This is a genomic window from Leeuwenhoekiella sp. CH_XMU1409-2, from assembly GCF_037029365.1.
Taxonomy (GTDB): domain Bacteria; phylum Bacteroidota; class Bacteroidia; order Flavobacteriales; family Flavobacteriaceae; genus Leeuwenhoekiella; species Leeuwenhoekiella blandensis.
The window spans coordinates 115,343-173,013 of record NZ_JAYMEI010000005.1 but is presented as its reverse complement, the minus strand read 5'-3'; the positions used below and the strand labels follow the sequence as shown (position 1 = coordinate 173,013).

Genomic DNA, 57,671 nt, shown 5'->3' with positions numbered 1-57,671 from the left:
TGCTAAAGCGATGTCTGCCTACGACAAAGATTTTAGTGACGCAGTTTATGGCGTAGAACACGACCATCGCTATGTTACTGAAGCTAGGCTAAAAAAAATGCTGGCTCACGAAACCAACCTGTTAGAAAACAGAATTTCTCGTGAGAAGCATCCTAACAAGATCTATTTTACCTATGCCAATACTGTGGCGACCATTGACTTTGCAAAAAAGTATAAAGGTCACGGTTGGGTAGGAATTAAATATCAAGTAGAGCCACAGGCAGAATTTAATGAGATAATCCTTCACGTACGCTTTCACGAGACTGATGCACGCTTGCAACAGCTCACTTTGGGTACCTTAGGAGTAAACCTCATTTATGGCGCATATTATAAATATGATTCGCCTAAAAAATTGCTGCGCTACCTTTATGACCATATCGATAAAGATCAAATCGAGATCGATATGATCAACTTCTCGGGACCGGTTTTCTCTAAAGTAGACAACCGCTTGATGAGTTTACAGCTCGTGAAAAACGGATTTACCGATGCGGTAATGTTTGGCCCTGATGGAAACAACATCCTTTCGGCTAAAATACTTTACAAGAAAAATATTCTTGCGCTGCGCGGAAGTTTTAGACCGGTGACCAAGGTCAACACCGATATGTACCGAAAATCGCTGGAAATCTTTTTAAGCGAAAACCGAGTAAAAGAAGAGAATACCGAAGTTATTTTTGAGATCACGCTTTCTAACCTTCGTGCTGAAGGTGAGATCGATGAAGAAGATTTTATGGCAAGAGCCCGATTATTATGTAATCTGGGACATACGGTTATGATCTCTAACTTTCAGGAATATTATAGACTTGTTGAATATTTCTCTCGCTATACCAAAGAGCGTATGGGACTCGCAATGGGTGTTAACAACCTGATCGATATTTTTGACGAGTCGTATTATCGTCACTTGAGTGGTGGTATTCTTGAAGCTTTTGGTAAATTATTCTTTAAAGATCTACGCGTGTATCTCTATCCAATGCGTGATCCTGAAACCGGAGAATTCTTCACCAGTGAAAACTTAAAAGTACATCCACGTATGAAAGAATTGTATAAGTTCTTTAAATACAACGGTCGCGTAGTAGATATTGAAGATTATAATCCAGATATTCTTAATGTATTCTCGCGTCAGGTGCTTAAAATGATCGCTAATAACGAAGAAGGTTGGGAACAAATGCTTCCTAAGGGAATTGCTCAACAAATAAAAGAACAAGGATTGTTTGATTACAAAACAAAAACTATCGAACAGGAATAGATCCTTAGATGATACCAATAAAAAATCCCGAACATTAATTAATGTTCGGGATTTTTTTATTGGAAACAATTTTAGTTTTTAAGCTAGGGCTGCTTTCAAACCTTCAAGATCAACACGCGTTTGATCTCCTGTTTTCATATTTTTTAAGGTGTAAACCCCTTCTTCCATTTCTTGTGTTCCTGCTAAAACCACAAATTGAATATTGCGTTTATCTGCGTGTGACATTTGCTTTTTCATCTTAGCAGCATCGGGATACAATTCTGAAGTAATTCCTGCTTCGCGCAGTGCCTTCACCGCTTTCAAACAATACAGCGATTCTGCTTCGCCAAAATTGATGAACAGTAACTTAGTTCCTTTAATCGCTTGCTCAGGAAAAAGACCAAGTTCTTCAAGCACCAAATAAATACGGTCGAGACCAAAAGAAATACCAACACCACTCATATTTTTCAATCCAAAAATCCCGGTAAGATCATCATAGCGGCCACCGCCTCCTATGCTTCCCATCTTCACACCTTCGGGAGCCGCAACTTCAAAAATCGCCCCGGTATAATAATTCAATCCACGAGCTAAAGTCACATCAAGATCAAGAGTGACTGTTGCAAGTCCGAGCGCTTCAATTTTCTCATTGATATACGCCAATTCTTCAATTCCTTGTTTTCCGACTTCTGAATCAGCAAGCAGCTGATTCAACAGAGCAAGTTTATCAGCAAAACTTCCACTTACAGTGAAGATGGGTTTTACCCGTGCGATAGCTTCTTCAGAAATACCCTTGGCAAGCATTTCTTTGATCACACCTTCTTCTCCTATCTTATCGAGTTTATCTAAAGCGACTGTAAAATCGATGAGCTTATCTGCTGCACCAATGGCTTCAGCAAGACCTGAAAGTATTTTTCGATTATTCATTTTAACCGTGGTTCCCTTCAGTCCTAAATCGGTAAAAACCGCATCATACAACTGCACAAAGGCTACTTCTTGCAATAAAGAATCTGAACCGACAGCATCTGCATCGCATTGAAAAAACTCTCTAAAACGTCCCTTCTGAGGACGATCTGCACGCCAAACCGGCTGAATCTGATAGCGCTTAAAAGGAAATTCTATCTCGTTTTGATGCTGTACCACGTAACGCGCAAAAGGCACGGTAAGATCGTAGCGTAAGGCTTTTTCTGAAATTTCAGAAGTCAGTTTATTACTGTCACGCTCTTGATACACCGAATCCTTTACTTTACTCAAATAATCACCGCTATTCAAAATCTTAAAAATAAGACGATCACCTTCATCGCCATATTTTCCCATCAAGGTGCTGCTATTTTCAAAAGATGGCGTCTCTATAGGCTGAAAACCAAAAAGCTCAAAATTTGAACGCAACGTATTGATGATATAATTACGTCTTAATACTTCTTCAGGTGAAAAATCGCGAGTACCTTTGGGTATGCTGGGTTTTTGAGCCATTTCTTTTGTAGTGTTGCGGTATATTTAATAATAAAAGCCAATGCCCGTTGCATTGGGCCTGCAAATATCTTAAAAATTGAGGGTTTGTCCTGCTTAATTTTATAAAACGGTAACATTTTTAGACTTTAGTAGACCTATTGGTTCAAACCGGTAAATCTATGTTCTCCTTATTTAGAGAAAATATTCGCATCGCCTACGATTCTATACGCAGTCAATTGCTTAGAACGATTCTCACAGTAGTTATCATCGCAATCGGTATAACTGCACTCGTAGCTATTTTAAGTCTTGTAAAAGCTCTTGAAAACACCATTAGTAGTGATTTTTCCTCTATGGGAGCCAACACCTTCAATATTCAGCGTTATGAGTTTACCACGCGCCGACGCGGAAGTGGGGAAAAACAAAAGATCAATCCTGTAATTCGTTATACCGAAGTTAAAGACTTTGAAGAGCGTTACACTTACCCATTTACACAAGTTTCGGTTTCTTTTACAGGAACCTCTTCGGCTGAAGTTAAATATGAAAATCTAGATACCGATCCTGAAGTTACTGTTGTAGGCGCTAATGAAAACTTTCTTGACAATGCGGGACTCGATCTTGATGTAGGTCGAAACTTCACGATGTTTGATGTTCAAAACAATAATAACGTGTGTATTCTGGGAAGCGATTTTAAAAACGGACTTCTAAAAAATGTAAACCCTATTGGGCAAACCATCAGTATACGCGGAGCAAAGTTTAAGGTTGTTGGGGTTCTAGAAGAAAAGGGTTCAACTTTTGGGAATAATCAGGATTTGCGTGTAATTATACCTATCCAACTCGCACGTTCTATTTTTACTCAAGCCAATATCAACTATGCGTTGAGCGTAAAAGTTGACGATAAAGAAATGTTTGACGGTGCTCTTGACGAAGCCATTATAACCTTTAGAAACATCAGAAAACTTGCTCCAGTTGAAGAAAACAACTTTGGTATTGGCCGAAGTGATGATCTCATAAATCAAATCTCACAAATAAGTGGATATCTTTCTCTTGCAGCCTGGATTATTAGTTTAATCACCATTTTAGGATCATCGATCGCACTGATGAATATCATGCTTGTTTCGGTTACCGAACGTACGCGGGAGATTGGTTTACGCAAAGCTTTAGGTGCAAAAAAATCGATTATTGCCGGTCAATTCCTGATGGAAACGATTATGATAGGTCAATTTGGAGGTTTGTTAGGTATTATATTAGGAATAGGTATTGGTATATTGATATCGACTGTAGCTAATTTCAATTTTACCACACCGTGGATGGCGATGCTCGCAGCTACTGCTGTTACTTTAATCGTTGCAATTATCGCAGGATTATTCCCAGCCTTAAAAGCTGCCAAATTAGATCCTGTAGAATCTTTAAGATATGAGTAATTTGTAAGCTACTTAATAAATAGCTTTTTGTAGCGTGTGACCGTACCGTCTTTAATGCGAAGAATGTAAACACCAGTGGTTAAATCCTGATTCCAATATAGTTTTAATTTACCTGCTATTCGTTCTGGATTTTTATCCTCAACAACTTTTTTACCGTTAAGTGTAAATAAGGCTAATTCTGGTTTTTCAAGATATACGTCTGCCTCCATATTTATCGTAGTGAAATTTGTTGCGGGATTAGGAAAAAGGCTGACTCTTTTAGCTCTTACCTTATGATCCTCTACACTTAAGACCGACTCAAATTCTCCTTCAAAACTTATATAGTCGTACATATGATGATTAACACCACTCGAAGTGCAAGGCATCACAAACTTTATCGTATTCATTCCTTCGCGTAATTTGCTATAGGGAATTTCTACCGTTTGAACGGCATATTTTGCGTGATCACTTTGCCTTAGGAAAGCATTACCTCCTCCGTTGGGGGGATAAAAAGTTATGGAAGGAGCACTTTCACCGTTGATGTACAACCACTGTTGCGCGTGATCTGTACTGGCATAGGCAATGGTGAGTGTTGCGTTACCTGAATTAGGAATTTCCCCTTGTATCTCAAAGTTAATATTCCAATCCCAACGGGAGCGATTGTCATTTGCGTCAAAATAAGAAGAATGTACATAAGGCAACACCTCGTCCCAATTATTATCTGCAACATTATATTCTATGGTTTCTGAGAATAACTCATGAAAATTCTCTTGGATAAATCCTTCTGAGTAACGTAAATGCCCCAAAACAAATTCTTCAGCAGTTCTATTAGGCACTCCTATTTCCCATATCAAATTACCATTATTTCGTGGTATCTCAAGCTCTAAATTACCAAGCTGAGTCACGTTTGAAGCTTCGACCCTGATGTTTTCCTTTTTAAATTCCTGAATGGCTCCATCATTAAAAGCAAAAAGCGTATAATCTCCAGGCCGAATGTCTTCGATTAAGAAGTTCCCATCATCATCAGCACGTGTCCAATACTGATAATTTTCTTCTTCAAACTGCCAATCGCCATCACTTCTCGAGCTAAGTTGTGTTACTCCCACCCAAGCATTTGCGCCATTCACATTATCTTTCTCCACATCTATTATATTGAAGTTACCAGCAACAGCACCACGAGCATCTTGCAATGGATATTCTGGGGTATTGGTCAACCACGAGTATGGCCAAGCAGCTTTTTCTTGAGCAGCTCTGGCTTTTGCATCTTGCCAATTGGCTTCTGCCGTTTCTCCTGAGCTCATATAAATCAAGTAGGGCCCATAAACCTTATTCCAATCGCGCCCTTCTGGAATTACCATGCCTCTAGAGTTATAATGGAGTCCGTTTAATAACACATGAATTATACCTGCTGCGGAATTTAAATCGTGATGCGTAGGACCGCTATTATAAAACTCATGACTTCCCATCACAGCCCATAAACCCATTTTATTCTTATCGCTCGTAAACCCCCAGGCCGGCAGCTCCATCAATTCTTCGGTATATTGATATTTTCCATCATACATACCGGCGCGTACACCGGTTACTAGTTTTATGATTTCGGGAATAGTGGTAGGTTCAGCATTCTCATTATCGGCATATGAAGCCATTTGCCAATTTTTAATTGAATCTACATAAATATTCTCAAATTGAAATATTCCATCTTCATGAGCCGTCCACAATACCTGCCTCCAGGAGCCTAAGTCAAAACTAGGATACTCTGCTTTATGATGAATTACAGAATATGTGTACAATCCCGTATCTCCCTTTTTTAGGACATAATGAATGTCTGCATCGGCAGGAGTGTTTCTAACTCCGGGTTCGTATGTTCTTAAAAAGGAAATATCAACATAATCCTCGGTCTCTTCTTTTATAGAAAAGCTGGTACCCGTTACACGTTCAAAACCATAGGAAGTCTGAAAATCATAATAACCACCGATGCGTCTACCACTTTGAGAAAGGGTTTCTGTGCCGTTTATAACTAGAGAAAGTAAGTCTGAAGAACTTTTATCAATCTTTGCTTCAACAAATTCGTTTTTTAATAAGATATAAGTTGCGTACTCTTGAACCATTCTATTCTCATCCCTCGGAATAGCAACAATGGTCTGACTCCCATCAAAATTGACTTCTAGAGCCGTATCCTCATCGGTAACTATTTTTCCTGTATCAACAAGGTTTTGAAGTGCTGTTTGATTATCGCCATTTACCACTAAAGCGCCAATTCCGTTAATTGTTATTTTTCCATTATCCCCGATACGCACATCTGAAGCTACCTCCAGCCTCCCGCCATCAATAAGAACAGTTCCCACAGTAGTGGTTTCATCTGAACCTACTTCAAGGGTAGCTCCTACATAACAAATGCCTCCAAGAATAGAAACACTACCATTGCCCGAAGCTCCTCTTCCCACAAAAAGAGCATTCTTGCTTTCAAATCTGCCTCCATTGACTTCTAAACTTCCGTTAGAATTATTTCCTATAAAAACAAAGCTTCGTATGTTGAGATATCCAGGCTCATTTATAATCAGTTGTCCGTTAATGTAATTACTACTCCACGGTAAAAGCGCTCCTTGCACTGTAAATTTACCACCATTGGCAATATCCAGAGTTCCGGGCCTTCTGTTTATATCTCCTGCACTTCCACCATTTTGTATCGGGTCATAAGGATTACCCGCATTAATAATTAGAGTAGTAGCCTGCAGGTTTAAGAAATCTACACTTGAATCATCCCAATTGTCAACATTATAAAAATCTTGATCAACGTTACCTACCCAGCCTACCTGCGCAATCGATTTCGTAATAAAACCAAATAAAAGACAAACCAGTACTATTTTATATTCTATAAACCTCTGAAATGACATATTATTAAAATTAGTGCTTCAAGATACTTAAGCTTAAAAAATACTCTAACCTGTACTTTCCTGCCTTAGAGACACTTTCAAACTTAACACTAAAAAAACCGCTCAGTTTCCATTTCCAAGCGGCTTTCTTTAAAACATTTCAGTGCTAGTCTATCTGTTTACTCTACCTCTACAAATTTTTCAAACCATTGGTATAAGTCTCCTTGAGTAATATTGGCTCCTTGCCTGATAAGTACAAAAATATCGTTGTTACGATCTTCAGAAAGCAATTTACTTGAGCTGTAGAGATTTACTTCATCCTTCATAAAATTATCCTGAAGCCACTTATATCCTTGTGGAGTTGTAATATCTACACCCTTATTTTCAACCTCGATAGAGATCATACTGATTTTGAGCTCACCTACTTTGAATAAGAACATATGTTGTGGAGAAAAATGCTCAAGATATTTCACCTTAGCAAGAACGCCTTCCCAAATCAGATCGCTAAAAACGTCAAGCTCTTGTTCTGCAGTTTCCGGCTGATTTTTTTTGATATCTTCCCACTCATCTGCTGTGATCGATTGTGCTGCCAAAAAGTTAATAAACTCTTGGTGCATTTCATCTAATTGCTCTTTTGAAAGTCTAATGTATTTCATATGCTGAGTTTTTAGAAGTATACTACCTCAAGGCAAACCCGAGAGGCATTTGTTGGAAATAAATTTTCGATTTACTGGCAGGCCTAAGTGTATTAAACTCCTTCGGAAATGCCAATAAAAAAAGCTTCCGCGTAAACGGAAGCTTTTTATTGTATTGTGCAAGGCTTAAGCCTCTGCTACAACGTCAAATGTGAAATTTTTCACTACATCACGGTGAAAACGAAGGCTTGCTTCGTACTGTCCTAAACGCTTGATGTTACCACCAGCGATAGTGATGTATTTTTTGTCGATCTCTACACCTTCTTTTGCTAATGCATCAGAAAGATCTGCGTCTGTGATAGAACCAAATAGTTTATCAGCTTCTCCAGCTTTTGCAGTAAGTTTAATTTCTAAACCTTCTAACTTAGCAGCTTGAGCGTTTGCAGCATCAACAACTTTCTTCTCTTTATATGCACGTTGCTTTAAGTTCTCTGCCAATACTTTTTTAGCAGAAGGAGTTGCAAGCACTGCATATCCTTGAGGAATCAAGTAATTTCTTCCGTAACCATTCTTAACAGTTACTAAATCGTCAACAAATCCTAGATTATCGACGTCTTTTTTAAGTATAACTTCCATCTCTTATCTAGTTTTTATTTATATAAATCTGTTACGTATGGCATAAGTGCTAAGTGACGTGCACGTTTTACTGCCACACTTACCTTACGCTGGTATTTTAAAGAAGTACCGGTAAGACGACGTGGTAACAATTTACCTTGCTCGTTTACAAAAGACGCTAACCAATCTGCATCTTTATAATCTACATACTTAATACCAGAACGCTTAAAACGGCAGTATTTTTTTGTCTTAGAGGTCTCAATATTTAACGGAGTTAAATATCTGATTTCCCCATCTTTTTTTGCTTTTGCTTGTTGCTCTATAGATGATGCCATAATTACGCTTTTTCTTTATTTCGTTTTCTACGTTTTTCAGCCCACTCGATCGCATATTTGTCAAGCTTAACCGTTAAGAAACGCATAACGCGCTCGTCACGTCTAAACTCAAGTTCAAAGTTTGCGATAACCTCTCCTGGTACCGTAAATTCAAATAAGTGATAAAAACCACTCTTTTTGTTCTGGATTGCGTAAGCTAATTTTTTAAGCCCCCAATCTTCTTTAGAAATCATCTTGGCACCGTTTGAAACAAGAAAATCTTCAAATTTCTTTACTGTTTCCTTTACCTGGTCATCAGATAAAACGGGATTCAAGATGAAAACAGTTTCGTAATGATTCATAAAAATAGTTTATTAAAAAAATGAGTGCAAAAGTAACTTTAATTTTTCATACAACAAAACAGATCTCCTTTAAATCGACCATTTACTCGGTATTTTTTAATACAAGTGAAAATTCAGGAAAAAATATCGACGAACTACACAAAAAAGTTGGTTAATACATATATTGTAAGTAGTTTTGGTAAACTAACGCTATCTCAAAACTTAACCTTTGGAAGAATTAATTTTAGATTGTGCCGTTGTCGATGATTCTAGTTTACAACGTCTCGCTATCGTAAAGATGATTAAAGATCATCCTAATTTACGATTAGCCGCACAATACAACAACGCAATCGAAACTAAAAACGGTCTATTAGAAACCAAGGTTGATCTTATCTTCCTTGATATTGAAATGCCTATTCTAACCGGTTTTGATTTGCTTGATGATCTGGTACATAAACCACAAATCATCTTTGTTACCGGTAAAACAAAATATGCTTACAAAGCCTTCAACTATAACGCTATAGACTATTTAAGAAAGCCTCTTACCAAAGATCGCTTCCTAAATGCCGTTCATAAAGCTATCAATCTACATCGTCTTAAAACTGAAGGTAATGTGGAGGATGATGATTATATCTTCGTAAAAAGTAATCTTAAGAAGAAAAAGGTTTTTCTTAATGATCTCAAGTTTATTGAAGCTCTCGGTGACTATGTAAAATTAGTCACGTATAATGAGCCTATCATTGTATTATCAACGATGAAAGCCTTTGAGGCGCAATTACCTGCAGAGCGTTTTATGCGAATCCATAAATCCTATATTATCAATCTGGATAAGGTTGAAAAATATAACAGTAGAAATATTGAGATCGAGGGAGATAAAATTCCATTGAGTAGACATAAGAAAACAAAATTGATGGAAGCTTTATCTAGCTAATCTCCATTGATTTGCGAATCAAAAAAAATCCTGCAATTTGCAGGATTTTTTTTGATCAATAGTTATCTACATTCAGTACGATCTTCACACTTCTAAATTGAGAAATACTTGAAAATGTAGTACGCACTTTAAGTATCGCTTTCTTTGTTTTCTCCAGACTTTGTTTCCGTGGAATTTTGATGAGAATATTGCGGTAATATTCATTACGAATTCGGGAAACCGGCGGAGGCTCTGGGCCTAAAACCTGATCTCTAAATACATTCTTAAGCGCTTGTCCCATCCATACCGAAGCCTCTTCAATCTTCTGAAAATCACGATGCTTCATCGTGATTTTAATCAATCTACAAAATGGCGGGTATTTATAAATATGCCGTTCTTCGAGTTGCTCGTGATACATCGCTTCATAAGCATTCATAGACACTTGCTGCAAAATCTGATGATGCGGATTAAAGCTTTGAATCAACACTCTACCACGTTTCTCTGTACGTCCTGCCCTACCCGACACCTGCTGAATCAGTTGAAAGCTTCTTTCGTGTGCTCTAAAATCCGGAATGTTAAGCATACTATCTGCGTTGAGAATTCCTACAAGGGTCACATTTCTAAAATCAAGTCCTTTTGTAAGCATTTGAGTTCCTACAAGAATGTCAATCTCGCCCTGCTCAAAAGCTGTTATAATCTTCTCAAAGCCGTGTTTACCCCGCGTCGTATCAGAATCCATTCGGCCTATATTATGCTCAGGGTATAACGTTTTAAGCTCTGTTTCTACTTGTTCTGTTCCAAAACCTTTAGTATCCAGCTCTTCGCCACCACAAGCCATACATTTTTGAAGCATCGCGATATGATAACCACAATAATGACAACGCAACTGCCCACGATGTCTGTGATACGTAAGACTTACATCGCAATTAGGACACTGCGGTGCGTGACCACAAGTGTTACACTCCACAATAGGTGAATAGCCTCTTCTGTTTTGAAACAAGATCACCTGCTCACCAAGTTCTAAGGTGTCGGTAATTGCCCGAAGCAAATCATCGCTAAAATGACCGGTCATCCGTTTTTTGCGATGTTTTTCTTGAATATCGATTATGCTGTTTTCGGGCATTAAAACATTTCCAAAACGCTTGTTCATAGTTACAAGTCCGTATTTACCGATACTCGCATTGTAAAATGTTTCTAAGGCCGGGGTCGCAGAACCCAACAAAACTTTTGCATTTTGCTGATGTGCCAATACAATGGCCGCATCTCTGGCTTGATAACGCGGTGCTGGATCGTATTGCTTGTAGCTGCTTTCATGCTCCTCGTCAACAACAACAAGTCCGAGATTTTCAAACGGAAGAAAAAGCGCACTACGCGCTCCTAAAACCAATTGCGCTTTAGATTCGTGATGTAAGACATTATTCCATACTTCAACACGTTCGTGAACTGAATATTTAGAATGATAAACAGATAATTGATTTCCAAAATACTCTTGCAAGCGCGCTACGAGTTGTGTGGTAAGAGCAATTTCAGGTAATAAATAAAGTACTTGTTTTCCTTCAGCCAGATATTCTTTAATAAGATTAACGTATACTTCCGTTTTTCCAGAAGCCGTTACCCCGTGCAATAAACAGACATCGTGATTTTGACAGGAGGTTTTTATTTCGCCTAAAGCTTGCTCTTGATTCTCGTTAAGTGTCTTAATCGGGCTATCTTCTTTACCACTGTAATTGATGCGATCTTTCTGAATTTTATAAATCTCAAAAATTCCCTTTTCGACCAAAGCCTTAAGCTGTGCTGATGATGCTTCACTTTGCTCTTGTAGTTCCTTTGCTTTTATCGGTTTTGGGGAACGCGCAGTTTGCGTAAAATAGTTGAGTAAAAGTTCCCGTTGTTTCGGGGCTCTACTTAATTCGTCAAGCGCTTCGTGCATTTTTTCTTCTTCATTATACGCTGGGGCAAGCCGAACATACTTAACCAGTTTAGGTTTATAGGCCTCATAAATCTCTTGATCAAGAGCAACCAGATCAAGATCTATCAATTTATTGATGCTAGGAAGCACTTTCTTTTTATTGAGCACCTGCATCACCTCACTGATTCTTAAAATTGAATTTCCTTCAAAAGCGTTGAGTATAGCAAGACCATCCTCATCAATAGCATCTAGATGGGGTTCAATAGGCGTCTTTGAAATACGCTTGATTATACTTTCACTTTCTAATAAAAACGCTCCTGGAAGGGCTGCACGCATTACATCACCTAATGTACACATGTAATACTGCGCCATCCATTTCCAGAAATTCAATTGGGCTAGGTTTACGACCGGTGTCTCATCTAAAATCTGCTCGATCTCTTTGGCTTCATAAATGCGCGGTTCGATCTGATGAACGCTAATAGCAAGGGCTGTATAAATTTTACTTTTTCCAAAAGGCACAGCAAGCCGCATCCCCGGTTTGATAAAAGCATATTCGGTCTCACTAATGCGATACGTAAACGCATTTTCGACAGGAATGGGTAAGATTACATCAACAAAATACACGAGGGTAAAGATAAAAAAAAGGCTGTCTCAAGAATTAGAAACAGCCTGTGTTTTGAAGTATATCTCTTTTATTTTACACGGTGCCAGTATTGCGTTCTTCCTATTAAAGAGAAACCAATATAACCACGAACTTTCAGCTTGTCTGCATTTTCAAGTTCGATAAGACACTTGTATAATTTTCCGCTTTGCGGATCTAAGATTTTCCCATCATTATACTCATCGCCATCCTTCTCAAGACCTTTAATGATCACAAGACCATTGATAGGCTTGCCTTTATCTGCTCCCGGGCAATCTACACATTTTGCATCTTGACGGTCTTTATTTAAAATTTCAACAATTTTACCATAAACCTTACCGTCTTGCTTGTAGATCTCAACAATAGATTTTGCATCACCTGTTTCATCATCAATAGTCTTCCATTTTCCCGTCACATCCTGAGCAAATAGCCCAGCTGTACAAACAAGCATCACAACTAAAAAAGCACTTAATTTTTTCATATTCGTTATTTGAGGGGTTATTAAATTTTTATTTATCAAATTAAACTTATCAATAATAAGATATTTTCAACTATCCTAAAATTATTTTGAAGATAATTGAGATTTTTTATAATCCCTTCTGCGCTTTAATCGATACAAACTCGCGTTGAGTTCGAAGCCTAAAAGCAACAAATTTGCATTGAGCCAGATATATACCATCATAATCAACAACGCTCCAATAGAACCATATAATTGATTATACGTGGCGAAATTATTGATGTACACGCCAAACAAATACGTGGTCACAATAAACAGAAATGTAGTTAATGTCGCTCCTATTGATAAAAAACGAGTGTCTTTCCCTTCTTTTGTTCCGAAGTAATACAAGGTTGCCACCACAGTATAAATCAATACGATCAAAGCGATATAACTTCCCAATTGTGATATCCACAAATTATCTTCATTAACGATGCCGCGTCGTTTCAACTCACTTATAGTAATCTGAAGATACAGCACCGCTATTACCACAAGTAACAACAACAGTGCCAACATTATAGAAACTCCAAGCGCCACAGCATATTGCTTAACAATGCTTCGGTTTGTGATGGAGTGAAAACTATATTCAAACCCAGTGAATATGGCATTGACGCCATTAGCCATTAAAAAAATAGCAAAGATTAAAGTGAAAGATAATAGTCCGCCACGTTGGTTCGCTGCAATATCCAAAAGGATCGGATCAAAAAACTCCTGAGTTTGTGGTGGTAATAAATTATTTATAAAGGATAAAAAGTCACTTTGAAATCCGTTGATAGGAACGTACGGAATAAGGTTGAGCACAAATAAAAAGAATGGAAAAAGCGCCATAAAAAAGCTGAAGGCAATCGCGCTGGCTCTCGTTGCAAATGTACCTTTTAGGATACCTATGGCATACATTTCCCAAAAATCATATAGAGACAACCCTTCAAAACCGGGAAGCGTTACCTCCTTAGCCCATTTGACCACAGGAAGCAAAAATGGAATCGTTTTTAATTTATCGTCCCACTCTTCAGCCATTAAACTGCTTTTAAGCTTAAATCCATATTATAAACCGAATGCGTTAACGCGCCGCTAGAAATATAATCTACACCGCATTTAGCGTACTCCGCTAGCGTATCTTCATTTATATTTCCAGAAGATTCTGTTAAGCATTGATCACCTATCATTTTTACTGCTGTGCGCGTATCTTCATAGTTGAAGTTGTCTAATAAAATGCGAAAAACACCGCCTGCTTCTAAAATAGCTTCCACTTCGGCCAAATCTCTAGCTTCAACAATTATTTTTAAATCAAGATCATTTTCGGCTAAATAGGTTTTTGTTTTTGCGATCGCCTCTGGAATTCCACCAGCAAAATCAATATGATTATCTTTAAGCATCACCATATCGTAAAGGGCAAAACGGTGATTTTCTCCTCCACCAATTTTCACTGCCATTTTTTCTAATGCACGAAAACCCGGCGTGGTTTTTCTAGTATCTAAAATTTTTGCTTTGGTTCCTTGAAGCAGTTGCGTATAGGCATTTGTTTTAGTTGCTATTGCACTCATACGCTGCATTCCGTTTAAAACGAGACGTTCGGCTTTTAAAATGCTTTGAGAACTACCAGAAACATAAAGTACAATATCTCCTACTTTAACTTCTGCCCCATCTTGTATCAAAACCTCGACTTCTAAAGCTTCATCTACGTAAGCAAAAACTTTTTGAGCAAAGGCAACGCCTGCTATGATTCCCTTTTCTTTAACCAAAAGCTTGGCTTTTCCCTGGGCTGTGTCAGGAATACAGGCCAATGAACTGTAATCTCCGGGACCAACATCTTCTCGAATGGCGTTAGCGATGATACCTTCTACTTCTTCATTCAGCTTTGCTTCAGAAATCATAAAGTTGTGTAGTTTTTACTAAGTTAGATTTTCAGCTGGTTAATTTACAACACAGCCTTGCAAATATCGTGAAGATATACGCTTTTCTAAAGCACTCAAAATTGAAATAATGTAATTTTGAACTATGAATATAAAACTGCTTTGTATAGGAAAGACCGATGATCGTAATCTTGAGGCGCTTATTTCGGTTTACACCAAACGTTTAAAACATTATGTAAACTTTGAGCTGGAGATCATCCCAGATCTAAAAAAGACCAAAAACCTTTCTGAAGAACAACAAAAGGAAAAAGAAGGCGAACTCATACTGAACAAGATCACAGTGCAAGACCAATTAATTCTCCTTGACGAAAATGGTAAAGAATTGAACAGCGTAAAATTTGCCGACTATCTTCAAAAAAAAATGAATAGTGGTATTAAGACTTTGGTCTTTGTTATTGGTGGTCCTTATGGTTTTTCTGAAGCGGTATATGCCAAAGCTCAAGGCAAAGTTTCTTTATCAAAAATGACATTTTCACATCAAATGATTCGGCTTTTTATTACAGAACAAATCTATCGTGGCTTTACGATTTTACGCAACGAACCGTATCACCACCGCTAGTTTAAGCTTATTTCAGCTGAATAGGTAACCATATTTCTTCTTCAGATTCCGGGTGCTCTGGGCCGTAGTATTTTTCTCCCAAGCGTTCAAAGTGTGCCCGCTTATCCAGCTTGTAACCCGATTGGGGAAGCCAAGTACCGTAAATATAATTTGAAGTTTCTACAAATTCTTTTACGGGCCCCACGTGCGTAAAAACCGCATACAAACCACCGGCAATGGTTTTGGTTTGCATTCCTTCGGGTACTGTATCAAAATCTGTAACCTCAACAGCAGCCCAACGCTCAAATTCGGTTTCTCGCGTGAATTCCTCCACCTTAAAACCAGAAGGATATACCTGCATTGAGTAAAAACCAGAATCTACACAATTTTTTATTTCTTTATGTCTACTCATAAAATCTTGCCATAAAGCAGCAGTATCGTCAAAAGATAAGGTCGTCGTAACACATTTCCCGATGATCTTGCGGGGTTCAATTTCTAGTATTTCTGGTTTCATGAAGTTGATTTTTATCCTTTAGCCCTAAAAATAAGAATTCTTTAACCCACAAAGCTCTTAACAATGGTTATCCTTAAAAAAACCATTACTATGAAACCAAGAAAACTAATTAAACGATTTTTCCTATTTACGAGTGCTATGCAGTTTGGCTATTATGCTGTTGTGTATGCTGATAAATACAAAAAAGATATTAAGCGTGTAATCAAAAAGTCTTAATCCTTTTTAAGAAAGCCTTGTTGTAAAACATTTTTGATTCCTTCAAGATTATCTGAAAATTGCATGAGTTGCGCGAGTAACTGAGCCATTTCGTTTGCATCTCCAAAGCCTTTGAGCTTGTTGTTTTTAACGAATGTTTCCTTTATAGCTGTCCAACGTTTAATTTCCTCTTCCTCTAAATTATCGGTAAGCTCCTTATATTTTAAAAGGTTTGCTTCGGCAGCTGCAGTCAAGGTCTGCGACTCGCTTTCATAATGTGATAACAGCAGGGTTTGCAACTCGTTTTCATTCATAACCGGCACCACTTTAGCTACCAATTTATTCATATCACGATAGGAGCCTTGCAGTTTAAAAGCAGGCTCGGTTCGGTATGCGTCGTCCATCGCTGCAGATTTAATGTAAGCTGCATTCACTTTAAGAACTGTGTTCCTGATTTTTAATACTTTTTTCAAGATCAAAGTATACTCTTCCAGTTCTCTGCTGCTGTGATTGCCTTTCAATTGCAATTCGTCATTCCCGGTTTCTAAACGTTGAAGCAACGTATATACATCGTCAAAATTCTTACTGCTCAATTGCTGAAGAATTGGATTTGCAGTCAGTGCATTTTCTATCAAACTCAGTTTGAAAAGATCTTCGGTATCGCCAATAATGTCTCCCAAATTGTAAATATCTGCCCTGTTGGCCAACATATCCGGGATTTGAAATTTAGCACCACTTTCTGTGTACGGGTTACCCGCCATAATCACACAAAACTTTTTCCCTCTTAGATCATAGGTTTTAGGCTTTTCCTTATAAACTCCTTCTACCCTACGCGTACCATCGGAGAGCGAAATGAATTTCTGTAAAAACTCGGGGTTGCAATGCTGAATATCATCCAGATAAAGCATTACGTTATTCCCCATTTCAAAAGCAAGATTCAACTTTTTTAATTCTTCCCGCGAAGCGGAATTGGTAGCAGCTGCCGGATCTACTGAAGTTACCTCGTGCCCAATTGCCGGACCGTTGATTTTCATAAAAACCAAACCTAACCGATTGGCGATATACTCCATCAAAGTGGTTTTACCATATCCCGGCGGAGAGATCAACAGTAACAAGCCCATGCGGTCTGTGCGTGACTTGTCTCCAACAGTCCCTAGTTGCTTGGCTAAATTATCTCCGAATAATGGGAAATAAACCTGATCAATCAACTTATTACGCACAAATGAGGTCAAGACTTTCGGCTTAAATTCCTCCAGTTTTAATTCTTCCTTTAAATCCTCTGTAACTTTGTGTTTCGCTTTACGAAAAGCTTCAAACGCCGGTACCGCTTCAGCAAAATAGTGTTGCAAAGTCTGGGTAAAAAAATGGAAGTTAAACTCATAAATACCATCAGAAATGCTAGAGTGATCACCTTTCAAATCGGTGATTTTCTCAGATGCCTGAATGGTATTGACTTTAGAAACTGATTCATCATCAAACAGCAACAAACATACTGCTTCGTCTAAATAACTAAGCGCAAACTGTGTTTTCTCGCTTGTTAGAAAAGCTTTTACCCATTGGCGCACCAAAGCAATTTTAGACTCATAATCAGCCTGTGCTTCGAGGCTTGTTTTAAACTTTATATCTGCTTGGCGCTCTTTCAGGTCTGTTAAAAAAGATTCTTGTATCTCAACTGCAATAGTGCTTCGCGTAAAACTATCATCATTTTGAAGTTCAGCAAATAAATAGTTGGCTGTGGCAATAGCATCTTGAATTTCTAATAATTCATTTTGAACCGAAAACGCTTCGATTCTTTTAGCCAAAGCCTCCACAACAAAGTTAGAAGTGGTTTCCTCCGGGAAATACTGTAGTACTTCGCCAGAAGCTTTCAATTTTTGATTTAAAAGGTTTTGCTCTTCACTTGCTAAGCTGTTCCAAAAGAATTGCGCATAAGAACGTATCTGCGGACTAAATCTCAACAGTCCCAGATCAACATGCTTTTGTACTAAAACTCTTAAGATTTTTGTAGCATCATTATCGTGAACTCCTTTTACATAACCTTCACTGTAATTAGAGCTGCTATGCTCTTGCACAAGCTTGAGCAATTCGTCATCAGTTGCTTCATGAAGCGTATCAATAGGCGCTACTTTATAAATTTTATAGGCTAAATAAGCTGATCGATACACTGTATCATTTTCTGAAACAAATTCCTGATCCCAGATCTGACGCGAATTTAAAAGAATAGGATCGTCAAGTTTTTGGTAAAAATCGGTTCCTGTAAGATGGTAAGCAAGCTCGCCATCTTTAAGCACTATAGTTAGATCAAGCGGCTGCCTGTTAACTCCAAATTTATGATTCCCAAAGCGGATGATATTCTCCCCGTCTTCATACAAATCGAGTTTATCCTTGAGTTTGCGCAAAGCATCCTCACGCGCAACTTTGAGCGCAGTTTCTAATTCTTCGGCTTTACCGCTATCTTCAAGTTCGTTGAGCTGCAAGATGATATCCCGCAACTTATTGATCATAAGATCAGAAGCAAAATACCCATTGATCTCATCTGCAGATCCCAAACTTTGAGCACGTTTAGCGACTCCTTTTAAGATGCGTTCAGAAGCATTTTGCAAAGCAAGTGCGCGTTTATTCCGCTTTTCGACCAAAGCATTTTTGCGCGCTTCAAAGGCAGCATAAACTTCCTCCCGTTTTTCTAAGATGACGGCAATAAAATCTTCAAAATCTGCGAATTTCCCTTCGAGCTCCTCAAGCTGAATAGATATCTTATTTTGGAATTCGTCACATTTCTCTGGAGTTGAAGCAATATCTATATAATTGATGATGCTTTGATCAATCAGCTTTAGTTGTGCTGAAAAATCAGCTTGAGCTTCAGCACTTCCGAGTGCTTTTTTCTTATTTTTAAGCGCTGCTTTTAATTGATTTATGGTAGCAAAAATCAACGAAATATTGTCAACGATCTTTGTAGCGTGCGCAGTATCTTCAATATCAAGATTGGTAACAATATCAATCAACAATTCTAAATCTGCAGCAATTTGATTGACTTCCTCTTCTAGCTTTTTTGCCTCAATTACTTTCTTGACGCCTTCAAGTTGGTGATTCTTCTCAGCAACTTGATCGTGATATGGTTGTAATGCCTTGTCATCTAGTAAAAACTGAACACAGCGCCTAGATATTTTTTGCGTTTGCTCACCTATTTCAGCTTCTAACTCATTTAGAAAATCAAGGTTTACATAACGCACTTCGCGAAGGCTAATCACCTTCCCTCGCAGACTGCGCAACTGGGTTAGAAGAATGACAAAATCGTTTATCGATTTAAAAGACGAACTCTTGATCTTAGAGAATATTTGCTCTGCTTCCTCGCGTAACGCTTTAGTTTGAGCTGCGGCGTGACGACGTAATTCTGTTACTTTCTCAAACTCATCGATCGCAGCATTAGCTGCTTTATTGATTTCGCCAAGCGGAAGATCTAAGCGTTCGGTTTCCTCTTCGGCTAACCAGTAATACGAATCCTGAATATCTTTAGCCGATTTTGCAATATCAGCGTAAAGTCCGTCATAATTATCCTCTTTATTAAGCAGTGTAATCAAGGCTTGCGACTCTGCCATCGCTTTTACAATGTCCTTGTTCCCTATTTTATACAGCATCGATTCGGTATGCTGTGAAGGCATAAAATCTCCCTTCAAAAATGGAGTTTGCCAGATTTGAACCACGTGATGTTTAGTCTGATTGTCTTCTGCAGTAAAATAGCAAAGCTCGCCATTCTCAAGAATCGTAAAACCGCTACAAATGATAGGAGTTTTTATTTCTTGACTGATGATGTTGTACGACATCAATTTATAGAGACCGGCTTTTGCCTCATAAAAAACGTACATAAAATCTTCTCCATTAGGAGAGACGATCTTTTGCTGAAATTTTAGATCGAGATGCCCGTCATCAAAGATTTTGTATTCTCCGGTCTGCAAGTAATATCCATTAGGAAAAATAATTCCCTGATCATCTGGAAGTAAAACTGCCGCAACACCTATACTTTGAATCTTATGAACCTGCTTAATTTTATGATTGTAAACAAAATAGCGTGAAGTTTCTTGAAAGGGTTTTATATCAAGCACTATCAAGTTTCCTAAATCTGCAAAGCGATATTGCCCATCATCCAGTGTCTGATCAAAATGTGCTACAGGTTCAGAAAAAATACCTTTTCCGTCCTCGGTATTATCTTCAATCTTAATAGTAAGATCACCACCTATGGTCTCTACAAATACTCTGTCTAAAATTGAAACGTGAGAATGCACACCATAACGATGCATATCGCGATTCACCTCTTGCCACTTAAACTCATGCTGCGGCGGAAAACGGTATTCGTGATCGCTGCGATTATCAACATACTCAAGCGCATTTTCTTTTATAAGCCACTTAAATGTCTTAATATCTGTTACACTTTCGCTCAGCTGAAAAACCATATGCAGGTAATTGCCTATGATTGCAAAGCGTGCAAAAATGGTATTTCGGTAATATTTATAAAGGTTTGAAAAGTCTGTTTGAAACGTTGAATCATCGAGCAAGTCTAAAGTGACCGGCTCAAACCTATTATTGGTAAACTGATAAATACTAAAAACATCTGAAAGGGCAATTTCGGTACGCAAACCAAAATGAACGTTATAACCAAAAATACAGGTATTTCCCAGCGAAACAATATCTCTGGCAATGCAGTTGTTCTCGGTACTGATGCGGTCATTAGCAATAAGCTTTGTCTCTAACGAACCAAAAACTGTCTTACGCGCTTCGTTTAAAGATGTTAACTTATCCTGCAGCTCTTGCTTTTGCTTTTGAAGTCTGCCACGAATGATAGCATATGTGCCACCATCCAGCGTTTCTTGCGCAGGATTTTCTTCAGGATTATTTATAGTGGTTTGTGACGTTTTTGCCATTTTTTGTGCTATTATTTTTTGGCAATAATGAGTGTCTTATAGACCCAGACTAACATTTGATATACTTAAAAGTGTTTTTGTCACGCTGAGCTTGTCGAAGCGCTTCACTCTTGCAATCATAACCTTGGTCCTACTCGTTAATTTTATTACCAAACTGAGTGTAATTTTTTGAGAATAATACCAAATCATCCCAATTACTTTCTATAAGTGCGATCTTCTTTCTTCTGCTCCAACCTTTTATCTTTTTCTCCCATAAAATAGCCTGATCTACTTGAGAAAAGCCCTCACTCCACACCAACTCGACAGGTCTGCGTTTAAATGTGTACGAATCAGGTTTTATCCCAAAATTATGCTGATCGATGCGCAACTCTAAATTACTCGTTACACAAGTATAAAAGCTATTGTCCTTACATTTTACGATATAAACGAAATAGGTTTTCATTTGAAGTAGTTGTTCTGTAAGGTCTTCGACAGGCTCAGGCTGACATTCCAATTATGAATTAAAAACTGAATGTCAAACTGAGCCAGCAAAGAATTAGGTAGTCAGATCTCACTCGATTCTACTTCAACTTCTTATTATCTAGACCTAGACCTTTCGCCAAGTTGAATAGATTACTGAATAAGGTCTGCTCTTCAGAATCGTGAGAACGTTCTTTAAGATGCATCAGCAAGTTCGCTATGGTCAAGTTTTTAATGTCCTCGGAAGAAACACCATACTTGTCTGCAAATTCTTTTACTTTTTCAAGCAAATTTCCTTTGACATCATCGCTACCAAGAATTGCATTTTTTACATCCTGTATATTGCTACTATTCTCTACTAAACGATCGTATCCTTTAGCCTTTGTGATCTGACCAATAATCTGATCGAAGAACATCGTCTCGCCACCAACAATATCAATTTTAGCAGCTTTAAGTGCATCTCCTATCACCTGAGCCTGAGCATCGGCAATATCTTTCTGAATGTTGATATGTGCTAAGTCAACTTGCAATTCTTTATCCAGACGTAGTTTGAACTCTTCGTGTTCTTTACCTACACCGTCTAGTTTCTTCATTGCATTTGCTTTTTCTTCGATACCGGCTGCATCTGCCATCGCTTTTTCTTTGATCACCGCAGCTTCGGCAAGACCGTCTTTGCGCTTCGCTTCAGCTTTAGCTTCCATACCGGCAGCTTCCGCCTTCATTTTCTTCTCAATGATTGAAGCTTCAACAACTCCCTGACGCTCATTGGCATCTGCCTTGGCGTGCATTACTTGCGCTTCAGACATACCCACAGTTGCTTCTTCTTTTGCTTGCGCTTCTGCAAGAATCTTACGCGCCTGTGCTTCTTTCTCAGAAGCTTCTTTATGCGCAAGTGCCTCGATATTGATTTCTTCAGCTTTTTGCTTAGCCGCTTCTTTTTGAGCTTCTGCAGCTTTTATCGTCTTAATAAGATCTTCTTGAGCATTAGCTTCTGCGATGGTGATTTTTACTTGCTTCTCACGATCTGCAGTTTTAAACGCCTGAATATCCTTCATACTCTCCTGCTCTTCAACCACGCCTTTTTCTAGCATCACGCGATCACGAATCACATCTTGAATATTCTTCTTCTCCACTTCAACTACCTTCTCTTTCTCAATCTGAGCCAAGGTTACTACGCGCTCTCTTTCGGTAGCTTCGAGTAGACGATCTTTTTCAACGCGCTCGGTTTCTACAGCATCGGTGCGTTGCTTATTTTTAGCAGCGACAATGATCTGGCGCTCCATATTTTCTTCAGCAACTTTTACCTTTTCCTGCGTCGCAATACGTGCAGTTTCTGACTTGAGACGTTCTTCTTCTGCAACTTTCATCGTTTCAGCCTCTTCACGGGCTTTGATGTTTGCAATTTCACGTTTTTGCTGCTCTTCTTTTTCAGCCAATTGCTTATCAAGCTCTAAGATCGCTTCACGTGCTTCGACATCCTGCTTACGTATGGTTTTTTCCTCATCACGCTTGATCAGGTTTGCTTTTACGTTTTGAACCGCAGTTAACTCAGTGATTTTCTTAATCCCTTCTGCATCAAGAATATTGTCTGGTTTTAGATGGGTAACCGGTGTTTGCTCTAAAAAGTCAATGGCGCAATCTTCTAAGGTATACCCGTTAAGATCTGTACCAATGATATCTACAATCTCATCACGAAATTCCCGTCGTGCCTCGTACAATTCTATAAACTGGAATTTCTTACCTACGGTTTTTAATGCCTCAGAAAACTTGGCTTCAAAAAGATCTTCAAGGGTTTCTATACGAGAAGCACGGGCAACACCAATGGTCTGCGCTACTTTTTTGATATATGAAATGTCGTTATTTACTCTAACGAAGAACGCCACTTTAATGTCGGCCCGCATATTGTCTTTACAGATAAGCCCTTCTACGCCCAATCTTTCGATCTGGATTTTCTTTACAGAAACATCCATAATTTCCACTCTGTGAAAAACCGGGACAACATAAAGTCCTTTATCGGTAGCCACTTTAGTACCTCCAAAACCGGTACGGATAAGCGCCTGTCCTTGATGGACTTTCTTGTAAAACATCGCGATAATCGCGAAATAAACGATGATTAAGAACAAAAGCACTCCTAATCCAATTCCAATAATTGGTAAAACTTGATTCATTTTTTGATTGATTTATTTAGTCGTTATAATTCTGTACGAGGTAAAAATTCTGATCTTCAGAATGTTTGATAATTAATACGGTGCTGCCGTAGGTCAACGGTTCTCCGGTAAGGGATTTTACATAAATAGACATAGAATTGCCGTCTGCAAGCACTTCGGCATTGCCCATTTTTTCTCCGCTAATACTAGAAAGTAAAGTTGCTTTACGCCCCAAATAGTCCACAGCCACGTCACCGTCTTTATTAAGATGTCTGAAAAAACCTTTAAATGGTGTCGTAAATAATTTGTTGACTATTAACGCCGGAAAAAATGCAATTAACATTATCGCAAAGCCAAAAACCGAATCATAGGTCATTGTAAGGGCCGTTGTTAATGTCGTCATCAACCACCAGATAAATATCCAGCAGGTGAACGTAAACATAAACGGAAGCCCAACGAAATTGAAATAGATCAGAAAAATCTGCCAACCTTTAAGCGGCTTACGGCGTTTGCCTACAACATTTTCTTTTGTCACCTCAACATTTGAGACATCTTCAAAATCCATATTGCCGCCTTCTAAACCGGTATCAAGATCTACATCGGCGTCGACATCTACATCGACATCTACGTCAATATCCAAGTCAAAGTCGATCCCGCCGATCATCGTAACGACCCAATACAGGATTAAGATAATAAGCAATATAGACAGTACAATATTGACTTCTGAAAAGAGTACTTCTGTTAAGGTTGCATCCAATGTTATCCCTGGTTTTTAGAGTCATCAAGACCCAATTGTGATTTCAATTTTTCTAGTTCATCATCAGCTTTAGCTGTAGTCGTATCAGCGGCCTTATCCAGCTCATCATCAATAGATTTTGAAGCATCTGCAATATCCCCATAAGCTTCGGCCAGCGCTTCTTCCTGAGCTACTTTATCTTTCATACGCTCTAGCATAGAAACAGTTCCTGTACTGTCTAATTCTGCCATTTGCTTATTTAAATTCTTTGTGGCATTACTCACTTTCACGCGTGCTTTAAGCGTTTTGAGTTCGTTTTCCCATTTGCTGATATTCGATTTTATATTTTGAATATTCTTTTGCAACTGTTCTACATTTCCGTCAAACTTTTCAGATTCAGCCTTGGCTTGATCAACTTGTTTTTGCGCCTCTTCCTTCTTTATCAAAGCTTCCTTTGCAAGACGATCTGCTTCAGCTGCATCCATTTGTTTATTATGCGCTTTCTTAAGAATCACGATTGCTTTGCTCTGGTAATCTTCAGCTTTATCTTGAAATTGTTCCTGATCGTTTTTTGCTCTAATTGCAAGTGCTTTAACCTGCGCCAGAGCTTCAAGACTTTTATCTAGATCTTGCTTCATATCTCGAATTCCCTGCTCAGTTAATTTGATCGGGTCTTCCATATTATCGATTGCGGAGTTGGCTTCTGCTTCCCCTATTTTGAATAAGCGTTTAAATATGTTCATGAGTTCTAAAGTTTAATATTTTGAAAATTCTATTATTTTATCTGAATATTCACTCATCAATAAACTGAGTGAATTAAGGGAGCCTTCGAGTTCGTTTAAGTCCATATTCTCGATTTGAAGCGTATCTCTAAAGATTACTTTATCACCACTTTCATTTAAAACAAAAGCACCGTGAATGATATCTCTATTCTTTTGTAACAGGCTTTTAAGGACTTTTTCTGAGTGATTATTTATTTTGAAAATAAATTGCTCCAGAATTAGAATGGGTGGAGCAACTCCCAAAATCAGGTTTTTAATTCCTGAATTTTCTTTCTGAACTACAAGTATTCCATCTTCAGGATTTTGAAAACTGATATTAAAGTCCAGTTCGAGTAAATAATCTTTGGTTATATGAAAATGATCTTTCATCTTTTTGGTTACAAGTTGTTAAGAATTTCTAAAAGTTAATAATACGAAAACTAGTTTTTAATTGTTCATATTACGCTAATTATTATTGTTAACAATGAATGAATTAATACTACCATAATGTTCGATTTTTTGATTAGTGATTTCTTGATTGTCTGCAAAAATGAAAATGAATACTAAAAAAAATAGCAGACATTATTATTTTTTGCTAATATTGTTAGGTAAATATAATGAATATTTTATTTATTGCAAATATTATTAGCAAATTATGTCGTTTTTTGGAAAAAATATTAGAAAGATTCGTAGCGTAAAAACGCTAAGTCAACAGGCTTTTGCAGAGTTATTTGACTTAAAAAGAGGCACTTTAGGCGCATATGAAGAAGGAAGAAGTGAACCAAAGATCGAAACTATAATTAAAATTGCTAATTATTTTAGCATACCTATAGATGATCTGCTAACTCGAGAACTTACCGTCAATGAATTGCTGAAATTTAAAAGTTCGTTGTCAGAAATGCACGAGTTATCCCATCCTGAAAGCTTTGTTCAGGTACCTTGTATTACAGAAAAAAATAAAGACGAGTATCTCGAAAACTATAAGAATAAAAAATTCTTAGAAGAAATGATTCAGGTTACTTTACCCATAGAAAACAATGAAACTATGCGCGCTTTTGTGGTAACTAACCTAGAAATGACCAAGCAAAATCAGGGCTTCTTTCCTAAAGACATCGTTTTTGGAACCTTAGTAAAAAAAGACCATTACAAAAATATCGAAGACGGCACTGTGGTATTAGCACATACAAAAAGTCAACTCATATTGCGTAAAGCCTATTTATTGGATAACACACTTGTTTTGAAGGCAGAACATCAAAACATTGACGACTTGAACTTTGCGCTTTCAGAAATACTAGAACTATGGCAAATTACTTCTGTATATCAAAGACGAATTAACCCTATTAATTCTGGTATTGAAGACAAACTGACTATGCTCGAAAAAGAATTCGCCAAATTAAGAAGTCAAATATAAAAGGACGTAAGCTGTTTTACTCAGCAGCTTCAAGTTCTAAATCACTTTTTGCTTGCTGTACGCGTTCTTCTTTCAACTTTTGACGCATTTGTTTTATGGTGAGCGTGCTTCCGTCGTGGCTCCATCCCGGTGGGCCAAAGGCATACATAAACTTATGCTTCAGTTTGGGCGAGCGTTTCATATCGTTCCAAATATCTTTATACTCGTGGGTTAGTATAACCAACGGGTTGTAACTATCTGGTGATTTAGTAACTCCATATTCAATTTCGATTTCCTCGTCAAATTCTTTGAAGGTTCCAAATACCCGGTCAAAAATATTAAGAAAGCCACCGTGGTTTTTATCCATATACTCCAAATTCCGGGCGTGGTGCACTTGGTGCATTGTGTGGGTGTTAAAAACCTTATCAATGATTCCTAACTTCGGTATATATTGGGAATGCAACTGAAATTGCCACAATGCTTCGATACCTAAACAAACCACAAGCATTTCTGGCGGAAAGCCTATTGCGACAATCCAAACGTAGAATAAAGGTTTGTAGAAAATAGTAAACCACCCATTCCGCACTGCGGTACCTAGATTGAAATTTTCTGAAGAATGATGTACGATATGAGCTGCCCAAAAAAAGCGAACCATATGATTCTGGCGATGAAACCAATAATAAGAAAAATCATCTGCCAACTGACAAAGAATCCAAACATACCAGGCATAACCAAAGGATTCCCAACCAAAAATGTTGGTACGCACCCCATCAACCATTGGATTAAAAACATCGTAAACCCAGTTGAATAGCAAAATTACGGTCACGGTTTTTATCAAAGGCGCAATAAGTGTAGAGCCTATTCCCATAGTCAAACTTGCGCCAAGATCCTTCCAATTGTATAATTCGTCGTGATCGTGATGCTTGCTGTAGGTAAGCTCTACTAAAATGAGGCCTAAGAAACAAGGAACTCCGTATATTAACGGGTTTGTAAAATCCATAAAGTTGGTTTGATGATGGTCGAGATTTGTATTTTTTTGGACCCAATATTATACTGTGGTCACTTAAATACTAAAAAGATTTTTTTGTAAATACCTCAAAATATGAGGCGTTTGTTCCAAAAATAACCTTTAGAACACACAAACCAAGAGAAATAAGGTTAAACCCTTAAAAATTGCGATAAATCTTGTGTATTTATACGAAAACTAAAAAGAATCAGATCAAATCGTGCTTTTTTATAGCTTTTTAGCTTCTTCCCAAAAGGTATCCATTTCACCCAACGTCATATCTCGAAGCGCTTTATTGTTTTCTTTTGCCTTTTGCTCTAGATATTGAAAGCGTTTTATGAACTTTTTATTAGTACGCTCCAGAGCACTTTCGGCATCTACTTTTAAGAAACGTGCGTAATTGATCATAGAAAACATCACATCACCAAATTCTGCCTCGATCTTTTCCTGATCTCTAGCTTCAATCTCTACTTGAAGTTCCGCGAGTTCTTCTTGTAATTTTTCAAAAACCTGATGTGGTTCTTCCCAGTCAAACCCTACCCCTGCAACTTTATCTTGAATTCGGCTTGCTTTTACAAGAGCCGGTAACGAGCGTGGCACACCTTCTAAAACAGATTTTTTACCTTCCTTCAGCTTTAAATTTTCCCAATTGCGTTTGACATCCTCTTCGTTTTCTACATCAACATCGCCATAAATATGAGGATGTCGAGAAATGAGTTTTTCGCAAATTCCGTTAGCGACATCTGCAATATCAAAGTCATTAGTCTCGCTTCCTATTTTAGCATAGAAAACAATATGCAGCAGCAAATCACCTAGCTCCTTTTTCACTTCCTCAAGATCATTATCAAGAATAGCATCGCCCAATTCATAAGTCTCTTCGATCGTAAGATGCCTAAGACTTTGTAAGGTTTGCTTGCGGTCCCACGGACACTGCTCGCGCAATTCATTCATAATGGTTAGTAATCGATCAATGGCTTTTAGCTGAGTTACTCTGTCATTCATAAGGCTGGTATTTTGCAATGAAATAGGTTGAAATAAAAAATCCTTCAGTAAAAGTACCGAAGGATTTCTATATTTTAGTTGTATTTACTACTATTCTTCTTCGTCTGCATTTGCAGTTTCTGAAGGTGCTTCCGCAGTTTCTAATAAATCATTTGCCTGAAGCAAATTGTACCACTGGATCACTTTTTTCATATCGCTGGCATATACACGATCCTCGTCAAAATTAGGAAGCACATCAAAAAAATATGCCTCTAACTCATCTTTAGAAACTTTGTGACTGATTGCTTTCTCGCCATTTTCTTTCTCTGCGATTTTAGCAAAAACATCACGTAAAGGCGCTTCACCATCTAAAGTGTAAATAGAAATTTCTGAAAGTACACTCACGTTGTGACGCAGGCCAACAGGAATTTTCTTCCCGTCTGTTAACGACTCGGCAATGAAACCAGAACGCGTTTGCGCTCTTAAATGATACAATCCTGGTTTTCCTGAAATTGAAACTATTTTATCTAGACTCATATGATGTATTTTATCCTAAAACGGATTTTAATGTGGTTTATTCTAATTTTAAAGGCCGCAAATATCTAGGCTCTTTTTGAATTTTCAAAATAAAAAATTCAGTGACGGTCTTAGCGTCCTTTTTTCACTGCCGGAAAACGCATACGGTAATCTGCGTTTACTTTTCCTTTGCTTATTCCGGCAAGTTTACTTTTGATAATACGCTTTTTGAGGCTGCTCAGTTTATCGGTAAATAAGATTCCTTCAATGTGATCATACTCGTGCTGAATCACTCGAGCAAGTAAACCGTCAAATTCTTCAACATGCTCGTTAAAATCTTCATCCTGATATTTGATCTTGATGATGGGACATCTAAACACATCTTCATTAATCCCGGGAATACTGAGACAACCTTCGCTAAAAGCCCATTCATCACCGGTTTCTTCTAAAATCTGCGGATTAATAAATGCTTTTTTGAATGTTCTCAAACGCTCTTGTTCCTCATCAGAAAGATCTTCGTCGTCTGCAAAAGGGGTCGCATCAACTACAAATAATCTAATCGCTTTGCCTATTTGCGGAGCAGCAAGGCCCACCCCACTAGCGCCATACATAGTTTCAAACATATTGGCTACAAGCTCCTTTAGCTCAGGATAATCTTGAGGAATTTCTACTGCTTTTTTGCGTAAAACCGGATCGCCGTAAGCAACTATAGGTAAAATCATGTTCTTATGTTTAGTATAAATTCAGCCTATTGATACAAATAGGTTTGAAGTATTATTGTTGCGCTGATCTCGTCAAGAAGCGCTTTATTTTTTCGTTGTTTTTTCTTCAAGCCGCTGTCAAGCATCGTTTGTGCAGCCATCTTTGAGGTAAACCGCTCATCTACTCTTTTGATTGGGATCGTGGTACTTTTTTCTAAGCTTTCGCGAAATTTTAAAATCTCGGTCTCCACGTGAGAGGCTTCGTTATTCATACGTTTAGGCTCGCCAAGAAGAATGAGTTCGACGTTTTCTTCAGAAAAATACCTCTTTAGAAAATCTAGCAGGTCAGGCGTGTTTACTGTCGTTAAACCGGAAGCAATAAGCTGAAGCTCATCGGTCACTGCGATGCCCGTTCTTTTCGTTCCAAAATCTAATGCCAGTATTCGCCCCATCTTACACATTGCTCGAGAGGTTCTTTATAAAACATTTAAAAATCAAAAATCTGCTTTTTAAAAGCTACTTGAACCTGCCCCGAATTTTATTTTGGCAAAAATAAGATTTTAGAAGCATATAGAATCAAAGCCCTTGGTATTCTTTGATACACGATTAGATTTCCAGAGTATTTAGTAAATACGCCTAACTTGAGGTCAGCTCAATAGGCAGTACTTGAAAACAAATGATGGTATTTTCGTTTTTTAGACACGCCTAGGCTATATTTGAACCCGCAAAAATTGAACTAATCAACAAATAATAAAATTTAGAAATGCAACAAGTAAAAAATCTTATTGAAGCAGCCTGGGAAGACCGTTCGCTTCTTTCTGATAGTGTAACTCAAGACGCAATACGCGAAGTTATAGAACTCATCGACGGCGGTACGCTGCGCGTTGCAGAACCTAAAGGTGATGACTGGCAGGTGAATGAATGGGTTAAAAAAGCAGTAGTGCTGTATTTCCCAATTCAAAAAATGGAAAAATTAGAAGTTGGTATTTTTGAATACCACGATAAAATGCCACTTAAAAAAGGATATCAGGATAAAGGAATTCGTGTGGTTCCTCACGCTGTTGCTCGCCACGGAGCCTTTATATCTAAAGGTGTTATCCTTATGCCGAGTTATGTAAACATAGGTGCCTATGTAGATGAAGGTACAATGGTAGACACCTGGGCAACTGTAGGAAGCTGTGCGCAGATAGGTAAAAATGTACACCTAAGTGGTGGTGTAGGAATTGGTGGTGTGCTAGAGCCTTTACAAGCAGCGCCGGTAATTATTGAAGATAACGCCTTTATTGGATCGCGTTGTATCGTGGTTGAAGGGGTACGCGTAGGAAAAGAAGCCGTTCTTGGAGCTAATGTGGTACTTACTGCTTCTACTAAAATTATTGATGTAACAGGAGATGAGCCAAAAGAAATGAAAGGTGTTGTACCTCCTCGTTCTGTTGTAATTCCCGGAAGTTATACTAAGAAATTCGCTGCAGGAGAATACAATGTTCCTTGTGCATTGATCATAGGTACACGTAAAGAAAGTACTAACAAAAAGACTTCGCTTAACGATGCGCTACGTGAGTATGATGTAGCGGTGTAGTTTTCTAAATACAGAAAATGAAAATTTTAGTGATTCAGCAAAAGATGATAGGTGACGTTTTAACGTCATCTATCCTTTTTAGAGCCATACGTGAACAGTTTCCAGATGCTGAATTGCACTATTTAATTCAATCGCACACCTTACCTGTGGTTGAAAACAATCCGTATATCGATCAGATAATTTTTGATCGCACAACTGCCGAAGCTACGAATGTAAGCCTTCCTGTTTTTGCAAAATACATGGCAGAAGCGCGTTACGACTATATCCTTGATGTCTATTCAAAACTAGGTACTGCCTTTTTGTGTTTACCCAGCAGCGCAAAAAGTATTGGTTATAAAAAATGGTATACCCAATTTGTGTACAACAAAACTATAAGCTACCTAAAAAAGCCTAAAACCAATGCCGGTTTGGCTATCGAGAACCGACTTCGGTTACTTCAAATTTTACCGGGAAATTTCCCAGATTCTTTCAAACCTAAAATCTACCTCACTGCTGAAGAGAAAAATAAAGCGCTCCAGTTTTTACGCGAGGCTGAAGTAGCTATTGAAGCTCCAATTTTTATGATTGGTTTACTTGGTAGTGCTTCGAACAAAACTTACCCTCTGGAGTATTTGGCTCAATTATTAGAGGTGCTCGTTCAAGAAAAACCGGAAGCACAAATATTACTGAATTATATTCCCAGTCAAAAAGAAGCTGTAGATCAATTTTTAAACGTTTGCTCAGCCGAATTAAAAGCGAAAGTTTTTCCGAAAGTTTATACTGCAAATCTTCGTGAGTTTATTGCCGTTCTATCCCATTGTAAAGCCTTGATAGGTAATGAAGGTGGCGCTGTAAATATGGCTAAAGCACTTGATGTGCCTACGTTTGCAATCTTCTCTCCGTGGATCAGTAAAGAAGCCTGGGCTCTTTTTGAAGATGAAAAAAATGTTGCAGTTCACCTAAGCGATTTCAAGCCGGAGTATTTTCAGAAGAAATCCAATAAGCACATCAAAAAAGAAACCGAAACCTTGTACAAACAGTTCGTACCAGACCTTATAAAGCCTCAACTAGCAACATTTCTTAGGAATCTTTCTTGATCCCAAAAGCGGTGTAGGTTTTTTGTTGAGCTTTAGTTTCCTTTCTAATTTCAGCATTCTTTATAAGCATCTCTTCTTTCACGTAACCTCGAGCGTGATCGAGATGTACGCAAACTGCACTGTATCTAATTTGTTTTGACTTAATACCTTTATTAAAAAGGCGCTCTCCCAACTCGCGGTCTTCTCCCCCATATTGCATACGTTCATCAAAACCGTTGACTGCAAGTATTTCTTCTTTCCATCCACTAGAATTATGCCCGTTCCACGTAGGTTTAGTTGGCGTTACCGCATTAAGCAATCGCGCTTCTAAACCCCTTGCTGAAAGCTTTTTATTTTTGATAGAAGCTTTCAAGCCTTGTGCTTTAAGCCAGTTGAGATCAAAACAGTGCTGCTGTTCAATGTCGTCTTTGGTAATCGCTTGGGAAATATGCATTGGCAATTTGAAGTACCCTCCAGAAAGAAAATATCCTTGTTCTCGATACTTGAGATGCACCTCGACAAAATCTGCCTTAGGTATACAATCGCCATCAGACATTAAAATATAATCAGCGCTACTCGCCTCGACAGCTTTATTTAAAATGATGGTTTTTCTAAAACCGATATCCTCGTGCCAAACATGAACAATAGGTCGCTCAAAAACAGTAGAGAATGCTTCGATTGCCGCTTTGGTTTGCGTATCTGACCCGTCATCTGCGATGATAATTTCAAAATCTTTAAAGGTTTGAAAAGCATATCCCCATAGGGTTTTCTTCAGCCAGTCGACCGCATTGTAGGTACTGATGATAATCGATAGCTCCGGTTTTTTCTCCATAAATCAAAGAAAACAAATTTAATCTTAAAACCATATTTTAATTAGCTTTACGCTTCAGCAATTGATGGAAAAACTCACCGTAATCATACCCACGTTTAATGAAGCAGCTCATATTGAGGCCGCTATACAATCGGTATTATTTGCTGATGAGATTATAATCGTAGATTCCTTCAGCACCGATGAAACGCTAGGAATTGCTCAAAAATTTCCGGTAAAAATACTTCAGCGAGAATATGAATATTCAGCTTCACAAAAGAATTGGGCAATTCCGCAGGCTACACATAAATGGATTTTTATTCTAGACGCGGATGAACGTGTATTTCCTAGCTTAAAAGATGAAATTCTGAATATTCTTAAAAATCCAGATCCAGAAATTGTCGCTTATTGGGTGTACCGCAACAACCATTTTATCAATAAAAAAATCAAGTACAGTGGCTGGCAAAACGATAAAGTAATTCGGCTTTTTAAGAAAGAATTTTGCAGCTATGAAGATAAAAGAGTGCACGCCGAAATTATACCTCAAGGACGTGTTTCATTTTTAAAAAATCTTTTAGATCATTATAGTTTTACTTCTATTCATCAGTTTACCACAAAACTCAACCGTTATGCGGTTTGGCAAGCGCAAGACTATGACTCACAAACCGGAAGCATCACAGCCTATCATTTTCTATTCAAACCGAGCTGGCGCTTTTTTAAACATTATGTTTTACAGCAAGGTTTTAGAGACGGGATTCCCGGTTTGACGATAAGTTATCTTCAAGCCTACGCGGTTTTTATGCGATATGTAAATCTTTGGATTTTGAGAAATTCGAAGAAAAACTAAATCACTTTTTCCAGAATTTCACCTTCTTTTTGAAAGCCTGTTTTTTCGCAAAATGCTCTTGAAAATCCTGTGTTGCCTTCCACATCGCGACTTTGGTTTTAGCTTCATCGTAGTCTCCTACTCTGGCATATTCCTCAGCCATAATATCAACCATTTCCTTCTTTGGGGTCAATCGGGCAAAATTTTGAATACGGGTTTCAAAATCCAGCGGCTTAAATTCCATTCGGTTTAAATCAACTAAATAGAAATCATAGCCTTTTTCGGTTTGTACGATCAACGTATTTCCGGCAGAATGATCTAAAAAATGAATCTGTTTCTCGTGCATCTCATAAGTAAATCGTGTAAAAGCCTTTAAAATCTCAATACGATTTGGAAAATTTTCATCATTTACCAATGTGCGGTATGTCGCGTCAGCTTTAACCAAAGCACTTGCATAAAAACTTTTATTGAATAATAGTCCATTACTTTCTAACGCGTACGCTATAGGTTGCGGAGTGAGAATCCCTTTTTCAAGCAACTTACAGGCATATTCATAGGAGCGTTGTGCCTTAGATTTCCTGAAGTACTTGTACGCGATTTTATTTACCAGATTAGGAATCTTAAAAGCCTTAATTGCAATTTTCTTGCCTTCAAGCTCAAATATTTTAATTTGATTACGGTTACCATCTGCTAGAATGCTTCCATCATTTTCAAAACTGAAGAAAAACTCCTTTAGTTTTAAAAGACTATTTTTGACCGATTGGTGAACAACGATTTTCATTGAGAAAATTTAGATTGCAAAAGTAACTAAATCACTATTAGAATTTTTAAACAATTAATTTCTGAATGAAAGTTTTAATTATATCGAGCTATATTTTTGGATATATTGACTTGATAAAGCCCGTACTTATACAAAACAACATAGATGCTAAAATTCTTTATTTAGGACAAGAACCTTTAAACTTCAAATATAAGAGTAAAGCTCATCATCTCTCTGCATTTATAATGAAAGGCTTAGGTAGGAATGCAAAAATGGACTTTAGACATAATACCATTCTAAATAAATTTAAGGATGATACTTTTGATCAGATTCTAATTATTCATCCTCAATATTTACCTAAAAAAACACATCTATTTCTAAAATCAATAACTAGCAGGTATATAACATTTCTTTTTGATAGTTTAGCTAAAATGCCAAGGCAAAAGCCTGTACTTAAATATTTTGACGAAGTATTTTCTTATGAAAAAGAAGATTGTATAGAACAAGGCTTTACATTCTTGACAAATTTCATTCCTTGCTGTGTCGAAATAAGAAAAGAATATGTAAAAGATACTGAGGTCTTCAATATCTCCTCACTTGATAATAGATTTTCAGATATAAAAAAGATAGCTGAAAATTTGTTACAAAATAATATTGACTATGAATTTCTGATTTTCTCAAAAAAAGAAAAAGAATCAAGTTTTGTCACATTCATTAATCAAAAGTTGAGTATATCTGAAGTGCATAAAATGTTTTTAAAAAGTAAAGTTTTACTTGATATTCAACGATCTGACCAGCGTGGTTTAAGTTTTAGAGTAATGGAATCTCTTGGATATAATAAAAAATTAATCACCACTAATCCAGACATAGTTACCTATGATTTTTATAATCCATCAAATATTTTGGTTGTAGATCCTGAGAACCCGGTAGTGTCAAAAGAATTCATTAATTCTAGCTATGAACCTGTACCAGAAAAAATAATTAGGAAGTATGAAATTAACGCTTGGATAAAAGAAATATTTAAAAGCTAAATTCCTTCTTTTGGATATATACGCTTCTCATCTAATACTTGATTAAAATAATCTGTATTTTGATTTACCTTGTCTTTAGATTCTTCACTGTGCCATATATGATAAACAATTCCTGCGTAACGTATACGCTTACCCATTATTCCATTATGTAAAAGTCTAGCTGCAAAATCAGAATCTTCTCTTCCCCAGCCCGTATAAAATTCATCATAACCTTTAATTGCTAAGGCATCTTTTCGCCAATACGAAAAATTACACCCTCTTATTTTAGAAGATAAACTAGGCAAGGCCTTGTATCTTACACTTAACAAAGGAATGTGTAAGGCTCTAGTTCTTTTTTTGATTCCTTTGGAAAAAGAAGAAAACCTAACTTGCTTCGATGCAAAAAGAGTTTCTACTTTGTTTTTTTGAATATTAACTCTGCTTCCATATAGAAATGTATTTGTTTCAGAAAATTTAATATGATCTCGTATAAATTGTGGATGTAATATACAGTCCCCATCTATTTGAATTATATAATCACAAGATGTCGCCTTCAAAGCCTTATTCAGAATTTTAGATTTCCTAAATCCTAGATCTTCTTGCCAAACGTGATTCACCTTATTAGGAAAAACCATCTCAAAATTTTCGATAATACTCTTAGTGGCAGAGCGCGACCCATCATCTGCTATTATAACCTCATCAGGAAATCTTCTTTGATTTAAAACACTCAAAAAAATCAATTCTAAAGCTTGAGGCCAATTATAAGTAGCTATTATTAAAGCAACAGTCATAGTTTAAATTATTTTTTCTGATTTGCTAAAGTATGAATTAAGAGATCAACTAGCTTTAAAAACAATCTTTAAAGAATAACTTTACAGCTTCTAATTTTAACCGGAATGGCAAATAACAAATACGATCAAAATATAATCAACGAAGTTAATGAATCCCTCGGTGTGATTAAGCGCGGTGGCCTACTGCTCTATCCTACAGATACCGTTTGGGGAATAGGTTGCGATGCGACCAATGCTGATGCGATCGACAAGGTTTATGCGCTTAAAAAACGTAAAGAAAGTAAAGCCTTGATTTGCCTGGTGAGTGATATGAAGATGCTCAATCAGTTTGTTGAAGAAATCCCTGAGGTTGCTTACAATATTCTCAAATATGCAGATCAGCCCACGACGATTATTTACGATAAGCCCATACGTGTTGCCGAAAATCTTGTAGGTGAAGACAACACGCTAGGAATTCGTATCGTTCAAGATGAATTTTGCCGAAGCCTCATCAAAAAAATGGGACGACCACTGGTTTCTACTTCTGCAAATATTAGTGGCGAAAAAACCCCCATGCGCTTCCCTGAAATAAGTCAACCTATTTTGGAGGGAGTAGACTATATCGTAAATTTGCAGCGCAAACATAAATCGACCAAATCCTCAACCATTATCAGGTTAAGTAACGATGGTCAGGTTAAAGTTTTACGCAAGTGATTTTTAGCATCAGCGCTGAAGATTTTAAATAGTCAACGTATTATTTCGGGTTTTTCCCGGGATATTTTAATCTCGATTATCGAGTAAATAAGAATACATGCCAGTTCCCAGTTTTCCGGAGGCTTTACAGCCAAAAATCTTTGATACGATCACACAAGCTTCGGAAGAATTAAATCTTGAAACCTATGTGATAGGTGGTTACGTACGCGATTTTCTTTTAAAGAGAGGTTCAGCAAAAGATATAGATATTGTCGCTGTAGGAAGCGGAATCGAACTCGCTGAAAAAGTAGCTTCACTCCTTCCTCATAAACCTAAAGTTCAGGTTTTTAAAACGTACGGAACGGCGATGTTACGCGATGGAGATATCGAGGTGGAGTTTGTAGGCGCACGCAAAGAGTCGTACAATGAAAATAGCCGCAATCCTGTGGTTGAAAATGGCAGCCTTGAAGATGATCAAAACCGTCGAGATTTTACGATTAATGCGCTAGCAATAAGTCTGAACAAAAAAACTTTGGGAGACCTCGTTGATCCTTTTGATGGGATCATAGACCTTGAACGCGAGATCATAAGAACGCCGCTTGATCCCGATATCACATATAGCGATGACCCGTTGCGTATGATGCGCGCCATACGATTTGCCACACAACTCGATTTTACGATCGAGCGCAAATCGCTTGAGGCAATTTCAGCAAATAAAGACCGGATTAAGATCATTACCAAAGAGCGCATTGTTGATGAACTGAATAAAATAATGCTGAGTAAAACACCTTCTAAAGGATTTTTACTTCTTGAAAAAACAGGCTTGCTCAACTACATTCTTCCGGAATTGACTGCGCTTAAAGGCATTGAAGAAAAAGAAGGTCAGAAGCATAAAGACAACTTTTACCACACGCTAGAAGTGGTTGATAATATTTCTGAAAATACTGAAGATGTATGGCTGCGTTGGGCGGCATTGTTGCACGACATCGGCAAAGCACCTACAAAACGTTTTGACAAAAAAATAGGTTGGACGTTTCACGGACACGAATTTGTAGGGTCTAAAATGGTTTTTAAACTCTTCAAGCGATTAAAAATGCCTTTGAATGAAAAAATGAAATTCGTTCAAAAGCTCGTTTTGATGAGTTCGCGCCCTATCGTCATCGCTGAAGATTTTGTGACAGACAGCGCAGTGCGTCGCTTGATTTTTGATTCCGGGGATTATCTTGAAGATCTGATGACACTTTGTGAAGCCGATATCACGACCAAAAACCCTAAGCGTTATCGCAGATATCATAATAATTTTAAGACTGTTCGTCAAAAAATTGGAGAGGTAGAAGAGCGCGATCACGTGCGCAATTTTCAACCGCCGGTAAGTGGTGAAGAAATTATGAGCACATTCGACTTACAACCTTCTAAAGAAATCGGGATTATAAAAGAGGCGATTAAAGAAGCGATTCTTGAAGGAGAAATTCCTAATGAATATGAAGCTGCTCACGCTTTTATGTTGAAAAAAGGCGAAGAATTAGGTCTGGAAGCTGTAAAAAGTTAATTACTCAATACGTTAAACTCGTGTATAGAAAGTCAATAATTGTTTCGCTTATTCTTATTTATCTGGTGATCATTGCCGGAGCTGTTGTGCGTATGACCGGCAGCGGAATGGGATGTCCCGACTGGCCAAAATGTTTTGGTTATATCATACCACCAACTTCTGCAAGCGAATTAGAATGGACGCCTGAAAAAACCTATGAAAAAGGTCAGGTGATTATTGTAGATGAAACGCTGCGCGTTGCAAAAACCGACTTTACAACTGCTGAAGCTTTCAATCCACAAAACTGGAATGGGTATGACAAACACGATTATGCCATTTTTAACCCTTGGCATACGTGGATCGAGTACGTTAATCGCTTATTTGGCGCGCTTGCCGGTCTGGCCTTTCTGGTAATGCTGGGCGCTGCTATTTTTAAAGAGCGAAAGCGTAAACGCATCCTTCTTTCCATACTTGCAGTTTTTCTTATAGGCTTTCAAGGCTGGATTGGTGCAACCGTGGTTTACTCAGTGCTTTCTCCGGTGCGCATTACGATTCATATGGTCATTGCGTTACTCATTGTAGCGTTGTTAATTTATATGCTTTACGAAGCATCTGTTACGACAAACAAGTTCAAATTTGATAAGGGCTTCAAAACAGGAATGCTAATCGCAATTGTGCTTACGATGCTTCAAATCGTTTTAGGAACACAAGTGCGGCAACATATCGACGAGCAAGTAGATCTTGTGGGGTACGCAGCAAAAAACCTGTGGCTCAATAATCCTGAAATTACTTTTTACATTCACCGCTCCTTCTCTATCATCGTATTTCTATTAAATGCGTGGTTGTTTATGCGCAATAGAAAATTGAATCTAGGACACCGCAGTTTCTATTGGGTGGTTCTTTTGATCTTAATCGAGATCGCAACCGGAGTTTTAATGAATTATTTTGAATTTCCGTTTTTAACGCAACCTATACACTTGGTTGTAGCCTCGTTACTCTTTGGAATTCAGTTTTATATTTTGCTTACTGCAAACAAAAAAGAAAACCTCAAAAAAGCCGTTTAAGCCTTTCTTGAAATTATATCTTTGCCGCCCTTTTGAAAATTTTCAATTGAGAGGATTTGATTTTAGATTTTTAGGACTATTACCTATTTTGAAGTTTTAACTTTGCTTAAAAATTAGATTATGATTTACCGTTTTCGCGTTATTCTAGATACTGAAGAAGATATCTTTAGAGACATTGAGATCGAGCAAAATGCAACTTGCGAAGATTTTCACAACTCGATCACCCAAAGTTTTGGGTTTGACGGCACAGAAATGGCTTCATTTTATGTGAGCGATGATGAGTGGCGTCAAGGAGAAGAAATTCCGCTTTTTGATATGAGCGAGTCTGATTCCCCACTACGCATGATGAATGAGACCTTGCTCGAAGATGTACTTTCTGAGGATCAAACGCGTTTGATTTACGTTTATGATTTTTTAAATCTATGGACGTTCTTTGTAGAGCTCGCTGAAATCGCCGAGCCCCAAGACGGTACTTCTTATCCTAATTTGATGTATGTGCACGGCCAAATTCCGGCAGAAGCACCACCGGCAGATTTTTCAGGTGATGAAGATGATCTTGATGAGGACGACCCTTTTGCAGATGATGATGACGATTATGATATCGAAGACTATGACGGTCTTGATTTTGATGAAAACTGGAATTAAATTAGGCTTCCAGAATTAGTTCTCCACTTAAACACAACAGCAAATGATCAATTTATATTCTGCTCAAATCGAGTCGCTTTCCATACATCGCATAGGTAATAAAAGCCGAAATGAAGGTGCTTTTTTATCTAAGGAGCGATACCATCTTAATGACGAGATCACTCCTTTGATCAAAGAGTTTTTCTTTAAGCCTTTCCGTGATAAAGAAGAAAACTACTATCAATTTGTTCACGAGGCAGACTTAGAGTTTCATTCGCTATCCAACCTTGTTGCATCGGTTTTTAATGACCCGAGACAATCGCACGAGATTTCAGTAGAAATTGCAAAGCTCTTGTATGAGCAGTCCAGTCACCCACACATTAAACCGGGTGAAGTTTATGTCGCCCATATTGAAAATGTGATGATGGATAATGAAAAAATGGATGCCATCGGGATTTTTAAATCAGAGCTTAAGCAGGATTTTCTTCAGTTTCAAGAAGGTGAAAACAACCTGCAAATGCATCTAGAACAAGGTGTAAACCTCAGCAAACTTGACAAAGGCTGCTTGATTTTCAATAAAAATTCTGAAAACGGTTATAAAATTCTTTCCATCGATTCTAACCGCTATGACACCAAGTATTGGCTGGAGAATTTCTTAGGCGTTGATATTCTTGCTGATGAAAACTTCTATACCAAGAAGTATTTAAAATTCTGTCAGGATTTTGCCAAAGACGTTGTGCTTCCTGCTGAAGATAAAAAGGAAGAAGTGATGTTCATGAACCGTGCGGTGAATCACTTTGCTAAAAACGATGAGTTTGTAGAGCAAAACTTTATGAACGAAGTGATGGAAAACCCGGCATTGATTCCTGAATTCAACAATTACAAAACCGAAAAAGCGCCTAAATATAAAATTGAAGATCTAACTACATTCCCGATTTCAAACACTGCCGTAAGTGGTGCGCGTAAGCGTATTAAAAGTGTTATAGAATTGGATACCAACGTACAGATCAAACTGGATTTTGTAAATCCTGAAAGTGCAGAAAAGTTTGTAGAAAAAGGTTGGGATGAAGAACGCCAGATGTATTATTATCTGGTTTATTTCAACAAAGAACAAAAAAGTTAGACAACTGTTTACTGTAAAACACAAAAGCCGAATCCATCCAGATTCGGCTTTTGTGGTTTTTGAAGAGTATTATTTCATCAAGTTTAAAATCAAGATAAAAAGTCGGCCAAAAATAAAAGTCACCAACCCAAAAACAGTGGTTAGAAATGCTATTTTAAGTCCGCCAGCCATCATTCCTTGAGAAACTTCGCCTAAACCTTCAACAGCATCAAAAGCTTCGATAAGACCAATGACACTTCCTAACAATCCCCAGCTTAAAATAAATAAGCTAATGTTACTTAATAAGGTTATGGTGTGTGCTTTATCTGCTTTGGTAATCATTTGTCTTACAAACAGTGCAACAATAATGATAAATACGATCACGATAGGCCACATAAAAAATGGGCCGCCTTCTTGAATTCTGTCTAATAACATAATTTGGTTTTTAAGAATGAATAGGCTTCAAAAGTATTTGAGATAAAAGTATTTAAAATTTATTTGCGACTGATAACCGATTAAGCAAGCGATTCTACATCAAAAACACTTGTGTTAAATCAGGATGAGTTTCTGCAGTTCGTCTCAAAAACTATTCAATTTTGCCAAATTTTAGCATCTTGCATCCATGGATTTATTGAAGTTTAACCAGACCCGCATTTTTGCTTCCCATACTTTGTTGTGGATTGGAGTTTGGTTTTTCTTTGTGTACTTTTTCAGTTATAACTCAACAAATTCGCTTTACGTCACGTGGTTCTCAAGCATTTTACTGCCGCTTACCATGCTTACGACCTATACGACTGCTTATTATTTGGTCCCAAAATATTTGCTTCAACAGCGCTATCTATTATTCAGCCTGTATGCCATTTACGTATTGATTTTTACTGCCTTTCTTGCAACTGTGACTATGATAGGTAGTTTTATCTTTCTTTCCAATCTAAGAGTTGCCGAAACGCCACCTATGAGCCGCAACCTCATTTTCATAATGATTCTCATTTATCTCGTGGTTGGGCTTGTGAGTTTTGTGCATATTCTAAAGCATAATTTTAATATGCTTACCCAAAACAAGGCCTTAGAAAACAAAATACTAGACACGCAGTTGCATATCAAACAGCAAGAGTTGCACTATCTAAAAAAGCAAATACACCCGCATTTTTTATTCAATACACTCAATACCATTTATGGTTTTGCATTACGCCAATCCCGACAAACGCCAGATATCATTCTAAAACTTTCTAATCTGCTTGATTATATCTTATATCAGGTACAAGAAAAAGAGGTTTCTCTAGAAGACGAACTGAAACACATTGAAGAGTATTTGAGTCTTGAAGAAATTCGTTTTCAAGATACTTTGGAAGTTTCGGTGACCAAAAAGTATAATAATCCAGCGATTACCATTCCGCCGATGCTGTTTTTGCCTTTTGTTGAAAATGCATTTAAACATGGTGCTATTCTCGATGGAAAACTTCAAATTCTTATCGATCTAAAAGCAGACGATCACGAACTCTGCTTTAAAATTAAAAATACGTTCCTCAATGCGTTACCTTCTGAAACACCACAAGGAATTGGCTTGCCCAACATTCAAAAGCGACTCGATCTCCTTTTTGGAAAAAACTATACTTTAGAAGTTGATACTCAAGATTCCTGGTATTCAGTTGAATTAAATCTCAAGCTCAATGCATAAAAAACTCACCGCGATAATTGTAGATGATGAACCTACAGCCAGAGCCATCTTGCTTACACATTTGCGCCAAATCCCGCTGGTTGAAGTCCTAGGTGATTTTAAAAATGCGATTGAAGCACTCACGTTTTTAAAAACCCAATCGGTCGATGTTATATTTCTTGATATCAACATGCCTGAAGTCACCGGTCTTTCTTTAGGGAAACTTCTACGAAATGACGTCAAAATCGTATTTACAACCGCCCATCGCGAGTATGCTGTAGAAGGTTTTGAACTGCAGGCCGTAGATTATTTATTAAAACCCATTTCCTTTGACCGCTTATTGAAAGCTGTTTATAAATGTCTTGGTGAAACTGTCAAAACGGAGCCGGTCTCCCTTTCAATCGAAAAAGAAGCGCAGAATGATTTTGTGTTCATTCGTGCAGATCGAAAGATGATCAAAGTTGAATTTGATCAGATCATTTATGTTGAAAGCTTAAGTGACTACATTAAGATTCATACCTCAACAGAAACCTTAACCACGCGGGAAACGATATCTAATTTTGAAGCGAAATTACCGGTTTCAGAATTCCTGAGAATTCATCGGTCTTTTATCGTGGCTGCTTCTGCGATTAAAGCGTATACAAACGAGCACGTAGAAGTTGAAGAAAAATCGCTTCCCATAAGCCGAAGCTACAAAGAAGCTGTTCTCGATGTTTTAAGTAAATATGAATAATTAATTCAATTCTTTTACCTGCTCCTGGTAATTTTTAATACGGTCTCGAAGCTTGGCAGCCTCCATAAAGTCTAACTCTTTTGCTGCTGCTTCCATTTGCTTACGCGTATCACGGATGAGTTTCTCGAGTTTAGGCTTACTCATATATGCAGTATCGGGCTCGGCTGCAACGTTAGTCAATTCTTCAGCTTCAAATTTGAATTTCTCTTTCTTAGCCAATGCATTGTCTAAAGACTTTTTGATCGCCATCGGTTTTAGACCGTGTTTCTCATTGTAAGCGATTTGCTTTTGTCTTCTGTATTCTGAAGTATCAATGGTTTCCTGCATACTTCTGGTAATCGTATCAGCATACATTATTGCCAGCCCATTGATGTTACGCGCAGCTCTACCTATGGTTTGCGTAAGAGATCTATTACTACGTAAAAAACCTTCTTTATCGGCATCAAGAATAGCCACGAGCGAAACTTCGGGCAAATCCAGACCTTCCCGCAACAAGTTCACCCCTACAAGAACATCAAAAATACCTTTACGCAGATCAGACATAATTTCTACACGCTCAAGAGTATCTACATCAGAGTGAATATAGCGGGTTCTAATATCAACACGGGTTAAATATTTGGTGAGTTCTTCAGCCATTCGTTTGGTCAAGGTAGTTACCAGCGTACGTTCGTCTTTTTCCACACGCTTCTGAATCTCTTCGATCAAATCGTCAATCTGATTTAAACTCGGTCGTACCTCAACAATAGGATCTAGTAATCCCGTTGGTCTAATGATCTGCTCCACATACGTACCTTCAGATTTCTGCAATTCATAATCAGCAGGTGTTGCACTCACATAGATCACTTGATTCTGAAGCGCTTCAAACTCTTCAAATTTCAACGGTCTGTTATCCATTGCCGCCGGAAGTCTAAACCCATATTCTACCAAATTTTCTTTACGACTTCGGTCTCCTCCATACATCGCGCTTACCTGAGAAACGGTAACGTGACTCTCATCAATCACCATCAAATAGTCATCAGGAAAATAATCTAAAAGACAGAAGGGACGCGTCCCGGGTTCTCTTCCGTCTAAATAACGAGAATAGTTTTCGATTCCGCTACAGTAGCCGAGTTCGCGAATCATCTCCAGATCAAAATTGGTTCGTTCTTCGAGACGTTTTGCTTCAAGATGTTTTCCTATTTCTTTGAAATAGTCCACCTGCTTTACCATATCGAAACCGATTTGATCTATAGCGTTCTGCAACACATCCGGACTGGTAACAAACATATTGGCCGGATAGATATTCAAGCGATCGTACTTTTCTAAAACCTCATTGGTTGTCACATCAAAGGCTTCGATCTCCTCGATCTCATCACCAAAGAAATGCACACGAAAAGCGTGATCGTCATATCCCGGATAAATATCTACTGTATCTCCTTTTATGCGGAAATTCCCGCGGTTAAATTCAGCGGTCGTTCTGCTATACAAACTTTGTACAAGACGTTTAAGCAGCTGAGTCCGAGAAATAACCATATCCCGCTCCAGCGCGATCACATTTTTCTGAAATTCCACAGGATTCCCAATACCGTACAAACAAGAAACTGAAGCCACCACAATGATATCGCGGCGTCCTGAAAGCAAAGACGAAGTTGTGCTCAAACGCAATTTTTCGATCTCCTCATTAATCGACAAATCCTTCTCAATATACGTTCCTGACGTTGGGATGTACGCTTCCGGCTGGTAATAATCATAATAGGAAACAAAATACTCAACAGCGTTATTTGGAAAAAAGGCTTTAAACTCACTATACAATTGTGCAGCCAAGGTCTTGTTATGCGCCAATACTAAGGTTGGCTTTTGAACTTCCTGTAACACATTGGCCACGGTAAAGGTTTTACCACTACCGGTAACCCCAAGTAAGGTTTGATAACGCTCACCGGCATCAATGCCGCCTACCAATTGCTCAATCGCACCGGGCTGGTCTCCTGTTGGTTTAAATTCTGACTGTATATTGAATTTCAAAATAGATCGTATTTGCGCTCAGACAAGAGCGATTAAAGAAAAAAATCCCTACGTAAAATTAAACTATTTGAGAGTCAGAGTAAAGTTTAGAAATCTTAGGATTCCCTTAAAATTAAGGCTATCGCTTCAAGGTAAAATGTGATTTAAAAACACGGCCGTCTTCAAGGTTAACCTGAAACCAATAATCATCGGCTGGTAAATTGGTCCCGCTAAAAGTACCGTCCCAACCCTGACTTAACGGATTCAATTCTTTTAAAAGCTTTCCGTAGCGATTAAAAATACGAATTACCGTCCCCGGCTGAACCATCGCACTTATTCCCTGTACTTGCCAATAGTCGTGATATCCATCACCGTTGGGTGTAAAATATTTTGAAAAGCCGATAATGCTGAACTCTTGAGATATTGCTGTACAAGCATTTTTTGAACGTACATACAAAGTATGAAATCCGGGAGTTAACCCATCAAAAAACAATTCATCCTGATAAGGCCCTGTCTCATCGTCGATAGCTACTTCATAAGCACCATTACCAGAAAGTGTAATTGTAGCCGTATTATTTTCGGTAGCATCGGTTACTTCAATGTTATCAATAATCGGGATTTGTTCTTCTAGTATCGTAATGGTTGCTTCTCTAAAACAGCCTGTGTTCACGTCGGTTACCCGCAAGGTATGATCACCTGGCAAATTGGTTTCTAAATAAGGCGTCGTCTGCCCTTCGGGAAACCATTCGTAGGAGTAAGTTCTTGAGGGCTCCAGATCGGTGTAATCTGGCGAATACGTCTGAATTTCGGGATAGGAAGCTTCGCAATAAATGGCTTCTGTTTCTAAAGAAAAATCAGGTCTCGGAATTAAAATTAAATCTACAGTACTTATGGCAAAACACGCATTATTATTTTCAACACGTGCATAAACGGTTTCATTATAAGCGGTTTGATTGGTATACAACTGCGGAAGCTCCAGAGCCGAATCTTCTAGCAAAGCGGCTTCTTCTGTAGGGTAATAATGAATCTCATAATTTCCTGAAATACCGTCTAAAACCTGTGCATCTGCTTGCGAAAGGTCAAATTCGGCGAAGCCTGTATCATCAAGATCACAGCCTTCTAAAACTGCTGCGTTTGCCGCAGAACTGCTTACTATTAAATCAATAGGCACCGTAATGCTACAGCCGGCCGGATTAGTTACCCGGGCGTAAACTGTTTCAGTTGGATTTGTATTTTCATAACCAACAGGATCAATAGCATTGCTTTCTGAAGCAGCATCGGTAGCATTGAGATGATAACTTACCGTAAGCTCCGTAGCACCCCCGGTGAGCTCTTCCTGCACTTGCGTTAAATTAAAAATACTCAGACCATCAGCAGTCCCGGCATCTTCACATTGGGTTAGCGACAATCCTGTTGCAGCAGATGGGTATGCATAATACGTCACTTCTGCCACACCTACTTTCTCGCAGCTTCCATCATTAGGATCTAGTCTAAACTCATAGGTTTCCGTATACGGTAAACTAACTCCAGCAGGCTGACTAATGTTCAACTGATAATCTGTTGCTCCAGCTATTAAATTTCCGTCTTTATACCAGGAATAAAGTGCTCCCGCCACGGGCTCATAGCCCAAAACATAATTTTCACCATCACACAAGGTTAATTGGGTAGTACTGATGCTATTTTGAATAATATCTAATTCATTAAAAAGGGATTGATTAAATGGAGGTAAACCTTGATAGCTCACACCTGTTCCTAAATCAATAGCCTGATCATTATAGTTTGCGGCAGTTCCTAACGCATTTGGATTTTCAATAACACCCAATGAATTTAAACCCTCTTCATACGCCAAGCTTAAAGCTCGATAAATTTTTCCGTCAGGTCCTAACTGCAAACTTCCTCTGTAATAGCCACTTTCATCTAAAGAGACCTGGCTGGCATTGATATCAGCAGCCTCCAGATCGTACTGAATCAAGGATGAAAAATGATTTCCTGCTCCTAATCTTGAATCTTCATTATTAGAGCTGGCTGAATACAAGAATCTGTTATTCGGTGAAAATTCAACTCCATAAGCAGCATAGTTAGCTGAGTTTATATTCAAACGCTGCGTATTGGTTACGGTTCCGGACTCTGAGTCAAAATCGGCTAAGAATAGACCTCCGCTTGCATTTGCGATAGCTAGTTTGGTTCCGTCTGGTGAGAATTTTAAGTTTCCTCTGGGATCTTCTACAACAAAACCTGCGCTAGAACGTACCGGGCTTGTATCGAGTCCGGCTGAACTCAACTGAAATGCATAAACCGTATTGATAAAATTTTGATTCCCTGAAGCTGAAGATAAGGTAACGAGCCAAACACTATTATCGGTACAGCTCTTGATCACCGCACTTAGCTTTTCTGCTGCGTAGTTCAACAATGGCGTGTTTTTTTCACGCACAACACCGTCTGGATCTGAGGTAAAATCTACGATGGAATAATTCACACCTTCGTTCGTTTCCCCCTGTCTCGTAGTCGTATCAACCGTAAAAATATAGTAGATACCCGGTGTATCCGGTTGCGGAATGATGATCGCAGATTGCGTGCTGGAAGGATTTCCAAATAATCCTGTTCCGTTGGTTAAAATGCTGTGATCTGCTCCATAAACGGTTATTCCGTCGGTATAAAATAGCAAATTTCCGTCATCGTCAGAAATTGTCGCACAACCTTCAAGCGTATACAAGCTTCCATCGGTTAATGCTCTTGGCGATCCTGTGCTAAAGTTCAGTCCGGCACCGTATCCAAAATACCAATTATTTGCCTGTCCTTGAGCACAGACGTTAAGCATTCCTAAAAGAAACACGCCTGTAAGCAGTACTATTTTATGCATTAAATGTGAGTTCGCCTTCATTATACGCCCACAATTTAAAGTATTCCTAGTGCTTATTGAAATACTATCGGTGAATCCAACGAAATAATCGAGAAACTCTTATAAATCGCGTTTTTCAAGCAAGGCGTAAGCGCTGTAAATAAATAAGAAAATCCATACTGAAACGATCGCTACTTCATACCAATGTACCGCATAATCTATTTGAATATCTGCCTGCAGTTGATTCGCTGCGGTTTCAATAAAATTCAAACGTTGAAACGGCAAATTGATCAGGTTTTTCATTGATTCCAGCGGAAAAAATTGAATAACTCCATCTGCAGTTTCGGCACTGGTTTGCCAGCGGAGAATTCCATAAAGAATATTTTCAAAAATCCACCAAACAAATAAAAACCCTAAAGCAAATGCGGAGCGTTTTACCAAAACACCCAAGAAAAGACAGAACGAAAAGAAGCCTACCAGCTTGAAAAAGTATGCCAATAGAAATTCCATCTCTCGGGTTACGATACTAAACTCAGTATAATCTGAAAACGAGTAGCCTAAGATCAAGGTCATCACAAAGATGAAAAGTGTAGATAGTGCAGCAAAAGCAATGACCGTATAAAACTTAGACAGCATAAATTCTTTCTTGCTTAAACCGTCAATTAAATTCTGTTTAAGCGTTCTATTGCTGTATTCATTAGAGATCATTGAGACGATAACGATCGCCAGGAAAAACTTAAGTGTCGCAGCTACCCAAGTATTGAAATGCCAGATAAACGGGAAATTGAAAATCCCTTGATCTGCAATACGAATTTGAAAATCACCCAAATTAAATTCTATCGATGCGATGAGCGCGATAAAAGACAAAATCACAAAATAGGCGATGCTCAGCACTTTTGAAGAGCGGCTGTGTTTTAATTTATAAAATTCTATAGTGAGTAATCGTAGCATGAAAATCTTAGTTAAGGTTGGCTGTAAGTTGTAAAAATTGTTCTTCAAGGCTTTCTTTACGCTTCACCATATGTGATAGCACAATGCCTTGCGTAAAAAGAAGCGTATTGAGCTCTTCTGCAGTAAGCGGATTTTTCAAAAATGCGGTTACGAGTCCGTTTTCTTCTTTTACCGAAGCAAAATCCTGATGACTTTCTAAAACGCTAATAAGCTCGGCTTGTTTCTCGCAACGCAATTCAAAAAAGCCGTGACTCGCATTCAACTCGTCTACCGGGCCTGCATACAGTTTAACTCCTTTTCTAATAATTACAACGTGCGAACACACTTTTTCAACCTCATCAAGTAAATGTGAAGCCAATAAAATAGTGGTTCCGCCAGATGCAATGGTTTTAATGATCTCTCGTATTTGATGAATTCCCTGAGGGTCTAAACCGTTTGTTGGTTCGTCTAAAATTAAAATCTCAGGATCATTTAAAAGCGCCGAAGCGATAGCCAAACGCTGCTTCATCCCCAGAGAAAAAGTACTGAACTTACTATCCTTTCGGTCTAGTAGATGAACGATTTCTAGCTTTTCTTCAATCTTACCGGGATCTACATCCTTTATCGTACACACTAATTCCAAATTTTGAGCAGCCGTCATATAAGGGTAAAAATTAGGGCGCTCGATGATCGCTCCAACTTTTTTAAGAGCATTGTGCGTAGTGTCACTTCCGTCAAACCACTGGAAGGCTCCTGAAGTCGCATTGACCACATTGAGTACCATTCCCAGAGTTGTTGATTTTCCACTTCCGTTAGGGCCCAAAATACCGTAGACGTTGCCTTTTTCTATAGTAAAGCTCAAGTCGTTTACCGCTTTTACTTTTCCGTAATGTTTGGTGAGGTTATTTAGTGTAAGAATTGTTTCCAAAAGCGTATTTTTAGAATTAACGTTCTCTAACAAGACGGCTGAGCTAATGTTTTGTTACATCACATTAGTACCTTTACATCAGAATCAAGCTAGAAAATCAGTAGGTTTTCTAGATCTAATTCAACAAAATTGCACGCTATGGAAGATAAATTAATGTCACGTAAAAAGCCTACATATCCCATTGGGGAGCGCTTAGAAGAGTATTTAAATAAATACAATCGTCTGACGCAAATCCCCGTTTTTTATGATGATTTATTGCGGTTTTCTGGCGGAATAAATATTTACGATAAAAACGATAAAGACACTTTATGGATCAGTGTGTACTACCCCGAACACGAGCGCAAAGAAATTGAAGAAAGCCTAAAACGGGTTTATGCCATTTTGCATTCTGACGGAAACGAGAACGTGCTTCCTTTCTTAAGTGTGACGGCTATTGACTATTGTACGTTTGGAAACTCGAAGCCCTTCCGCATAAAAGTCAACAATATTTTTAACGATAACTACACCTATTTCTACGTAAAAAAAGCTGATGCAAGTCGTATTTATGGCTTGGATCTCGAGCACATTTTATCTCCAAACCGTATTAACTTTTTAGTCTATAAAGACACGCTTATTGAAGAACATATTGTAGGCATTCCCGGTGACGTTTTTATTTCAGATTATCTTGAAGAATGTGATGATGTGGGAAAAGCACAACTGGCCAAGGAGTTTGTAAAGTTTAATGAACGCTGCACCATTTTGCTATTAGGAGATATGCGCTCGTATAATTATGTGGTGATCCCAACGCATGATTTTGATCACATCAAATATAAAATACGCGCTATTGATTTTGACCAGCAAGCCTATGAAGGGAATTTTAAGGTCTATAAGCCACACATTTTTAAGGAAAACTTCAGAATGGTTGAATTAGTTTCCAATAGACTTCGAGATAAATCTATCGAGCAATACCGCGAGGAAGAACGCGCGGTGTTAGCAAAACGAATTATCACCTCAAAAAACAGACTACGCCGACTTTTAAAATGTATGAGTCACGATCACATTTCTACCGAAGAAAACCTCAAAGAACTGCGCAGTCAATTGTACGATTACACGATGGATATGAAGTTTAAACGTGCAAAGTCTATGGGACAAATTGTAAAAACCGCCTTAGCCTTTGTAAAACGTAATTATGAAGACGTAAGTATGAAACGTATTATGGAGGCGAGACAATAAATTAGCGGTTAAAACAATGAGTAGTCGTTTAGTCCTAAAATAAGTGTAAAAAAAACGTGATAAATATTATTTTAATCCACAAAGGTTTCTTTTATCACCTCTTTGCATTTTTTAATTTCCGATTTTGACAGATTTTCAAAAACTCGGATTATTCTTGTTTTATCAACGGTTCGAATTTGGTCAATTGCTATCATACCCTTTTTACCGTTGTGTTTTACCGGGACTCTGGTTGGGTAATTTTTTAGATTTGTTGTCATGGGAGCAAGTACGATTGTACTTAAATATTTGTTCATTTCATTTGGCGAAATGACAACACAAGGTCTTGTCTTTTTTATTTCACTCCCAACCGTTGGGTCTAGATTTACAAGAACGACTGCGTATTGATTTAACTCCATTCCTCAATATTTTCGTCATCAAAAACGTCATTCATCAATAACTTATCGTCTCCATTCTCACTCATCTTTTTAAATTCTTTTTCCCAATTTTTTCTCGGTAATTCGATAGGTTTAAGAACTATTTGTCCCTTTTCAAGTATAAGTTCAACCTTGTCCTTAATATTATATTTTTCCAAAATGGTTTTACTTAAGCGAAGTCCTTTTGAATTTCCGATTTTGATTATTGATGCTTCCATAATTACAAATGTTATTACAAAGTAAATACATATAACTTATATTTCAAAATTCGTTCCGTACTAAGACCTAGTCATTACTAAACTTTTGACTACGACATTAAAAAAGCGGCTCAAAGGCCGCTTTTTATATCTTATATATTTTGCATTCTTCTAATACAAAATAGGTTTAAACTGTGTTTCTTCTTCATCTTCCTGACCATATTTTGCAAAATTAGTCGCCGTCTCGATCAACGCAAGATGTGAGTATGCCTGCGGAAAATTCCCCAGTAGACGCTTGGTTTTAAAATCGATATCCTCACTGAATAAGCCTAAATGGTTACTATAGGACAACAATTGATCAAAATATTTGATTGCTTTTTGCTTCTGCCCTACCTTGAATAAACTGTCGATAAACCAAAATGTACAAATGGTAAAAGACGAACTCGGTTCACCAAAATCATCTTCATTTTTATAACGATACATCAAACCATCTTTGCACAATTCGCGTTCAGTGGCTTCAACGGTAGAAACAAATCGGGGATCTTTTGCATCGATAAAACCATACTGCTCCATGAGCAATGTTGAAGCGTCCATATCTTTTGAACCGTAATATTGTGTATACGCCTGCATATCTTCATTCCAAGCGTTGTCGTGAATCTCATCGTGAATCTCCTTACGCAATGTGCCCCACTCTTCAAGATGACGTCTTCGGTTTAAAACCTCAGCGATTTTAATCGCACGATCTACTGCCACCCAGCAAAGTAATTTTGAGAACGTAAAGTGACGATCTTCGGTACGCAATTCCCAGATTCCTTTATCGGGTTCCTGCCAGTGTCGTCTTACGATTTTCACAATTCCTAAAACAACCGTCCACAGTTCCTCACTGTTTTCAAGAGTAGTTTCAAACTGAATGAACTGCTGATAGATCACTTCCATCAGAATTCCGTAGATATCATTCTGTTTTTGAACGTAGGCTGCATTACCTATGCGCACCGGAGCCGAATTTTTATAGCCTGAAAGATGATCTAATGTATGCTCGGTAAGTTCTTTCTCTCCATTGATACCATACATAATTTGCATTTTCTCATCTTTATCTGGAAGCGTGTCTATGATAAACTGAAGAAAATTCTGTGCATACTTAGTATGACCCAAATTGGAAATCACCCGAATCACCATCGAAGCATCACGCACCCAACAAAAACGATAATCCCAATTGCGCACTTCGCCAATGGTCTCTGGCAACGAGGTAGTCGCTGCAGCGAGAACGGCTCCTGACTTTTCAAACGTAAGGGCCTTTAGAGTAAGTGCGCTTCGCATAATTTCGTTTTGATATAAAGGATATTTTGTAGTGACCTCACTCCAATTCATCCAATAAACTTTCGTACGCTGAAATTTTAAATACGCTCTATCCAGCGTTTGCTCCATCAATTTCTCGTGATAAGACATCAAGAGAAATGCGTTTCCGTCTAGGGTTATTTCTTTCTTATTAAGAATAGATTCCTTTTCAAGATTCGTGTATAAATAGAGTGAATCATACTTTCCGTCATCGGTGTAACTCTCGATATACTCTCCTTTATTTACCGTTATCGTTTCGGTACTGGCATATTCTAATTTAGGATCATAGTTACACACAAACTTTGGAGCTCCTTTAACCAATCGTACAAAACGAATAATATCTGGCGGTGCGTAGAATGCTCCACTTCGCTTTTCGTATCTGGGCATAAAATCAAACACTTCAAAAGCATCGGTACCATTATCATACATTGTGCGTAGGATATTGGTCTGCCACATATATTTTTGAGTAATGGTATACTCATCTGAAACCTCAAAACTCTGAGAACCTCCTTTTTCTTCATCTAAAAGTTTGGCGAAGACCGAGGGAGAGTCAAAAATAGGCAGGCAACACCAATCTAATGAGCCTTTGTCTGAGATAAGGGCTGCACTCTTGCAGTTCCCGATGATTCCATAATTTAAATTGTCCATAAGGGAATTAAAATTCTAAAGTTCTATTAAACGGCTAGCTTAACCGCTACGATTTTCCGAAATTTAAGCATTAACAAAAAATCTAACCCTCCGATTACGTGTTTTTATGAGTAAAACTATCATTATTTCAAATCGACTGCCCTTACAATTACAAATTGACAACAATACCATCAAAGCAACACCCAGCGTAGGTGGATTAGCAACCGGAATGAAATCTGTACATAGAGACAGTAATGGTGTCTGGATCGGTTGGACCGGTTTAACCGAAGAAGAAACTCCTGAGGAACTTGTAGATGATGTGGCTAAAGCTGCCCACGATGCACAATGTGTTCCTGTTTCTTTAACCGAAAAAGATATTGACGGTTTCTACTACGGCTTTTCAAACCGTACGATTTGGCCGCTATTCCATTATTTTATGGAGTATACCGAATTTGAAAAAGAAAGCTACCAGACCTATGTAGAAGTAAATAAAAAGTATGCTGAAGTTGTACTTGAAAATATTGAAGAGGGCGATACAGTTTGGGTTCACGATTATCAATTGATGCTTCTCCCGGAACTTATTAAAAAAGAGCGTCCTGATGTACAGATAGGGTTCTTTTTACACATTCCGTTTCCGTCTTATGAAGTTTTTAGAACGCTTCCTTGGAGAGAAGAAATATTAAAAGGGCTGCTGGGATCAGACCTAATTGGTTTTCATACCTATGATTATCAACGTCACTTTTTAAGTTCGGTTTCTCGTATTTTAAGACACGAAGTGAGCTTTAACGAGATCACTTTAAAAGATCGAATCGTCACTGTGAACTCCTACCCTATGGGTATTGACTACGACAAGTTTGCCGATGCTGCTGCAAAACACGATGCTGCAAAAAATCAATCGGAATTACAACGCCGTTTAGACTTGCATATCGATTCTACTCCAGATGCAAAAATGATTCTTTCCATAGATCGTTTAGATTACAGCAAAGGAATCGCAAACCGCATTCGTGCGTATGAGTACTTCTTAGAAAAGTACCCGGAATTCAGAGAAAAAGTACGTTTAGTGATGTTGGCAGTGCCTTCTCGATCAAACGTTCCGCAGTATCAATTGCTGAAAAAGGAAGTAGACGAACTCGTAGGTAGAATCAACGGAAAATTTGCATCGGTGAGTTGGACACCAATTTGGTATTTCTACCGCTCGATGCCTTTTGAAAATCTGATCGATTTATATACGACTTGTGAAGTAGCGCTTCTTACTCCAATTAGAGATGGAATGAATCTCGTTGCAAAAGAATATGTTGCTACCCGAACTGATAAAACAGGTGTGCTTATTCTGAGTGAAATGGCCGGTGCTGCGCAAGAAATGAGTGAAGCCCTGATCATCAACCCTAATAATTTTGAAGAGATCGCCGATGCCTTAAAACAAGCGATGGAAATGCCGGAAGCTGAGCAAATCAAAAGGAACAAATTCCTTCAAAAACGCTTAAAACGCTATAATGTTGAGAAATGGGCTGACGATTTTATGCACTCTTTACACGACACCACACACAAATCTGATATTGTAAAAGCAATTCGTATGCGTCAAGATCAAGAAGATGAAATGTTTGATGCGTATAAAAAATCAGAAAAGCGCATTCTGTTCTTAGATTATGATGGAACCTTAAGAGGATTTGTCAATAACCCTGAAGATGCAAGTCCTGATGACGAACTTATCGAACTAATTCGTAGCATACACAGTCAGGAAAATACAGAAGTAGTGATCATAAGTGGCCGCGATCGCCATACCTTAGGAACCTGGTGGCAAGATGTGCCCATCACTTTGATCGCAGAACACGGCGTATGGAAACGTCCTGTTGGCGGAGAATGGGCCGTAACTGAAAATCTTAAAAATGACTGGATGGAGACCGTGCGTCCTATTCTTGAAAAATATGTAGACCGCACTGCAGGTACTTTTATTGAAGAGAAGAATTATTCACTGGCGTGGCATTACCGTAATGCCGATCCTGACCTTGGAGAAAAGCGTGCCAGCGAACTTTCAACTGTTTTAAAAGAACTTTCAGCAAATAATGAACTTGGTGTTCTTGACGGAAATAAAGTTCTGGAAATTAAAGACAGTACCATTCATAAAGGGAAAGCGGTAACCAAACATATTTTCGGCAAAGACTATACGTTTAAATTTGCCATAGGTGATGATTGGACCGATGAATATATGTTCCAAGATCTACCCGATGAAGCATTTACGATCAAAGTGGGACTTCAAAAAACAGCTGCAAAATATTATGTAGACGATACCGACAGAGTACGCGACTTGCTTAAAAAGTTTGCTGCATCTTAGTGGTAAACCACAGCAAGCCCTAAGTATTTCGACGCTTTGGCGATGCCAATAAATTAGCATAAATTTATCACGAGCAGTATTTTTAACGATACTGCTCGTCCTTTTTTAACCCTAATTAATGATATGAAATTAAAATTTACACTTGTATTCCTTTCTTGTTTCGGGGCTCTTTTCGCTCAGAATAATGTGCCTTCAGAAACAGATTTACGCATTTACGATATTATCGATGCTGTTTCGGCAGACCGTATTGAGCAAGATGTGCGCACGCTTGCCGGTTTTGGTACGCGCAACACCTTTAGCGATACGCTAAGCGATACCCGCGGAATAGGAGCCGCACGTCGCTTTATCAAAGAAGAATTCGACAAAACGTCTGCAAAGTGTGGTGACTGTCTTGAGGTTTTTTACCAGAAAGATTTAGTTACACCAGAAATGGGAAGCCGTATTCCTAAAGAAACCTACGTGGTAAATGTTGTCGCGATTCAAAGAGGCACAAAATATCCTAACCGCTTTATCATAATGAGTGGTGATATCGATTCTCGCGCGAGTAGTGCAACCGATTTTACCACCGATGCTCCCGGAGCAAATGACAATGCGAGCGGTATGGCAGGAACTATGGAAGCTGCCCGCGTACTTTCAAAATACAAATTTGAAAACAGCATCATTTATGTTGGTTTATCTGGAGAAGAACAAGGCCTTTTTGGAGGAAAAGGTCTTGCTGAATATGCTGTAAAAAAAGGATGGGATATCATCGGAATTTTAAACAACGATATGATCGGAAATATCACCGGTGTAGATGGTGTGGTAAGCAATCGTGATTTTAGAATTTTCTCAGAACCTGTTCCTGCAAATGAAACCGAACGTCAGCGCAATGCACGCCGTTTTTACGGAGGTGAAGTCGATGGTAATTCACGACAATTAGCACGCTACATTCATAAAAATGTAGAAAAGTATATGCCAGAGATGAACCCGATGATGATCTATCGTCTGGATCGTTTTGGTCGTGGTGGGCATCACAGACCTTTTAATGACTTAGGTTTTGCTGGAGTTCGCATT

General features: G+C 38.1%; 52 protein-coding genes (2 of these 52 running past the window's edge). 19 read left to right on the top strand and 33 right to left on the bottom strand.

Annotation, left to right across the window (positions count from 1 at the left end; genetic code table 11):
- Positions 1-1,282, top strand: partial view of a TonB-dependent receptor gene (locus WA338_RS07450; RefSeq protein WP_272985827.1) — the 3' portion only. 170 nt of this gene lie to the left of the window's left edge; 1,282 of the gene's 1,452 nt are visible here — the last part of the coding sequence; the start codon falls outside the window, past its left edge; its stop codon occupies positions 1,280-1,282.
- A 78-nt stretch (positions 1,283-1,360) separates the two neighbouring features.
- On the opposite strand, the gene hisS is transcribed toward WA338_RS07450, so the two are convergent.
- Entirely contained in the window at positions 1,361-2,731 is a 1,371-nt protein-coding gene (gene hisS / locus WA338_RS07445; protein WP_336092804.1) for a histidine--tRNA ligase, read from the bottom strand.
- A 158-nt stretch (positions 2,732-2,889) separates the two neighbouring features.
- Here hisS and WA338_RS07440 point away from each other — a divergent pair, with 158 nt between their 5' ends.
- A complete protein-coding gene (locus WA338_RS07440) occupies positions 2,890-4,131 on the top strand; it encodes an ABC transporter permease (RefSeq protein WP_272985830.1) in 1,242 nt (413 codons plus the stop codon).
- Positions 4,132-4,139: 8 nt separating this feature from the next.
- On the opposite strand, the gene WA338_RS07435 is transcribed toward WA338_RS07440, so the two are convergent.
- From WA338_RS07435 to rpsF, 5 genes are all read right to left on the bottom strand, one after another.
- Positions 4,140-7,004, bottom strand: a complete 2,865-nt coding sequence (locus WA338_RS07435; RefSeq protein ID WP_272985831.1) for a polysaccharide lyase family protein — start codon at positions 7,002-7,004, stop codon at positions 4,140-4,142.
- Between the two features lie 158 nt (positions 7,005-7,162).
- Positions 7,163-7,639 carry a DUF6495 family protein gene (locus WA338_RS07430; protein ID WP_009780625.1) on the bottom strand — a complete coding sequence of 159 codons (477 nt, stop codon included), beginning with the start codon at positions 7,637-7,639 and terminating at the stop codon, positions 7,163-7,165.
- Positions 7,640-7,804: 165 nt separating this feature from the next.
- A complete protein-coding gene (gene rplI, locus WA338_RS07425) occupies positions 7,805-8,254 on the bottom strand; it encodes a 50S ribosomal protein L9 (protein ID WP_009780626.1) in 450 nt (149 codons plus the stop codon).
- A gap of 14 nt (positions 8,255-8,268) precedes the next feature.
- Positions 8,269-8,568, bottom strand: a complete 300-nt coding sequence (gene rpsR, locus WA338_RS07420; protein ID WP_009780627.1) for a 30S ribosomal protein S18 — start codon at positions 8,566-8,568, stop codon at positions 8,269-8,271.
- Between the two features lie 2 nt (positions 8,569-8,570).
- Positions 8,571-8,909 (bottom strand): 30S ribosomal protein S6, encoded by a 339-nt coding sequence (rpsF, locus tag WA338_RS07415; RefSeq protein WP_009780628.1) that lies wholly within the window; start codon positions 8,907-8,909, stop codon positions 8,571-8,573.
- Between the two features lie 208 nt (positions 8,910-9,117).
- Here rpsF and WA338_RS07410 point away from each other — a divergent pair, with 208 nt between their 5' ends.
- The gene (locus WA338_RS07410) at positions 9,118-9,819 is read left to right on the top strand and encodes a LytR/AlgR family response regulator transcription factor (protein ID WP_009780630.1); all 702 of its coding nucleotides are present in this window, start codon (positions 9,118-9,120) and stop codon (positions 9,817-9,819) included.
- A 55-nt stretch (positions 9,820-9,874) separates the two neighbouring features.
- Here WA338_RS07410 and priA read toward each other — a convergent pair whose 3' ends face one another.
- The 4 genes from priA to nadC all read right to left on the bottom strand — a co-directional run bounded on the left by priA (position 9,875) and on the right by nadC (position 14,717).
- Complete coding sequence (gene priA / locus WA338_RS07405) at positions 9,875-12,331, bottom strand: replication restart helicase PriA (protein WP_272985832.1); 2,457 nt, start codon at positions 12,329-12,331, stop codon at positions 9,875-9,877.
- A gap of 68 nt (positions 12,332-12,399) precedes the next feature.
- Complete coding sequence (locus tag WA338_RS07400; RefSeq protein WP_272985833.1) at positions 12,400-12,828, bottom strand: DUF2147 domain-containing protein; 429 nt, start codon at positions 12,826-12,828, stop codon at positions 12,400-12,402.
- Positions 12,829-12,909: 81 nt separating this feature from the next.
- The gene (locus WA338_RS07395; RefSeq protein ID WP_272985834.1) at positions 12,910-13,860 is read right to left on the bottom strand and encodes a YihY/virulence factor BrkB family protein; all 951 of its coding nucleotides are present in this window, start codon (positions 13,858-13,860) and stop codon (positions 12,910-12,912) included.
- Complete coding sequence (gene nadC / locus WA338_RS07390; RefSeq protein ID WP_272985835.1) at positions 13,860-14,717, bottom strand: carboxylating nicotinate-nucleotide diphosphorylase; 858 nt, start codon at positions 14,715-14,717, stop codon at positions 13,860-13,862. The genes WA338_RS07395 and nadC overlap by 1 nt, the downstream gene beginning before the upstream one ends.
- 124 nt (positions 14,718-14,841) lie before the next feature.
- Here nadC and rlmH point away from each other — a divergent pair, with 124 nt between their 5' ends.
- Positions 14,842-15,315 (top strand): 23S rRNA (pseudouridine(1915)-N(3))-methyltransferase RlmH, encoded by a 474-nt coding sequence (gene rlmH / locus WA338_RS07385; protein ID WP_272985836.1) that lies wholly within the window; start codon positions 14,842-14,844, stop codon positions 15,313-15,315.
- A 7-nt stretch (positions 15,316-15,322) separates the two neighbouring features.
- Here the strand turns inward: rlmH and WA338_RS07380 are convergent, their stop codons facing one another.
- The 7 genes from WA338_RS07380 to WA338_RS07350 form a co-directional block, all read right to left on the bottom strand.
- On the bottom strand, positions 15,323-15,808 hold the full coding sequence (locus WA338_RS07380; protein WP_009780636.1) for a GyrI-like domain-containing protein: 486 nt from the start codon (positions 15,806-15,808) through the stop codon (positions 15,323-15,325).
- 212 nt (positions 15,809-16,020) lie between these two features.
- A complete protein-coding gene (locus WA338_RS07375) occupies positions 16,021-20,919 on the bottom strand; it encodes a DNA repair ATPase (RefSeq protein WP_272985837.1) in 4,899 nt (1,632 codons plus the stop codon).
- 130 nt (positions 20,920-21,049) lie between these two features.
- Entirely contained in the window at positions 21,050-21,361 is a 312-nt protein-coding gene (locus WA338_RS07370; RefSeq protein WP_272985838.1) for a GIY-YIG nuclease family protein, read from the bottom strand.
- A 118-nt stretch (positions 21,362-21,479) separates the two neighbouring features.
- The gene (locus WA338_RS07365) at positions 21,480-23,546 is read right to left on the bottom strand and encodes a flotillin family protein (RefSeq protein ID WP_009780640.1); all 2,067 of its coding nucleotides are present in this window, start codon (positions 23,544-23,546) and stop codon (positions 21,480-21,482) included.
- Positions 23,547-23,562: 16 nt separating this feature from the next.
- The gene (locus WA338_RS07360) at positions 23,563-24,282 is read right to left on the bottom strand and encodes an OB-fold-containig protein (protein WP_009780641.1); all 720 of its coding nucleotides are present in this window, start codon (positions 24,280-24,282) and stop codon (positions 23,563-23,565) included.
- 2 nt (positions 24,283-24,284) lie between these two features.
- Entirely contained in the window at positions 24,285-25,004 is a 720-nt protein-coding gene (locus WA338_RS07355; RefSeq protein WP_009780642.1) for a PspA/IM30 family protein, read from the bottom strand.
- Between the two features lie 12 nt (positions 25,005-25,016).
- Positions 25,017-25,412: a hypothetical protein gene (locus WA338_RS07350; RefSeq protein WP_009780643.1), complete on the bottom strand. Its 396-nt coding sequence runs from the start codon at positions 25,410-25,412 to the stop codon at positions 25,017-25,019.
- 265 nt (positions 25,413-25,677) lie between these two features.
- Between WA338_RS07350 and WA338_RS07345 the strand changes: the two genes are divergently transcribed.
- Positions 25,678-26,433, top strand: a complete 756-nt coding sequence (locus WA338_RS07345) for a helix-turn-helix domain-containing protein (protein ID WP_009780644.1) — start codon at positions 25,678-25,680, stop codon at positions 26,431-26,433.
- A gap of 16 nt (positions 26,434-26,449) precedes the next feature.
- On the opposite strand, the gene WA338_RS07340 is transcribed toward WA338_RS07345, so the two are convergent.
- From WA338_RS07340 to ruvX, 5 genes are all read right to left on the bottom strand, one after another.
- Positions 26,450-27,412, bottom strand: coding sequence for a sterol desaturase family protein (locus tag WA338_RS07340; protein WP_009780645.1), 963 nt, complete (start codon positions 27,410-27,412; stop codon positions 26,450-26,452).
- Positions 27,413-27,646: 234 nt separating this feature from the next.
- Positions 27,647-28,420, bottom strand: coding sequence for a nucleoside triphosphate pyrophosphohydrolase (gene mazG / locus WA338_RS07335; protein ID WP_272985839.1), 774 nt, complete (start codon positions 28,418-28,420; stop codon positions 27,647-27,649).
- A 90-nt stretch (positions 28,421-28,510) separates the two neighbouring features.
- Positions 28,511-28,936, bottom strand: coding sequence for a DUF5606 family protein (locus WA338_RS07330; RefSeq protein ID WP_272985840.1), 426 nt, complete (start codon positions 28,934-28,936; stop codon positions 28,511-28,513).
- A 110-nt stretch (positions 28,937-29,046) separates the two neighbouring features.
- On the bottom strand, positions 29,047-29,637 hold the full coding sequence (gene def / locus WA338_RS07325; RefSeq protein ID WP_009780648.1) for a peptide deformylase: 591 nt from the start codon (positions 29,635-29,637) through the stop codon (positions 29,047-29,049).
- A gap of 26 nt (positions 29,638-29,663) precedes the next feature.
- Positions 29,664-30,068 carry a Holliday junction resolvase RuvX gene (ruvX, locus tag WA338_RS07320; protein ID WP_272985841.1) on the bottom strand — a complete coding sequence of 135 codons (405 nt, stop codon included), beginning with the start codon at positions 30,066-30,068 and terminating at the stop codon, positions 29,664-29,666.
- 311 nt (positions 30,069-30,379) lie between these two features.
- Between ruvX and WA338_RS07315 the strand changes: the two genes are divergently transcribed.
- Positions 30,380-31,195 (top strand): 2,3,4,5-tetrahydropyridine-2,6-dicarboxylate N-succinyltransferase, encoded by an 816-nt coding sequence (locus WA338_RS07315; protein ID WP_272985842.1) that lies wholly within the window; start codon positions 30,380-30,382, stop codon positions 31,193-31,195.
- Between the two features lie 17 nt (positions 31,196-31,212).
- The gene (locus tag WA338_RS07310; protein ID WP_272985843.1) at positions 31,213-32,271 is read left to right on the top strand and encodes a glycosyltransferase family 9 protein; all 1,059 of its coding nucleotides are present in this window, start codon (positions 31,213-31,215) and stop codon (positions 32,269-32,271) included.
- Here WA338_RS07310 and WA338_RS07305 read toward each other — a convergent pair.
- Complete coding sequence (locus WA338_RS07305) at positions 32,255-33,082, bottom strand: glycosyltransferase family 2 protein (protein WP_009780652.1); 828 nt, start codon at positions 33,080-33,082, stop codon at positions 32,255-32,257. The genes WA338_RS07310 and WA338_RS07305 overlap by 17 nt on opposite strands.
- A 64-nt stretch (positions 33,083-33,146) precedes the next feature.
- On the opposite strand from WA338_RS07305, the gene WA338_RS07300 reads away from it, so the two are divergent.
- Positions 33,147-33,905, top strand: a complete 759-nt coding sequence (locus WA338_RS07300; protein WP_009780653.1) for a glycosyltransferase family 2 protein — start codon at positions 33,147-33,149, stop codon at positions 33,903-33,905.
- Position 33,906: 1 nt separating this feature from the next.
- Here the strand turns inward: WA338_RS07300 and WA338_RS07295 are convergent, their stop codons facing one another.
- Positions 33,907-34,665: a lipopolysaccharide kinase InaA family protein gene (locus tag WA338_RS07295; RefSeq protein WP_272985845.1), complete on the bottom strand. Its 759-nt coding sequence runs from the start codon at positions 34,663-34,665 to the stop codon at positions 33,907-33,909.
- A 65-nt stretch (positions 34,666-34,730) separates the two neighbouring features.
- Here WA338_RS07295 and WA338_RS07290 point away from each other — a divergent pair, with 65 nt between their 5' ends.
- Complete coding sequence (locus tag WA338_RS07290; RefSeq protein WP_336092796.1) at positions 34,731-35,675, top strand: hypothetical protein; 945 nt, start codon at positions 34,731-34,733, stop codon at positions 35,673-35,675.
- Here the strand turns inward: WA338_RS07290 and WA338_RS07285 are convergent.
- Positions 35,672-36,445 carry a glycosyltransferase family 2 protein gene (locus WA338_RS07285; RefSeq protein ID WP_336092795.1) on the bottom strand — a complete coding sequence of 258 codons (774 nt, stop codon included), beginning with the start codon at positions 36,443-36,445 and terminating at the stop codon, positions 35,672-35,674. The two genes, WA338_RS07290 and WA338_RS07285, sit on opposite strands and share 4 nt — an antisense overlap.
- 105 nt (positions 36,446-36,550) lie before the next feature.
- Here WA338_RS07285 and WA338_RS07280 point away from each other — a divergent pair, with 105 nt between their 5' ends.
- The 5 genes from WA338_RS07280 to WA338_RS07260 all read left to right on the top strand — a co-directional run bounded on the left by WA338_RS07280 (position 36,551) and on the right by WA338_RS07260 (position 41,456).
- Positions 36,551-37,138 carry an L-threonylcarbamoyladenylate synthase gene (locus WA338_RS07280; protein WP_336092794.1) on the top strand — a complete coding sequence of 196 codons (588 nt, stop codon included), beginning with the start codon at positions 36,551-36,553 and terminating at the stop codon, positions 37,136-37,138.
- Between the two features lie 97 nt (positions 37,139-37,235).
- The gene (locus WA338_RS07275) at positions 37,236-38,666 is read left to right on the top strand and encodes a CCA tRNA nucleotidyltransferase (RefSeq protein WP_336092793.1); all 1,431 of its coding nucleotides are present in this window, start codon (positions 37,236-37,238) and stop codon (positions 38,664-38,666) included.
- A gap of 20 nt (positions 38,667-38,686) precedes the next feature.
- Positions 38,687-39,709 carry a COX15/CtaA family protein gene (locus WA338_RS07270; RefSeq protein WP_336092792.1) on the top strand — a complete coding sequence of 341 codons (1,023 nt, stop codon included), beginning with the start codon at positions 38,687-38,689 and terminating at the stop codon, positions 39,707-39,709.
- 120 nt (positions 39,710-39,829) lie between these two features.
- Positions 39,830-40,354, top strand: coding sequence for an IS1096 element passenger TnpR family protein (locus tag WA338_RS07265; protein ID WP_009780660.1), 525 nt, complete (start codon positions 39,830-39,832; stop codon positions 40,352-40,354).
- 43 nt (positions 40,355-40,397) lie between these two features.
- On the top strand, positions 40,398-41,456 hold the full coding sequence (locus WA338_RS07260) for a nucleoid-associated protein (RefSeq protein ID WP_336092791.1): 1,059 nt from the start codon (positions 40,398-40,400) through the stop codon (positions 41,454-41,456).
- 69 nt (positions 41,457-41,525) lie between these two features.
- Here the strand turns inward: WA338_RS07260 and WA338_RS07255 are convergent, their stop codons facing one another.
- Positions 41,526-41,870, bottom strand: coding sequence for a MotA/TolQ/ExbB proton channel family protein (locus WA338_RS07255; RefSeq protein WP_336092790.1), 345 nt, complete (start codon positions 41,868-41,870; stop codon positions 41,526-41,528).
- A gap of 187 nt (positions 41,871-42,057) precedes the next feature.
- On the opposite strand from WA338_RS07255, the gene WA338_RS07250 reads away from it, so the two are divergent.
- Together WA338_RS07250 and WA338_RS07245 are read left to right on the top strand one after the other, a co-directional pair.
- Positions 42,058-43,113 (top strand): sensor histidine kinase, encoded by a 1,056-nt coding sequence (locus tag WA338_RS07250; RefSeq protein ID WP_336092789.1) that lies wholly within the window; start codon positions 42,058-42,060, stop codon positions 43,111-43,113.
- Complete coding sequence (locus WA338_RS07245; protein WP_336092788.1) at positions 43,106-43,825, top strand: LytR/AlgR family response regulator transcription factor; 720 nt, start codon at positions 43,106-43,108, stop codon at positions 43,823-43,825. The genes WA338_RS07250 and WA338_RS07245 overlap by 8 nt, the downstream gene beginning before the upstream one ends.
- On the opposite strand, the gene uvrB is transcribed toward WA338_RS07245, so the two are convergent.
- The 4 genes from uvrB to WA338_RS07225 all read right to left on the bottom strand — a co-directional run bounded on the left by uvrB (position 43,826) and on the right by WA338_RS07225 (position 50,502).
- A complete protein-coding gene (gene uvrB / locus WA338_RS07240; RefSeq protein WP_336092787.1) occupies positions 43,826-45,826 on the bottom strand; it encodes an excinuclease ABC subunit UvrB in 2,001 nt (666 codons plus the stop codon).
- A gap of 118 nt (positions 45,827-45,944) precedes the next feature.
- A complete protein-coding gene (locus WA338_RS07235) occupies positions 45,945-48,665 on the bottom strand; it encodes a T9SS type B sorting domain-containing protein (RefSeq protein ID WP_336092786.1) in 2,721 nt (906 codons plus the stop codon).
- A gap of 99 nt (positions 48,666-48,764) precedes the next feature.
- On the bottom strand, positions 48,765-49,595 hold the full coding sequence (locus WA338_RS07230) for an ABC transporter permease (protein WP_336092785.1): 831 nt from the start codon (positions 49,593-49,595) through the stop codon (positions 48,765-48,767).
- A 7-nt stretch (positions 49,596-49,602) separates the two neighbouring features.
- Complete coding sequence (locus WA338_RS07225; RefSeq protein WP_336092784.1) at positions 49,603-50,502, bottom strand: ABC transporter ATP-binding protein; 900 nt, start codon at positions 50,500-50,502, stop codon at positions 49,603-49,605.
- Positions 50,503-50,640: 138 nt separating this feature from the next.
- Between WA338_RS07225 and WA338_RS07220 the strand changes: the two genes are divergently transcribed.
- Positions 50,641-51,714 carry a hypothetical protein gene (locus WA338_RS07220; RefSeq protein ID WP_009780669.1) on the top strand — a complete coding sequence of 358 codons (1,074 nt, stop codon included), beginning with the start codon at positions 50,641-50,643 and terminating at the stop codon, positions 51,712-51,714.
- A 71-nt stretch (positions 51,715-51,785) separates the two neighbouring features.
- Here WA338_RS07220 and WA338_RS07215 read toward each other — a convergent pair whose 3' ends face one another.
- The 3 genes from WA338_RS07215 to WA338_RS07205 form a co-directional block, all read right to left on the bottom strand.
- Positions 51,786-52,109 (bottom strand): type II toxin-antitoxin system PemK/MazF family toxin, encoded by a 324-nt coding sequence (locus WA338_RS07215; protein WP_272985859.1) that lies wholly within the window; start codon positions 52,107-52,109, stop codon positions 51,786-51,788.
- On the bottom strand, positions 52,100-52,345 hold the full coding sequence (locus tag WA338_RS07210) for an AbrB/MazE/SpoVT family DNA-binding domain-containing protein (protein ID WP_272985861.1): 246 nt from the start codon (positions 52,343-52,345) through the stop codon (positions 52,100-52,102). The genes WA338_RS07215 and WA338_RS07210 overlap by 10 nt, the downstream gene beginning before the upstream one ends.
- Before the next feature lie 150 nt (positions 52,346-52,495).
- Entirely contained in the window at positions 52,496-54,307 is a 1,812-nt protein-coding gene (locus tag WA338_RS07205; protein WP_009780672.1) for a glycoside hydrolase family 15 protein, read from the bottom strand.
- Between the two features lie 106 nt (positions 54,308-54,413).
- On the opposite strand from WA338_RS07205, the gene WA338_RS07200 reads away from it, so the two are divergent.
- Together WA338_RS07200 and WA338_RS07195 are read left to right on the top strand one after the other, a co-directional pair.
- On the top strand, positions 54,414-56,618 hold the full coding sequence (locus WA338_RS07200; RefSeq protein WP_272985863.1) for a bifunctional alpha,alpha-trehalose-phosphate synthase (UDP-forming)/trehalose-phosphatase: 2,205 nt from the start codon (positions 54,414-54,416) through the stop codon (positions 56,616-56,618).
- A 123-nt stretch (positions 56,619-56,741) separates the two neighbouring features.
- Positions 56,742-57,671: the 5' portion of a M28 family peptidase gene (locus tag WA338_RS07195; RefSeq protein WP_009780674.1), read on the top strand. 420 nt of this gene lie beyond the right edge of the window; the window shows 930 of its 1,350 coding nt (coding positions 1-930); its start codon is at positions 56,742-56,744; its stop codon lies off the right edge, out of view.

Excerpts from the sequence above, each read along its gene's own strand:
- hisS (WP_336092804.1), bottom strand. The coding sequence starts at position 2,731 with ATGGCTCAAAAACCCAGCATACCCAAAGGTACTCGCGATTTTTCACCT.
- WA338_RS07440 (WP_272985830.1), top strand. The coding sequence starts at position 2,890 with ATGTTCTCCTTATTTAGAGAAAATATTCGCATCGCCTACGATTCTATA.
- WA338_RS07435 (WP_272985831.1), bottom strand. The coding sequence starts at position 7,004 with ATGTCATTTCAGAGGTTTATAGAATATAAAATAGTACTGGTTTGTCTT.
- WA338_RS07430 (WP_009780625.1), bottom strand. The coding sequence starts at position 7,639 with ATGAAATACATTAGACTTTCAAAAGAGCAATTAGATGAAATGCACCAA.
- rplI (WP_009780626.1), bottom strand. The coding sequence starts at position 8,254 with ATGGAAGTTATACTTAAAAAAGACGTCGATAATCTAGGATTTGTTGAC.
- rpsR (WP_009780627.1), bottom strand. The coding sequence starts at position 8,568 with ATGGCATCATCTATAGAGCAACAAGCAAAAGCAAAAAAAGATGGGGAA.
- rpsF (WP_009780628.1), bottom strand. The coding sequence starts at position 8,909 with ATGAATCATTACGAAACTGTTTTCATCTTGAATCCCGTTTTATCTGAT.
- WA338_RS07400 (WP_272985833.1), bottom strand. The coding sequence starts at position 12,828 with ATGAAAAAATTAAGTGCTTTTTTAGTTGTGATGCTTGTTTGTACAGCT.
- WA338_RS07395 (WP_272985834.1), bottom strand. The coding sequence starts at position 13,860 with ATGGCTGAAGAGTGGGACGATAAATTAAAAACGATTCCATTTTTGCTT.
- nadC (WP_272985835.1), bottom strand. The coding sequence starts at position 14,717 with ATGATTTCTGAAGCAAAGCTGAATGAAGAAGTAGAAGGTATCATCGCT.
- rlmH (WP_272985836.1), top strand. The coding sequence starts at position 14,842 with ATGAATATAAAACTGCTTTGTATAGGAAAGACCGATGATCGTAATCTT.
- WA338_RS07380 (WP_009780636.1), bottom strand. The coding sequence starts at position 15,808 with ATGAAACCAGAAATACTAGAAATTGAACCCCGCAAGATCATCGGGAAA.
- WA338_RS07375 (WP_272985837.1), bottom strand. The coding sequence starts at position 20,919 with ATGGCAAAAACGTCACAAACCACTATAAATAATCCTGAAGAAAATCCT.
- WA338_RS07370 (WP_272985838.1), bottom strand. The coding sequence starts at position 21,361 with ATGAAAACCTATTTCGTTTATATCGTAAAATGTAAGGACAATAGCTTT.
- WA338_RS07365 (WP_009780640.1), bottom strand. The coding sequence starts at position 23,546 with ATGAATCAAGTTTTACCAATTATTGGAATTGGATTAGGAGTGCTTTTG.
- WA338_RS07355 (WP_009780642.1), bottom strand. The coding sequence starts at position 25,004 with ATGAACATATTTAAACGCTTATTCAAAATAGGGGAAGCAGAAGCCAAC.
- WA338_RS07350 (WP_009780643.1), bottom strand. The coding sequence starts at position 25,412 with ATGAAAGATCATTTTCATATAACCAAAGATTATTTACTCGAACTGGAC.
- WA338_RS07345 (WP_009780644.1), top strand. The coding sequence starts at position 25,678 with ATGTCGTTTTTTGGAAAAAATATTAGAAAGATTCGTAGCGTAAAAACG.
- WA338_RS07340 (WP_009780645.1), bottom strand. The coding sequence starts at position 27,412 with ATGGATTTTACAAACCCGTTAATATACGGAGTTCCTTGTTTCTTAGGC.
- mazG (WP_272985839.1), bottom strand. The coding sequence starts at position 28,420 with ATGAATGACAGAGTAACTCAGCTAAAAGCCATTGATCGATTACTAACC.
- WA338_RS07330 (WP_272985840.1), bottom strand. The coding sequence starts at position 28,936 with ATGAGTCTAGATAAAATAGTTTCAATTTCAGGAAAACCAGGATTGTAT.
- def (WP_009780648.1), bottom strand. The coding sequence starts at position 29,637 with ATGATTTTACCTATAGTTGCTTACGGCGATCCGGTTTTACGCAAAAAA.
- ruvX (WP_272985841.1), bottom strand. The coding sequence starts at position 30,068 with ATGGGGCGAATACTGGCATTAGATTTTGGAACGAAAAGAACGGGCATC.
- WA338_RS07315 (WP_272985842.1), top strand. The coding sequence starts at position 30,380 with ATGCAACAAGTAAAAAATCTTATTGAAGCAGCCTGGGAAGACCGTTCG.
- WA338_RS07310 (WP_272985843.1), top strand. The coding sequence starts at position 31,213 with ATGAAAATTTTAGTGATTCAGCAAAAGATGATAGGTGACGTTTTAACG.
- WA338_RS07305 (WP_009780652.1), bottom strand. The coding sequence starts at position 33,082 with ATGGAGAAAAAACCGGAGCTATCGATTATCATCAGTACCTACAATGCG.
- WA338_RS07300 (WP_009780653.1), top strand. The coding sequence starts at position 33,147 with ATGGAAAAACTCACCGTAATCATACCCACGTTTAATGAAGCAGCTCAT.
- WA338_RS07295 (WP_272985845.1), bottom strand. The coding sequence starts at position 34,665 with ATGAAAATCGTTGTTCACCAATCGGTCAAAAATAGTCTTTTAAAACTA.
- WA338_RS07290 (WP_336092796.1), top strand. The coding sequence starts at position 34,731 with ATGAAAGTTTTAATTATATCGAGCTATATTTTTGGATATATTGACTTG.
- WA338_RS07285 (WP_336092795.1), bottom strand. The coding sequence starts at position 36,445 with ATGACTGTTGCTTTAATAATAGCTACTTATAATTGGCCTCAAGCTTTA.
- WA338_RS07280 (WP_336092794.1), top strand. The coding sequence starts at position 36,551 with ATGGCAAATAACAAATACGATCAAAATATAATCAACGAAGTTAATGAA.
- WA338_RS07275 (WP_336092793.1), top strand. The coding sequence starts at position 37,236 with ATGCCAGTTCCCAGTTTTCCGGAGGCTTTACAGCCAAAAATCTTTGAT.
- WA338_RS07265 (WP_009780660.1), top strand. The coding sequence starts at position 39,830 with ATGATTTACCGTTTTCGCGTTATTCTAGATACTGAAGAAGATATCTTT.
- WA338_RS07260 (WP_336092791.1), top strand. The coding sequence starts at position 40,398 with ATGATCAATTTATATTCTGCTCAAATCGAGTCGCTTTCCATACATCGC.
- WA338_RS07255 (WP_336092790.1), bottom strand. The coding sequence starts at position 41,870 with ATGTTATTAGACAGAATTCAAGAAGGCGGCCCATTTTTTATGTGGCCT.
- WA338_RS07250 (WP_336092789.1), top strand. The coding sequence starts at position 42,058 with ATGGATTTATTGAAGTTTAACCAGACCCGCATTTTTGCTTCCCATACT.
- WA338_RS07245 (WP_336092788.1), top strand. The coding sequence starts at position 43,106 with ATGCATAAAAAACTCACCGCGATAATTGTAGATGATGAACCTACAGCC.
- WA338_RS07235 (WP_336092786.1), bottom strand. The coding sequence starts at position 48,665 with ATGCATAAAATAGTACTGCTTACAGGCGTGTTTCTTTTAGGAATGCTT.
- WA338_RS07230 (WP_336092785.1), bottom strand. The coding sequence starts at position 49,595 with ATGCTACGATTACTCACTATAGAATTTTATAAATTAAAACACAGCCGC.
- WA338_RS07220 (WP_009780669.1), top strand. The coding sequence starts at position 50,641 with ATGGAAGATAAATTAATGTCACGTAAAAAGCCTACATATCCCATTGGG.
- WA338_RS07215 (WP_272985859.1), bottom strand. The coding sequence starts at position 52,109 with ATGGAGTTAAATCAATACGCAGTCGTTCTTGTAAATCTAGACCCAACG.
- WA338_RS07210 (WP_272985861.1), bottom strand. The coding sequence starts at position 52,345 with ATGGAAGCATCAATAATCAAAATCGGAAATTCAAAAGGACTTCGCTTA.
- WA338_RS07205 (WP_009780672.1), bottom strand. The coding sequence starts at position 54,307 with ATGGACAATTTAAATTATGGAATCATCGGGAACTGCAAGAGTGCAGCC.
- WA338_RS07200 (WP_272985863.1), top strand. The coding sequence starts at position 54,414 with ATGAGTAAAACTATCATTATTTCAAATCGACTGCCCTTACAATTACAA.